Genomic DNA, 55,756 nt, shown 5'->3' with positions numbered 1-55,756 from the left:
CGGCCCAGCTCCCGGCCGTAGCCCGAGTCCTTCACCCCGCCGAAGGGCAGGCGCGGGTCGCTCTTGAGCAGCGTGTTCACGGCCACGTTCCCGGCCTCGATGTTCCCGGCCAGCTTGGCCCCCAGGGCCAGGTCGCGCGTCCAGACGCTGGCCCCCAGGCCGTAGCGGGTCTGGTTGGCCAGGCGCAGGGCCTCGCCGGGGCCGTCCACGCTCGTCACGCTGGCCACGGGGCCGAAGACCTCCTCCTCGAACACCGGCATCCCCGGCCGCACCCCGGCCAACACTGCGGGCCGGTAGAAGAAGCCCTCCCCGGGCACGGGGCCGCCCTCCAGGATCATGCGCGCGCCCATGTCCAGGGAGCCCCGCACCTGGCGGTCCAGGGCCTCGCGCAGGTCGGCCCGGGCCATGGGGCCGATGCGCGTCTCGGGTCGCAGGGGGTCGCCCATCTTGAGCAGCCCCACCGAGCGCGTCAGGCGCTCCTCGAACTCCCGGACCACCTGGCGGTCCACCAGGAAGCGCTTGGCCGATATGCAGGTCTGGCCCGCGTTGTAGAAGCGCGCGCCCACGGCGGTGTGCACGGCAAGGTCCAGGTCGGCGTCTGCCAGCACGATGAAGGGGTCGGACCCGCCAAGCTCCAGCACGCACTTCTTCACGGCGCGCCCGGCGGCCTCGGCCACGGCCGCTCCGGCCCGGCGCGAGCCGGTGAGGCTCACGGCGCGCACGCGCGGGTCCTCCACCACGGCGGCCACGCGTTCGTCGCGCACCACCAGGGCGCGGTAGAGCCCGTCGGACATGCCCACGCCGGAAAGCGCCTCCTCCAGGGCCAGGGAGCAACCCGTCACCGAGGGGGCGTGCTTGCACAGGAAGGCGTTGCCCGCCAGCAACGCCGGGGCCGCCGCGCGCAACACCTGCCAGAAGGGGAAGTTCCAGGGCATCACCGCCAGCACGATGCCCAGGGGCTCGTGCACGATGCGCGCGCCCTGGGGAGCGCCCTCGGGGGTCTCGGGGGCGAGCATGGCCGGGCCGTGGTCGGCGTAGAAGCGACAGACGTTGGCGCAGCGGGTGATCTCGGCCAGGGATTCCCCGATGGGCTTGCCCATTTCGGCGGTGATGAGCCGGGCGTAGTCCTGCGCGCGTTCCGCGAGGTTGTCGGCCACGCGGCGCAGGCATTCGGCGCGCTCGTCCAGGCGGAAGTTGCGCCAGCAGCGTTGCGCGTTGCGCATGTCGGCGAGAATGGCCTCCACCTGTGCGGGAGTGTGCTCCTCGAAGGAGGTGGCCTCGCGGCCCGTGGCGGGATTGATGCTCTTGAAGGGTGTCATGGGGTCTCCCAAACGCAGGCGTCCGGCCTGGGCCGGACGCGAGGGGGGTACAGGAGGGGGGGCGGGATGTCTAGTGGGCCTGGGCCACCTGCTTGCCGGAGGCGGCCTTCTCGGCGGCCACGATCTTGAAACCCTCCTCGATGAGCCGGGTGGCCTCGCGCTCGCGCACGCGGCGGTTCCTGGCCCCGAGCACCACGGCCACCAGGCGCGTGTCGCCGCGCTTGGCCGTGACCACGATGTTGTAGCCCGAGGCGCAGACGAAGCCGGTCTTCAGGCCGTCCACGCCCTCCACCCGGCCGAGCAGGGTGTTGGAGTTGTGGCGCACGCGGTTGTTGTGGGTGAACTCGGTCATGGAGTGGATGGAGAGGCTTTCGGGGAAGCGTTTGAGGTAGGCGCTGGCCAGGGTGGCCATGTCGCGGGCGGTGGTCACCTGTTCGTCGTGGGGCAGGCCGTTGGGGTTGAAGAACTGGGAATTGGTCATGCCCAGTTCCTTGGCCTTGCGGTTCATGGCTTCCACGAAGGGGGTGATGTCGCCCTTGCCCAGGTATTCGGCCACGGCCACGCAGCCGTCGTTGGCCGAGGCGATGGCGATGCCTTTCACCAGGTCGTCCAGGGCCACCATCTCGCCGGTCTTCAGGCGCATGGTGGAGCCGCCCGCGTGGCTGGCGGCCTCGCTGACGGGGATGGACTGCTCGAGCTTCAGGGAGCCGTCGCGCACCAGTTCGTTGACCAGGTAGAGCGTGAGCACCTTGGTGAGCGACGCCGGGGGGATGGGCACGTCGGGTTCCTGGGCGAAGAGCACGCGTCCGGTTTCCATGTCCTGCACCATGGCGGCCCTGGTGGCCACGCCGAACTCGCCCTTGAAGGAGTCCGGCAGAACGGGCTTGGCCGGAGCGGGCTCGGCCTGCAGGGCGCGCTTGCGGCCCTTGGAGCCGCGCTCCTCCTTGGGGGATTTCTCCTTGACCGGGGCATCCTTGGCGGCGGTTTTGCGCTCCTTGGAGGGCTTCGCGGTGGCCTTGGCGTGCCGGGCCTCGTCCTTGGAGGAGGCGGATTTCTTGTCTTCCTTGGAGGGCTTCTTGGCGGAGGACGAGGACTTGTGGGCCGGAGCCTTCGAGGCGCTTTCCGTGGAACGCGCCTGTTTCTTTTCGGGCTGGGAGGATTTCGCGCCAACCAAATGGGGGGACAACAGCAGGGAGAAGATGGTCAGTACGACAACCAGCACCGTCCACTTGCGCATTCCGTCGAACTCCTCGAGGTTTCAGGCAGGATTGAGGCAGGCGTCGGCCCGGGGAGACCAGGGAGACGCGTCCGGGCGCTGCGCCCGGGATCGGACAGGGGGCGGACATGCAAGCGGGCCGCCCGTTCCCGGACAGCCCTAGCCCAACAACGCCGGGCAGTGCAACCCATTTTTCACGCTTTCGGACTCGTCATGCATATCAGAAATGCAATGCTGCATTCCGGAAGCGTCCCGTTACAGTGGTTCGGCAGTCCAGCGGGGGAGGCGCCGCACCGGGACTGGCGTCTCAACTATCAGGAATCAATTGATTTTAACAAGAGGCACGCAGAACTATTGCGCCTTCTCCGGCGCGGGCGCGGGTTCGGGTGCCGCCTGAGGGACAGGAGCGGGCGGGGCGGGCGGCGGGGTCAGGCGGGCCACGTCGCCCGCCAGCTGGCTCACCAGCAGTTCGGCCGCCGTGGCCAGGGAGCGCAGGTCGGTTTTGGCGTAGGCGCTGCGCGCGGCCACGATGCTGCCCGTGGCCACGTCGATGAGCCGCGCGTCCAGGCGCACGGAGCCCCCCGTGCGCGCCACCGAACCCGTGAGCACGCCGCGCGCGCCCACCATGGCCCCTATGGCCTGGGCCACGCTGCCGGGCGCGTCGGAGCTCTGGCCGAACTGCATCTCGTCGAGCACCTTCTTGAGCGCCGCGCGCTCCACCACGGAAAACGAGCCCGCGTTGACCGCGGCCGTCACCAGAAACTCGGCCGTGAGCCGTCCCAGGTTCTCCTTCTGGGCCTCGGCCGTCACGGCGTCGAACTCCAGAATGGCGATCTTGTAGGGCTCGGCGGCCCGGGCGGGGCTGGCGAAGTGGAAGAACAGGAAGAACAACGCGGAAAGAGCTGTGCGCATGGCGGCCTCCGGAACGCGCGGACCATACAGCGAAGCGCCGCGCCCCGCAAGGAGCGTCCGCCCACCTCCCGCGCCCGGGCGTGGGCCTGGGGGGAACGCCCCGAAAGGACGCGCCCCCGAAACGAAGAACGCCGGGCGGCCAATGGCCGCCCGGCGTCCCGGAAAGACCGTGGTTGCCGCGTCTACTGGCGCACGGAGCGCTCGAAACGCGATTCCTTGCGCTCGATGAGGTAGCGGGCGAAGTCCTGCGCGTCCATGAACACCACGTCCGGGGAACCGGCCTTGGGCGCGGCGGGGGCGAACTGGCCGAGCATCCCGGCGTCCTCGTGGACCCACCACTTGCCCGCCGGAACGCGCACGCCGCAGCAGGGGGTGGTCATGTCCTGGGCGGCGTAGCCCCAGCGCTGGCCCTTGAATTTGGGCATGTTGGTGCACACGCTTTCCACCAGGGCGTCCATGTCGGCGTCGGTGATCTCGGACTTGCGCTTCCAGTAGTCCAGACGGCGCACCTCCACGGCCAGCTTGCGGATCTCGCCGTAAAGCTCGTCCAGGGTGGGCGTGGCGTGGGAGAAGGTGCGGCGGCGCTTGTCCGGGTCCGTCACGTAGTAGTAGGCGTAGCCGTGCTGGGGCTCGTCCTCGCCCGTGCGGGCCACTTCGAAGCCCTTGGGGAGCACGTCGGCCACCAGGCGGCGCAGGTTCATGGGAACGCAGTTCATATCCAATCTCTTGATTTTTTTCGATTTTTATATTGCATCAAATGCAAAGCCTCATGTAATTATACTTCCTTTCGCGTCTTGTAAAGGGCCGGCCCGCGACGTTTCCGCGACGCCCAGAACAGCGTCCAGGCGTGACAAGGGGACCGTTTCGGTCTACACTGGGCAAGGAGGCGGCCATGAAATATATCATCTTCGAGGATTTCGCGGGCCATCCCGCCCCCATCCTGTTCCCCGCCCGGGTCAGCCACGGAGAGATGCGCGAACTGGTGCCCTACTCCACGGTGCTCTCGGCGGGCTACGTGGAGCACGCGGGCGGCAGCCTGCGGGTGCACGGCCACTCCGTGTCCCTGGGCGCCAAGGCCCGCCCGGAGGACTTGGCCGTCATCGAGCGCCACCTCGCGCCCGAGGCCTAGCTTTTTGCGCTCCGGCCCGCTAGAAGCGGCGGAGTTTACCTTTCAATCCATCCCCATCAGGAGATTCACGTGGAAGAATTCGAAATCGATCCCCAGGACCTGCTCCTGGAAAACGCCCTGCGCGTTGTGTTCAAGGCCGCCGAAATGCTCGACGCCGAAGAACTGACCACCTCCGGCCTCAAGGACCTCTCGGGCGCCCTGCGCGACGCCACCGAGGTGATCCTCTCCATCGAGTCGGCTTGCGGCTGCGGCCACGACCACGACGAAGAAGAAGAACAGGCCTAGCCACCGAGCCATGGTCCACGCCCGCAAGATACTGTTCCTGATCACCTTCCCGGTGCTCACGGCCATCGTCTCCTGCCTGTGCTGGCTCATGGCGCCCCTCGGGACCAACGCCCGCCCGGCCCACGCCATTCAGTGCGCGTGGGCCAGGCTGGGCCTCCTGCTGGCGGGCGTGCGCGTGCAGGCCGACCTCTCCCGGCTCGACCCCTCCAGCAACTACGTCTTCATGGCCAACCACCAGAGCCATTTCGACATCCTGGCGCTCTTCGCCGTGCTGCACCGCTGGAACCTGCGCTTCGTGGCCAAGGAGGAACTCTTCAAGATCCCCCTCTTCGGCCCGGCCATGCGCCGCACCGGGCACATCGCCATCCTGCGCGAGAACTCCCGCAAGGCCATGCGCTCCATCGACGAGGCCGTGGACGCGGCCAAACGCGGCCTCTCGATCCTCATCTTTCCCGAAGGCACCCGCGCCCGCACCAGCGAGCACCTGGGCGACTTCAAGATCGGCGGCATGATCATGGCCCTCAAGTGCGGCCTTCCCGTGGCCCCCCTGATCATCACCGGCACACGCGCCGTGCTGCCGCGCGGGGCCACCCTGCCCTCCCCCGGAGTGGTGCGCGTCGAGGCCCTGGAGCCCTTCCAGCCCGCGGAGCGTTTCACCCTCAAGCAGCGCGAACACTTCAAGGACTGGTTCAAAGGGCACATGGACCAGGCCTATCAGGAGCGCCGCCCATGAGCCGAGACGTCACCCTCTACCCCCTGGGCGGCCTGGGCGAGATCGGCATGAACTGCCTGGGAGTGGGCTGCGGCGACTCCCTCGTCCTGGTGGACTGCGGCCTCATGTTCCCCGAGGACTACCTCTTCGGCGTGGACGTGGTGATCCCCCGCTTCGACTTCATCCTGGCCCGCAAGGAACACCTCAAGGCCATCGTGCTCACCCACGGCCACGAAGACCACATCGGCGCGCTGCCCTGGCTGCTCCCCTACGTGGACGCCCCCATCTACGGCTCGCCCTTCACCCTGGCCCTGGTCTCCAAGAAGCTCGAGGAGCACGACCTGCTCAAGTTCGCCGACCTGCGCCCCGTGGAAAAGAACGACCGCGTGCAGATCGGCCCCTTCGCCTTCAATTTCTTCCAGGTCTGCCACTCCATCGTGCACAGCTACGGCCTGGGCATCGAGACCCCCGTGGGACGCTTCGTCCACACCGGCGACTTCAAGATCGACCGCTACCCCCTGGACGGACACCTCACCGACCTCGACGCCTTCACCCGCTTCGCCGACCCCGGCGTGCTCTGCATGCTCTCGGACTCCACCAACGTGGAGCGCGAGGGCTTCGCCCTCACCGAAATGGAGATCAAGCAGTCCCTGGCCGAAATCTTCCGCAAGGCCGAGGGGCGCATCATCATCACGCTCTTCTCCAGCCACATCCAGCGCATGCAGGAGATCTTCGACCTGGCCCACGACACCGGCAAGCGCGTGGCCGTCTCCGGCAAGAGCCTGTCCAACAACATCGACATCGCCCGCGACCTGGGCTACCTGCGCATGCCCACCGGCGTCTGGGCCTCCATGGACGAGCTGGCCGGGCTGCCCCCGGGAAAGAGCGTGCTCATGGTCACCGGCTCCCAGGGCGAGCCCCTCTCCGCCCTCTCGCGCCTGGCCACCGGCGAGCACCGCCAGCTGAAGATCCGCCCCGGCGACCTGGTGCTCATGAGCTCGCGCTTCATCCCCGGCAACATCCGCGCCATCCACAAGCTCATCGACAAGCTCTACCGCCTGGGCGCGGAAGTGCTCTACGAGCGCGTCCAGGCCATCCACGCCTCGGGACACGCCCACCGCGAGGAGCTCTCCATCATGCTGGGCGCGGTGCGGCCCAAGTTCTTCATCCCCGTGCACGGCGAGTTCCGACACCTCGTCAAGCACCGCCGCCTCGCCCTGGAACACGGCGTGGCCCCCGAACGCGCCCTGATCATCGAGGACGGCCAACCCGTCACCTTCCTGGCCGAAGGCGGCATCCGCCTGGAAGACCCCATCCTCGTGGAACAGGTCTACGTGGACGGCAAGGGCGTGGGCGACGTGGGACAGACCGTGCTCAAGGAGCGCCAGCTCCTGGCCGGCGAAGGCATGGTCATCGTCATGATCGTGCAGGACGAGAAGACCGGCGAGATCATGATCGGACCCAACCTGATCTCCAAGGGCTTCGTCTTCGAACAGCAGTACTCCCACGTGCTCGAAGACGCCAAATGCGTGATCCTCGACACCGTGGACACCGTGCCCCCGGGCAACGCCGACAAGCTCAAGGAGCGCATCCGCTCCTCCCTGCGCCGCTTCTTCCGCAAGGTGCTCGACCGCGACCCCGTGGTGGTGCCCCTGGTGATCACGCTGTAACGGGGCGCTGCCCCGGACCCCGCCAGGGCTCCGCCCTGGACCCGCCGGTGGGAGAGCCTCCCCCCGGACCCCGCCAATTGCTTCGCGCCCTTCAGCGGGCGGCCTCGCGCGTGCTGTCCTGCCCCACCTCCGCACTCATCCCAGCCCGTCCCGGGGGCGGGGATGGGTGAACCAGCCATCTACGGCCGCGCGCCCACCGGCCCGCCCAGGGCGTGCTCCAGGCGCACCAGGGCCTGGCGCTCCTCCTTGAGGGCCTCGTTGTGCTCCAGCCGGGCGCGCAGCAGGTCCAGTTCCGCGTGCAGGGCCTCCAGGTCGGAGAGCTGCATGGCCCGGGCGTAGCGCGCGGCCCACGCCGCTGCCCGCTCCGAGGGTGGCAGCACCCGCGACGACAACGCCTCGGCCCGCTCCCTGGCCAGGGAGGCCTCCTCCAGCGCGCGCAGCGCGTGCTCGGCAGCCTCGCTCCGCGCGTCCTCGGCCAGACGCTGCGCGCGGCGCACCAGGTAGTCCGCCCTGGCCCGCTGTGCCTGGTTGCGGTCGAAGAGCGGAAGCTTCAGCGAGGCCATGGGGCCAAGGGTCCGGTTGCCCTCGATGTCGTAGTCGTAGCCCGCGCCGATCTCGAAGTCCTTGAGCCAGCGCACGCCCTCCAGCGCGCGCCCGCTGCGCGCGGCATCCAGGGCGTGGCGCGCGGCCAGCGCCTCCAGGCTGTGCTCCACGGCGTAAGCCACGGCGACGTCCCGATCCGGCAGGGGCTCGGACTTGTCGGCCGCCTCCTCGGCCAGTTCGAAGGACTGCGCCCCCTCCAGGCCCATGGCCCGCCCCAGGCGCGCCTTGGCCACCGCCGCCCGCGAGCGCAAGGCGGAAACCTCCAGCGCGGCTTTTGCCGCCGCAGCCTCCAGGGCGGCCACGCGCCCCTCATCGGCCAGCCCGAAATTCCGGTAGCGCGCCGCCTCGGCCGAAAGCTTCTCCGCGCGCCGGGCCACGTCCCGGGCCAGCGCCTCCGCGCGCTGGGCGTAGGCGCACTCCAGCCAGGCCAGGCGCGCGTCGCGCGCCGCGTCCATGGCCGCCTTGCCCACCAGGAGGATGTCGCGCTCAAGCTCCGCCTGGGCCTTGGCCGTGCGGTCCTTCACCTCGGCCAGGTCCGAGATCGAGACCATGGCCTGGGCCGCCAGCGCGGCCAAGGGACCGCCCTGGAACAGCGGAAAGCCCAGCAGAACCCCCAGCGAGGGGTTGCGCGGCAGTCCGGCCTGCACCACGTCGGCCCGGGCCGCGCCGATCTCCTCGAAACGGGCCTGCACCCCGGCGTTGTTGAAGAGCGCCAGACGCACGGCCTCGCGCTGGCCCACGCCACGTGAAAGAACGGCCTGGACCTCGGCCCGGGCGAAGGCCTCGTCCTCGGGGGTCAGCCGCCAGAGGGGGCGCTGGCCCAGGCGCTCCTGGGCGATGTCCGAGACCTTGCCGAAATCGGCCTCCGGGCGCACCGGGGCGCACGCGGCCGCGAGCGTGAGCAGGAGGAACAGGGGGATGGCGCGCATGTCAGTTCCCTCCGTGGCCGGACGGGGCCGTCGGCGGTGGCGGAGCGGACGCCTCATGCCCTCCGTGGCCGGAGGGACCTGTTGGCGAGTGCGAGGCGGGAGCTCCGTGGCCTCCGTGCCCCCCTTGCCCGGGCGGGTCGAGCGCCTCGAAGAGCATGGTCATGCCGCCCATGGGCATGATCCCCATGGGCACGGGGGCGTGGGCGTTCACCACATGGTGCAGCTTGTGGCAGTGCATGTGCCAGTAGCCGGGGAAGCGAAAGGCGAACTCCACGTCGCGCGCTGCCCCTGGCGGCACGTTCACGGTGTTGCCCGGCCACTGGGCCGACTCGGGGATGGGGCCGCCCTCCGTGCCGGTGACGCGCCAGGTTACGCCGTGCAGGTGGATGGGGTGGGCGTGCAGATTGGAGAGGTTGGCGAAGCGCAGGCGCACGGTTTCGCCCACAACGGCCTGAAGCATCTCCGTGGAAGGCGCGGCCTTGCCGTTGATGGTGAACCAGTTGGGGTCGGTGGAGGTCACGTCCACGTGCTCGTTGCCTGGCAGGAAATGCCACTCCTGGAGCATGAGGGCGAAGTCGCGGTCCACGCGGCGCGAGCCGTCGGCCGGGTGGGCGATGAAGAAGCCTCCCAGGCCCATGCCCACCTGCTTCTTCTCGTTGAAGGAGGAGTGGTACATGAAGGTTCCGGCCTGGGTCACCTCGAACTCGTAGGTGTAGGAGCGCCCGGGAAGGATGGGCTCCTGGGTGAGCCCGCCCACGCCGTCCTGGACGTTGGGGATCTCCAGGCCGTGCCAGTGCACGCTGGTGGCCTCGGGCAACTCGTTGACCACGTGGATGCGCACCCTGTCGCCCTGGACCACCTCGATGGACGGGCCGGGCACGGAGCCGTTGAATCCCCAGAGCCGGGCCTTCTTGGGCAGGTCCATGCCCTCCATGGCCCCCATGGCCTTGTGCCAGCGCTCTATAACGGAGCCGGGCGCGGGCGGTCCGTCCAGGAGCATGCGCTCCACGGGCTGGGCGACGAGGCGGAAGACCTTCACGCCGCCGTCGAGTTCGTGGCCCAGGCTCGGCACGTGGGGGGTCCGCACGGAGCCGGTCCCCTTGCCGGTGAGCGGCGGGGGCGGCGAGATGCGCCGGGAGGGGTCGCGCCAGGCGAAGGACGGGGCGTGTCCGGCGTGCCCAGCGCCTGCAGTCGCATGGCCCGCGTGCCCCGGGGAGGGCTGGGCGAGGGCCGGAACGGCGGCCCCCAGCGGGGCCAGGGCCGCGAGCGTCAGAAAGCCCCTCCGGCCTGCCGCTGCCTGTGGAGACCGAAGCGCGCCGTCGCGCGCCTGCGCGCCGCGAAACCGTTCAAACCACTGCGCAACGCCGCGAACCGCTGAACGAAAAAACGACATCATGCCCGGCCTCCATGGCGAACCGCGCCGCGTTCCCGGAAGAGCGCGGCGCGGTTCGTTTTCGATGCGGGATGGAGCGCGTGGAGGCTGGAAACGTCCACGCGGGCTTCAAGTTACTGGGCCTTGGGGGCCTCGGCGGGCTTGGCCTGGCCGTTGTGGCCCTCATGGCCCTTGCCGTCGCCGCCCATCATGCCCATCATGCCCATCTTGCCCTTTCCGTCGCCGTCGCCCATCATGGCGCAGTTGTCGTCCTTGCCGTCGAAACCAGGCAGCGCCCAGGTGGGGATGCCTTCCTTCTCAAGCTTGCGGCGCAGGCTGATCTGGGCGTTCAGCAGCTTTTCCTCGGTGGCGGAGATTTCCTTCACCACGGCGGCCACGGCCTTGTCGTCGGTGCCCGGCAGGGCCAGCAGGGCCTTGAGCTCGTGGCGCTTGGCCTTGAGCATCTCCTTGTGCCCGGCGATCAGGCGGCCGTCGGCCAGCCAGATGGATCGGGCGGCGTCCTGCTTGTCGGCGGGCAGGGAGTGGATCCAGTGGGGCGCGCCGGGGGCGAACACGGCGGGCTTGGCCGGGGCGGACGCAGGAGCGGCCGCCGTGGCGGCGGGCTGGGCGGCGTGGTCGGCCCCGGGCTTGTGGGCCTTGTCCTGGGCCATGGCGGCCGCCCCCACGAGGAAGGCCAGGGCGAAGCCGGCGAACACCTGAATGAAGCGCGAAGTTTTGGACATGATGGAATCTCCTTGGGCACGAATCATACCGCATTGGTAGCATTTACCATGCCAACCTGGAACACCTCGGATTTCGATACATTTCATCACACATCACCGCCAGGAGTGCAAGGCCCTGCACAAGCGGCTGTGCAAAAATCGGCACGCCCTGGTTTGCACGAATTCCTTCTTGCCAACCTCCGCGCGTCGATGTATGCAATCCTGCTTTTCATCACTCCGCACACGCCGGACCCCGCCTCCCAGGGTGCCCCTTCGGGCAGGAGGAAGGCCAACGGCGTGGAGGCACAACCCAAAGGAGGGCCCCATGGCCTACGTAAGCATGAAGCAGCTGTTGGAGACCGGCGTGCATTTCGGTCACCAGACCCGCCGGTGGAACCCCAAGATGCGCCCCTACATCTTCGGCGCGCGCAACGGCATCCATATCATCGACCTCCAGCAGACCGTGAAGCTCTTCCAGAAGGCCCACGATTTCCTGGTGGAAACCGTCGCCAAGGGCGGCAAGATCATCTTCGTGGGCACCAAGCGCCAGGCGCAGGAAGCCGTGAAGAAAGAGGCCGAACGCGCCGGGCAGTATTTCGTCACCAACCGCTGGATGGGCGGCATGCTCACCAACTTCCAGACCATCCGCGGCTCCATCGACCGCCTGAAGAAGCTTGAGACCGCCTTCGGCGACGGCACCATCAAGCGCTACCACAAGAAAGAAATCGCCATGTACGGCCGCGAGGTCACCAAGCTCAATGCCACCCTGGGCGGCATCAAGGACATGGACAGCGTCCCGGCCGCCGCCTTCATCATCGACCCCAAGCGCGAAGAGATCGCCGTGCAGGAATGCCGCAAGCTGGGCATCCCCGTGGTGGCCGTGGTGGACACCAACTGCGACCCCGACGTGATCGACTACATCATCCCTGGCAACGACGACGCCATCCGCGCCATCAAGCTCTTCGTCACCTGCGTGGCCGACGCCTGCCTCGAAGGCGAGGCCTCCGGCAAGGACCAGGGCGACGAGCGCGCCATGGCCGCCCAGGCCGAGGAAAAGCCCGAAGCCGCCGAGGAAACCAAAACCGCCGAAGCCGAAGAGGAGGCCCGCTAGACATGTCCCAGATCAGCGCCAGCACGGTGAAACAACTGCGCGACACGACCAGCGCGGGCATGATGGACTGCAAGAAGGCCCTGGAAGCCTGCGGCGGCGACATGGACAAGGCCGTGGCCTGGCTTCGCGAGAAGGGCCTGGCCAAGGCCGCCAAGAAGGCCGGGCGTGCCACCAGCGAAGGCGTCATCGGCTCCTACGTCCACTCCAACGGCAAGATCGCCGTGCTCGTGGAAATCAAGTGCGAGACCGACTTCGTGGCGCGCGGCGACAAGTTCCAGGAGTTCGCCAAGAACGTGGCCATGCAGGTGGCCGCCGCCAACCCCCTCTGCGTCTCCCCCGACCAGCTTCCCGCCGACGTGCTGGAAAAGGAAAAGGCCATCTTCCTGGCCCAGACCAAGGCCGAGGGCAAGCCCGACAACATCGCCGAAAAGATCGTCGAGGGCCGCATCAAGAAGTTCTACAAGGAAGTCTGCCTGCTTGATCAGCCCTTCATCAAGGACGACAAGCTCTCCATCCAGGACCTCCTGAACAACCTCGTGGCCACCCTGGGCGAAAACATCCAGATCGGGCGCTTCGTGCGCATGCAACTGGGCGAAGACGCCACCGACGAATAGCGCAACAAAACGGGCCGCAAGGCCCGTTTTTCTTGACGATCCCGCCGGAAGCGCGGGGGGAGGCCAGGAAGTTTCCCCTCGCGCTTTTCTCCAAAACCTTTTAGGAAGCTTCCCGTCACGGGTCTTGCAATCCGAGGATCACCGCACATGGACAACCTTCGCTTCAAGCGCATCCTTCTCAAGCTCTCGGGCGAGGCCCTGGCCGGCCCCCGCGGCTTCGGCATCGACCCGGACACCGTCAGCGCCTTCTGCAAGGAGATCGTGGACGCCGCCGCCAAGGGCGTGGAACTGGCCATGGTCATCGGCGGGGGCAACATCTTCCGGGGCATGTCCGCCTCGGCCTCCGGCATGGAGCGCGCCAGCGCCGACTACATGGGCATGCTGGCCACGGTCATGAACGCCGTGGCCGTCCAGGACGCCCTGGAGAAGCTTGGCCTCTCCACCCGCGTGCTCTCCGCCATCACCATGCAGGAGGTCTGCGAGCCCTACATCCGCCGCCGCGCCGTCCGCCACCTGGAAAAGGGGCGCGTGGTCATCTGCGCCGCCGGCACGGGCAACCCCTACTTCACCACCGACACCGCCGCCGCCCTGCGCGCCATGGAGCTCAAGAGCGAAGTGATCATCAAGGGCACCAAGGTGGACGGCGTCTACAACAAAGACCCCAAGAAGCATTCCGACGCCGTGCTCTTCGAGCGCCTGACCTACATGGACGTGCTGGAAAAGCAGCTCAAGGTCATGGACTCCACGGCGGTCACCCTGGCCATGGACAACAAGATGCCCATCGTGGTCTTCAACATGTTCGAGCCGGGCAATTTGAACAAGGTGGTCACCGGACAGCGCGCCGGAACCATCGTCGAATAAGGAGAGTCGCATGGACAAAGTGCTCGGGGACGCCAAATCCCGCATGGAAAAGGCTGTCGCCTCCCTGGAAAAGGAGTTCTCCCACCTGCGCACCGGCCGGGCCTCCGTGGCCCTGCTCGACGGCCTGAAGGTCGACTACTACGGCACCCCCACGCCCATCGACCAGATCGCCTCCCTCTCCACCCCCGACAGCCGCACCATCACCATCCAGCCTTGGGACCGCGCGGCCTTCGGCCTGGTGGAAAAGGCCATCCAGAAGTCCGACCTGGGCCTCACGCCCATCAACGACGGCAAGATCATCCGCATCGGCCTGCCCCCCCTCACCGAGGACCGCCGCAAGGACCTCGTCAAGGTGGCCAAGAAGTACACGGAGGAGGCCAAGGTGGCCGTGCGCAACATCCGCCGCGACGCCAACGACGGCCTCAAGAAGCTCCAGAAGGACAAGGCCATCTCCGAGGACGACCTGCGCAAGGGCGAGGCCGACATCCAGAAGACCACCGACTCCTACGTGGCCAAGCTCGAACAGAGCCTGGCCAAGAAGGAGAAGGAGATCATGGAGATCTAGCCCGCACCTCCGACAGGCGCCAACGCCGCCGCACGGGCGACCCCCGGCCGCCCACCCGGCGCGCCGCGACCCGGCGGAGGCCTTCTTCACGACACCACCGGCCCCTGGGCGACATCCACCCGGGGGCCGCTTGCGCTTCACACCACAGGATCACCCATGAGCGACACGCCGCAGGCGCTCCCGCGCCACCTCGCCGTGATCATGGACGGCAACGGCCGCTGGGCCAAGGCCCGGGGCCTCTCGCGCAGCGAGGGCCACAGGGCAGGCACCGAGACCGCCAAGCGCCTCGTCACCCGCTGCCGCGAGCTGGGCATCGCCCACCTGACGCTCTACACCTTCTCCAAGGAGAACTGGAAGCGGCCCCAGGACGAAGTGCGCACACTCTTCGACCTCCTGGTGCGCTTCCTGGGCAACGAACTTGCCTCACTGGTGGAGCAGGACATCCGCTTCAACGTCCTGGGCGAATTGGAGGACTTCCCCTTCGCCGTGCGCCAGGCCCTCTCCCACGTGCTGAAAAAGACCGCACACTGCCGCTCCATGACCCTGAACCTCGCCCTCAACTACTCGGGACGGGCCGAAATCCTGCGCGCCTGCCGCAGGCTCGTGGAACAGGGCGTAAAGCCCGCCGACATCACCGAGGAGCGCTTCTCGGCCGAGCTCTTCACCGCCGGGCAGCCCGACCCGGATCTGGTAGTGCGCACCTCCGGCGAGCTTCGCATCAGCAACTACCTCCTCTGGCAGAGCGCCTACGCCGAATACTACTTCACCGATGTTTACTGGCCGGACTTCGACGCGGACGAGTTGGACAAGGCCCTGGCGGCCTACGCGGGACGCCAGCGCCGCTTCGGTCTCACCGGCGAGCAGGCTCTCCAGGCCGGAGACTAGCGTGTCCGCGGACCGGACAGGGGCACGGGGTCGCGCCCGGGTCCTCCACCGGCGACGTCGCCGAACCATTCCACGCGGCGGCGGCCTGGTCGAGCCGGTCCGCCGCCTGCCCCGACAGCCCTTCCCATGCAGCACAACCTGATCGATGCCGCCACGTCGCGGCGCATTTCGGCCCTGCGCGCCCTGCTCATGCTGGCCGTGGTGGGCATCCACGCCCCCAAAGGCCTGCTTGCCCACGTGGTCCCCACGCCCGAGGCCGGGGCCGTGCTCAACGTTGTGGGCCGCCACCTGTTCCAGGCCGCCGTGCCCCTCTATTTCGCCATCTCGGGCTACCTGCTCTTCCTGCGCTACCCCGGCGGTCTGGACGGCTACAAGGGCCTCGTGGCCAAGCGCCTGCGCACCCTCTTTTTGCCCTATCTCCTGGTGAACGGCCTGTGGATCGCCTACGTGGCCCTCTTCGGGGCCATCCCGGGCATCGGCGGCACGAGCTACCTCAAGGCGCGCGGCGTGCTGCCGCTCCTTCTGGGGGTGGACGGCTGGCCGTTGGTCTATCCGCTGTGGTTCCTGCGCGACCTTTTCGCGTTCTTCCTGGCCGCGCCCCTCTTCGCCGTGTTGATCCGCCGCCTGCCCTGGGCCGGGCTCTTCCTGCTCTGGGCGGCCTGGAACACGCTGGAGATTCCCAGGGTGTCCCTGGACCTGGGCGGGGCCTTCTTCTTCTGCCTGGGCGGGGTGCTGGCGGCGCGCCGCATGAACCTGGACGGCCTGGGGCGTTATCTTCCGCTGCTCTGGGGGCTCTGGGCGCTTTGCATCGCGGCGAGCGCCACCCTGCAGTTGCAGGGGCTGTGGCCCGGCTGGCAGTTCCCGGCGTGGCGCGCAAGCGTGCTGGTGGGCGTGGCGACGGTGTGGACGGCCTCGCGCGGCTGGCGGCTGGGCGAGCGGGCATGGCTCTTGCGGCTCTCGGGCTCGATCTTCTTCGTCTACCTCTTCCACGAGCCCGCCCTCTCCTGGCTGGCGGACCTGACGCCGTGGCTGGTCCTGCCGGGCACGGCCGGGCAGTTGGCCTACGTGGTTCTCCTGGCCGCCTCGGCCACGGGGCTCTGCCTGGGGCTGGGCGCAGCGCTCAGGCGTCTGGCGCCCCGGGTTTACGGGTTGTTCACGGGAGGTCGCTAGAGCGCGGCAGGCGCACGCGCACCACGGTGCCCTGGCCCTGGCCGGTCTCCATCTCCACGTCGCCGCCGTGGGTGCGGGCGATAAGCCGGGCCGTGTACGTGCCCAGGCCCGTGCCGCTCTGCTTGCCGAAGGTGGCGTACTTGCGGAAGAACGACGCGCGCACCTGCTCGGGCACGTCGCCCCGGTTGCCCACTTCGGCCACGTCCCAGTCGGGCTCCCGCAGCAGGCGCAGGGTCACGGCGTCGCCGGGGCTGGAAGCCTCCAGGGCGTTCTTGATCAGGTTCGAGAAGAGCGCGTAGCACAGAATCTCCTCCCCCTGCACGACGAAGGGATCTTCCTGGGCCTCGATTTCCAGGCGCATGCGCGCCGAGCGCCACGGCCCCCCGCACTCCTCCCACACGGCCCGCGCCAGGGCCGCGAGGTCCAGCGCCACGGGCTCTGGCGCGTACTCGCCGCGCTCCATGCGGTAGAGCGAAAGCGAGAGCGTGATGAGCGACTGCATGCGACGCCCGGCCTCCAGCATGAGCCGGGCCATGTCGCGCTGGCGCTCCGTGAGGTTCTCGGCCTCGATGAGAAACTGGGGCAGGGTGAGCACGGCCGAGAGGGGGCTCTTGAGGTCGTGTCGGGCCATGCGCTCCACGTCCTCGCGCATCTCCTCGTTCTTGCGGCGGTCGGCCAGGTGGGTCACGGCGGCGGCCAGGGAGTCGAAGAAGTGCTCCATGTAGTCGGTGGCCATGTCGGGCAGGTAGCGGCCGGGGTTCACGTCGGCCACCAGGAGCATGCCGGCCCAGCGCCCCTCCCGGAAGCGGTCCTCCAGGGGGTAGAGGAAGCAGGAGCCCCAGCGCTTGCGCTCCGAACGGCCGAGGGTCGCCCCGGGCGCCGCGGAGCACGGCCCCACGTAGGAGCGCCTGCCCGAGGCGCGCACGGCCTGGGCCTCGCGCGCCAGCTCGCGGGCGGGTAAGACGGGGAAATCCGCCGGCAGGCACGGTCCGAACTCCTCTTCGTCCAGCACCAGACGCACCGCCGCCAGGCGGAAGAGACCGCGCACGGATTCCAGGAGCGCGGGCAGTTCGCCCAGGTCGCGCAGGGATTCCACCAGCCCGAACCCCTGGCGAAAGCGCTCGAAGGAGCGCAGGCTTTCCTCGTAACGCCGCCGGTTCTCCTCGATGGCTCGCTCCAGGAAGCGGGCCTTGGCCACGGCCTGGGCACGGGAATCGTCCAGGCCGGCGCGCTCCGCGGCCAGGGCCAGCGCGGTCTGGCGCAGGGCCTCGGCCTGGCCTGCCAGGAGGGGCACGCCGGCCTGCCTCGCCGAGCGCTCCAGGGCTTCGAGCTGGCCCAGAAGGCCCGAGACGAGCGGGTGTCCGTGCATGGCTTTTCCTACCTCATCGCGTTCCGGCTGAAAAGGGCAGTTGACTTTTCCGGCATGAAAAGCTTCATGGTGGAACTGGCGGGTCATCTTGTCCAGAACGCTTTGTAAGGCTTCCAACCCGTCGGGTTGTTTCCGGTTGTGCCTTTCTTTGTTAAAAATTTCTCAAGAAGAGGTGCTTTTCTTGAAGAAACGCTTTGGAAACCGCCTTCGGAATCTCCGTCAGCAGGCGGGGTTGACGCAGGTGCAACTGGCCGAGCGCGTCGGGCTTTCCGATCGCTATCTGGGACGCGTGGAACGCGGAATGGTCTCGCCGTCCTTCGAGTGCATCGAGCGCATGGCGCAGGCTCTTGGCGTGGACCCCGCCGAACTCTTCCTGACCGCCGGGCAGATGCTGGCGCATGCGCCGGTCATGGGCTCCACCCTGGACGACGTGCTCCAGGAACGCGCCGCCATCCTCAGGGCCTTGCCCGGGCTCACGGTGAAGTTCGTGGACACCGACCTGCGCATCCTCTGGGTGCACACCAGCGACCCCGAATCCCCCATGGCGCGCGGCCTGGACTGCACCGGGCAGCGCTGCCACGAGGCCTTCCACGACCGGCAGGAGGCCTGCCCCGGCTGCCTGGTGCCCCAGGCCATGGCGCGGCTCGAACCCGTGGAGGGCGAGGTGGCCTCGCCCGCCGGGCGCTCCTTCCTGATCCGTTGCACGCCCGTGATGGGCGGCGACGGCACGTTGCGCGGCGCGCTGCACCTCTCGCTGGACATCACGGCCCGCAAGGCCGTGGAGGAGGCCCTGTCCGCCACGCGGCGACGCCTGGAGCACATGCTGTCCAGCCTGCCCGTGGTGCTCTACGCCCTCGACGCCGGAGCGGACTTCGCGCAGACCAGCGTATCGGACAACGTGCAGGAGGTGCTGGGCCATCATCCATCGGACTTCCTGGAAACGCCGGGCTTCTGGCGCTCGCTTGTGCACCCGGCGGACAGCCAGCGACTTCGGCAGGCGATCCCCAACAGGCTCATCGAGCAGAACTTCCTGACGCTGGAATACCGCGTGCGGCACGGCGCGGGCGGCTGGCGCTGGGTGCGAGACTCCTTGCGCCTGCAACGCGGGGAGGACGGCAAGCCGCGCGAGGTGTTCGGGGCCGTTCTGGACATCACGGATTCCAAGGCCTCCGAGATCGCACTGCGCGAGTCCGAGGCGCGCTACCGGACCCTGTTCCTGGACAACTGCACGGTGCAGCTGGTGACCGACGTGACTACCGGCGTGATCCTGGACGCCAACCCGGCGGCCGAGGCCTTCTACGGATACCCCCTGAGCGAACTGCGCGGGATGCACATCGCGTCCATTAACATGCTGGGGCCCGTGAAGGTGATGGACGTCCTGCGCGAGGCCAGCGCTTCGCGCCAGAATCTCTTACGCTTCCGGCACCGCCTGTCCGGCGGGGAGCTGCGCGACGTGGAAGCCCGCGTGACGGCGCTGGAAATATCAGGACGCCCGGTGATCCACTCGCTGATCATCGACGTGACGGGGCTGCGCACGTCCGAACCCGTAGGCGGCCCCGGCGGCGATTGATCCCCGGATCGGCTTGCCAGGGGCGGCAATATTCACTAGGTAACGCCTTCCGGACGGGGCGTAGCGCAGCCTGGCAGCGCACCTGCCTTGGGCGCAGGGGGCCGGAGGTTCAAATCCTCTCGCCCCGACCAAAGAAATCAATGGGTTATGATGCAAAATCATGGCCCATTTTTCTTTCTCAATTCTCGGGGTACAAAACGGGGTACAAAATGTAGCGCGACCAACAGTTTTGGACCCAACGACGTTTAGTTTTGGGTAGGCTCCCCCGGCCAACGATCCTTGCTGGCATTGCCGTTGCTACGCGCGGGCGCGTATGCGCGCGCGGCGCGCCACCCTCATGGGGCAGCGCGCCGGCGTTGTCATCGCATCGTTGTCTCGGCCGCGCGGATCTGCCCGCAGGCCAAATCGCAGTACTCCTCGGACAGCTCCACCCCCACAAACCGTCTGCCGGTCTGCATACAGGCCAGCGCAGTGGTGCCCCCGCCCAGGAAAGGGTCCAGTATCGTGGCCCCGTCGGGCGTCACGTACAGCAGCTCCTTGATCAGCTCCACGGGCTTGCTTGTGAGGTGGACCTTACGGCCCGCGTTGATCGGGTACCGGTACACGCCCGGCAGGCATCGCCGGTGTGTGGCGCGGCGCTTGCCCTTGACGCCGTAGACGACGTACTCGGCGTCGCGCCGGAACTCGCCCAGCATGGGCCTGCCGCCGGACTTGTGCCAGACCACGATTCCGCGCCAGGCCCAGCCTCCGCCCTGGAGGGCGTCGGTCATGGCCGGGAGCTGCCGCCAGTCCGAGAACACCATCGCGGCTGCTCCAGGTTTGGCCACTCTCCAGCACTCGCTCAGCCACAAGGTGGCCCACATGGTGAAGGAGCGTTGGTCCTTGAGGTCTCCCAACATGGGCGGGTAGGTGCGAATCGCGCCCGTGTGCTGGTATTTGTCCGCCGGATCGGCCTGCCGGGCCGCCATGTGCAGCCCGCCGCTCGAATAGGGCGGGTCGGTGAGCACCGCATCGACGGACTCGCCGGGCATCTCCCGCAGGACCGCGAGGGCGTCGCCACAGTGCACTATGCCGTGTTTGAATTCGTGACGCATGGAGCCTCCTTGGCAGAGGCTCCATGGCCTTCGGCGCTGGGGCTCGCGGCCCTCACGTGGTTGAGGGTGTGGCAGCGCGGGCATTTGATCTCCAACTCCCACACGCTGCCCTTGCACAACAATTTGCTACATCGTCCGCACCTGATATCCCGCATCGTCCTTGCTTTGTAGGTTTGCCCTGGCCTAGTGTCCCTCACCCTTCGCGTCCGCACGTGCAGGGCAGGGAGGAGCGGCCATGGCCGTGGTCCGGCGCGTCTACGCCGGGTCGGTGGGGCGTTGACGCGCCCCGCCTCCTCCACTCAAAACCATCCCTTCATGGGGCCGCCACGGGCGGCCATGTCAAAGAGCGTGCGGCGCTAGGCCGCGATACCCAGGGCCTTGCAGGCCCGCTCGAACTCCGGCGACTCGCAGACCTGTGCGGCCAGCTCCTCCAGGAGGGCCAGGGAGGATTCGTCCGTGGCGTCCAGCTCCATGGGGCCGGGCAGCGTGGGCTGGAGGCGGTGGTATTGGTCGCCCAGCAGCTCGCGGCATTGGTAGTCCACCGCCGCTCCCGGGCCGTTGAACACCATTTTGAGCACTCCGGCGGCGTTGAGCAGGCCGAGGTGACGGGCGGCCTTGATGGTCAGGGAGGAATCGTCCGCGCCGGTGCCCAGGGAGACGAGCGTGGGAAACGGCTCACCGCCCTTGAATCCCTCGGCCACGGCGCACATGGCCGGGTTGTTGGCCACCAGGCCGCCGTCCGCCAGGTAGTGGGTGCGGGCCTGGGCCAGGTCGGAGATCTCCGCCGGGGGGAAGTACGTGGGGGCCGCCGAGGTGGCCCGGCACACGTCCGTCAGGAGGAAATCCTCGGCCTGGTCGCGCCGGGCCTTGCGGCGTTTGAACATCATGGGCGCTCCGGAGAGCGTGGTGGCCGTGACGAGCAGCTCGGTGCTGGCGTCGGAGAGCTTGCGGTCCTGAAACAATGCGCCCAGGCAACGGTCCAGGCCCGTGGCCGGGTACTTCTCGTCGGCCAGCCCGCCCAGGGAGTCGATGACGTGGCCGATGTCGCGCGCGAAGATCTCCCGGCCCTGCTCGCGGTAGAGCCTGCGCACGCGCTCCATGGGGATACCCGCCGCCACGGCCGCCGCGATGATGCCCCCGGTGGACGTGCCCGCCACCAGGTCGACCAGGTGGCCGATCGGCTTGCCCGCCAGGCGCTCCATGGTGGCCAGGATGGTGGCCGGGATCAGGCCGCGCATGCCGCCGCCGTCGATGGAGAGGATGCGGCACATATCAGGCCTCCGGGGCAAGCGCGAGGATGGCATCAGCCCTGTCCTGGGTGAGAATTGGAGTAGTGCGCCCGGGCGGAACAACCTCCACGAGGTACTTGCCCCACGTGAGCAACAGCGGGTCGCGCAGATTCACACCCGGAGGGTCTTTCACGAAGTTGTTCAGGTAATTGTTCGCGTCCTCAAGGACCACGTCCCCCGCCCGGATGGCCGCAAGAATAGCCTGCCGCTCCACCGGGAGAAAGCGGTCAGCGAAGTCCTTCTTGGGGATGTACCCCCCCGTCGCAAGATTCTGCGCGGCCTCCGGCGAAATGGACTCGAAAGCCAAGCACGCCTCCCAGCTCGGTGGAGCGTGGAGCACACGGCCATCGCTCGCCACGAGCGATGGATAGCCCGCAAAGGCAGGGCATGCGGCCACGGCCATGGCATGGTCGGAAATGATGAGCACGTCCTGGCCGCCGATGTTGACGGTGACGCTCACTCCCGCGAGCTCGTCCACGCCAAGGGAGGCCAGGAAGTCCATGGAGGTTCCGTTGACGGGGCTATGCAGTATGGTCAGCATGTCCTACCACCCCATTTCAGCAAAGGTTTTGATGTCGAACGCGCCAGCTCCACCGGGCCCTCCGGCTGCGCTGGAACCCGTCCCGCCAGGGCCTCCTGTTGCCGTGGCGTTGGGTGTCCCCGTAAGGGCACCCTTGCGCGCCAGGAGGCCACGACCCGCGCCGGAGCCTCCCCCGCCACGGTTGCCTGTGCCTCCAACGCCGTTGCCCCCGGCAACTCCGTTCACGGACAGAGAGTGCCCCGCCGTCAAGGTCACCGCGCCCCGGCAGATAATGAACAGCGGCCCCCCGGTGCCGGTACCGCCAGATGTGGGGGAGCCTACCCCCGCTCCAGCCCCCCCGGGGTTCCCGGCCCCGCCTCCGTCAGACTCGTTGGAGTAGCCGACGGCATCGCCACCGGCCCCTCCGAGTTGGTCCGGGAAGTTCTTGGCGGACATGTTTGTTCCCCCCGTTGTGGAGATCGCCCCGGCCCCTGCCCCCCCTCCCCATACTCGGCCCGGGCCAGAGTAGATGCCGCTCGCGCTGGGATTTGCCCCCGCGCCTCCGCCTCCGGGGGCGGCGACGCCCGCTCCGCCAGTAACGCCAGCCGCGCCGCCGATGACACCCGCGCCGCCCCCCACAGCGGAGACCAACGCGGCCCCGTTCCCCGGCCACGCCGCGTAGTTCGCCTGCACGTCCGGCTGCCCCGGCTGCGGTGCGGCGTACAGGTTAGGGTCGAATACACAAAACCCGGTTTCACGAACCCACTTCAAGAACTCTTCATAGGAGGAGTACTTGCCAGAGAAGAGCATGGGGATGGTCGGAATCAAGATGTCCTGGTTGACCCACCTGCGAGAACCAGCCGCTCCGCGAGCGGACATGGAGATTGATCCAGACGCACCGACTACAAGGGTGTCGCACAGGATCACCAGGCCGCGACAGCGATTGGTCGCGGTGAGCAGCGCGTTGACTACCAGATTGCGATACCGCACCACCTGGATAGGGCCATCCTGCGTCGTGGGGATGGACGTCGCCCCGGAGATGGTCACGTCTCCCTTCGAGGCATACAGGGAAAACAGGATGTCAATATTGAGGGATACGGAGCGCGTCCAAGGCACGCGCCCGGATGCCGCCGGATTGTCGAAGCGGAGAATACCACCCATGATGCTCTCCTACGCCAGAGGCACGGCGATGCCGGTAATGTAGACGTTCCCCCCGGATACGGCCGTCTTGGCCTTCACGCGGATGGTTTCTCCCACACCGACCTGGTAGGCCAGCCCTGCGTTCAGATTGGACAGAAGGTCAACATAACTGGAGCTTCCATCCGTCCCCGCGCCGAGCGGCACAGGCGCTTCTGCGATCACGCGGTCCTCCCCATTAACGGTGGCAACGAACTGAAGAGTTGCGTCACCCGTTGCCGAAGAAGTAGCGCGCAGGCGTCCAATGACCATCCCGTTGCCGCTTGGAACGTCCAGGATGGTTTGAAGTCCCGTGCTCCCTTCGCCCTCCAAGGTAAGTCCGAGGGGTGTGGCAGGAACTCCGTAAACAGTGGGGTCGGCCATGTGGTCCTCCTAGAAAGGGTATGCGCCGCAGGTTGCGGCGATGTAGAGCTTCGCGCCGACAGAGGACGCCTTGGGCGCGTTTGCCGGGTCCTGTCCCATCCAGATCTCCGCGATGTCCTCGGGCACGGTGAAGCCCTCCACGGCGATCACGGTGCGGTTGCCCGCCTCCTCGTAGGCGCTGGCCGCGATCCAGCCCGATTCAGGCGATGCCTGCCCGGGCCGGACGGCCCGGCGCGCCACTAGCAGCCAGGCCCACCCTCTCCATCCGCCACGCCGGAGGCGAGACGCGCAGCGCCGAGTTGTTCCCGGCCGTCGACTTCCCGGGCGGGGAGAACGCCACGGAGCGCTACCGCGTGCGCATCGGCCGCGCCTGGCACATGCCGGGCGGGCAGAAGTACGCCTTCGTCACCGTAGACGAGGCCTGGGCCCTGCTGATGGGGCGCAAGGCCCCGCAGGAGGCCGCCAGGCCGCCCAAGCTGCCCGTGGGCACGTGGGTGCGCGCGCCCAGCACGCGCCTTCCGGACGGTACGGCGATGTACACCCGCTGCGCGACGCGCACCAAGCCCTTCCAGGGCGCAGACGGGCGGTGGCGGGTGGTCTGCTACGCGCTTGACGAGCCGGTGCTGGTGGAGGAGCTGAAGGTGGAGGTGCGGCTGTAGGGTTGTGGCGTGACAGCTTCGCTGATAGGCGAGGCGGAATTCAAACCGGAAGGGAGGCCAGGGATGAGGAAGGCGTTATTGATTCTTGTCGCCGTCTTGGCGGTGAACGGTGCGATAACAGACCGAGCTTCGGCTCAAGGCGATATCGACCGTCTGTCAACGTATGCGGTGCTGCTGGGGCGCGCGGTCGCTTGTGGAGTGAGTGTCGACAGCCCGTCACGCCGGGTTGGCGCATGGATCGATCGCACCTGGTCGGGCTCAGAGCGCAGTTCCATGCTCAGGGCCTTCATGGTCGGAATGGAGAATGCCGCGAAAATCCAACGGGACGGCCGGTCGCCGGATTCGTGCAGCAAGATCAGGGACGTAATCAACACAACCCCCTGGCCATAGACGGAGCCGTTTGACACCTGATACCTAATCTGCGATTCACCCGCGTAATCGCACCACCTCCCGGCAGGGTGACAGTTGTCACCCTGCCGTTTTTTTTGCCCTCCGCCTATCCCTGCACCTGCTTGCCCTCACCCCCAGAAGCGCCCCGTCCCGGTCTGCGTGTCAACCCAGGCCGGGACGGGGCCAAAGCAGGAGGCCCCGTGTCCAGATTGTACGAGCAGCTCGTCGCCGACGTGGCCCAGGAGCTGTTGATCCCCGTGTCCTTGGCCCTGGCGCTGGTCCAGGTGGAATCCGGCTTCGACCCCACCGCCTGGAACCCCGAACCCCGCTACCGCTACGTGGTGGACTGCCGCACCGGGAAGCCCTTCCGGACGCTCACGCCTGAGGAGCGCGGGGTGAGCGTCCCCCCCGCCGACTTCCCGGCCCCCGCCGGGGCGGACCGCGACGCCGAATGGTGGGGCCAGCGCGCCAGCTGGGGCCTGTGCCAGGTGATGGGGGCCAACGCTCGCGCCCTGGGCTACCGGGGCAAGTTCCTCACCGGCCTGTGCTGCGATCCCGCCGAAGGTGTGCGCCTGGGCCTGAAGCACCTGCGCAAGCTGGCGGACCATTTCCTGCCCGCCACGGGCTGGCAGGGCGTGATGGCCGCATACAACGCGGGCAGCCCGCGCCGCGCCCCGGGCGGGGCCTGGGAAAATCAGGACTACGTGGACAAGATCGCCTCCGCGCTGAACGGCGCGTGGCCCAAATAACCGGAGGACTTCCGTGAAAACCCCCGTCGACATTCCCTGCGTCATGATGTCCCGGCCGGGCAAGTGGTCCAGCCGCAAGCTGCTGGTGGCCGTTGGCGTCGTGCTCCTGGTGGCCCTCAACAAGCGTCTGGGGCTGGAACTGTCCGAGACCGAAATCATCTCCCTGGTGGGCCTGGCCGCCGCCTACATCGGCGGCCAGCTCTACGAAGACACCCGGCCGGGCAGGATGGAACCCGAAGCGCCCCCGCTCCTGGCCGATGCGTCCGGGATGCTCCAACGGCCGGGCAACGTTTTCGGCTCGATCCCGCAGGACTGCGCCGAGCCGCTTTCGGGTTCCGAGAAAGACCTGTTCGTCAAGCGCCAAGCGGGCTGCGACTGCGGCGGCTCATGCCGCGAGGCCGAGCCCGGCCAACCCAAACCCCAGACCGTCTAGGAGGTCTCCCATGCGTTTGCTCCCCATGCTCCTGCTCGTCTGCCTGTTCATGCTCTCTTCGCTGGCCGCCTGCGCCGTCGCTCCCCCGGGCCAGCCGGCCGCCGTTGTCCCGGCGGCCCAGATCGAGGCCGCCAACGACTACCTGGGCCAGTCCCTCATCAACCTCAGCACCGGCTACCACGCGCTCCTGGAGCAGCAGGCGGCCGTGGACCCCGCCGGGGCCGCGCGGCTCCAGGCGCAGGCCGCGCCGCTCTTGACCGACCTCCAGGCGGCCACGTCCGCCTACCGGATCGCCACGGCCGCCAGCGAGCAGATCCGCGCGGACAATCCGGCGGTGAACGCCACCTGGGGCACGGCCCTGGACGCCATGTCGCGTGTGGTGGGCGTGGTGGGGCCGTTCGCCCTGCGGGCCGTCGCGGGGCATTGACCATGGACCTGGCGGATGACGCACAGGCGGTGGAGGCCCTGGAGCGCGAGGCGGCCGTGCTGCGCGCGGTCCGGGGCCGCCGGCAGGAAGACCAGGTGTTCAACAGGCGGGGCGAGGTGGTCTTCCGGTGGGGTGCTGATCCAGGTTGAGATGCTCGAAAGCATGGCCCGGAAGCGCCTCAAGCAGCTTGGCGCGGACTAGCTGATGGCCGACCACCGCAAGCCCGCCCTCAGCCACTCCCAGCCATCCCCGGAAGAGAGGAACACGTGGCAGGAGCCCAGGTCTCCGTCATCCACCAGCACGCGGACGCTTTGGCCCTCATGGCCGCCCAGGGCCGGGCTGTCGTACCAGGCACCGCCCAGCTTGATGCCCTTCTTGGCGATGCGGCGCATGCCGTCGCCGTCCGCAGCAGGCAGCAGGAGCACGTCCAGGGCGCGTTCGTCCTGGATGCGGGCCACGGGTTCGGTCCACGCGGCGGCCATCTGCCAGGGGGAACGGCCGTTCAACCCGGCGTGGGGATCGTGGGCAAAGACCGTGTCCGTCCAGCGGTCGCAGAACGCTTGCAGCTCTTCCGGCGTCATGCGCAGTTCAACGGACTGCCCGGTTTTGAACAGCCGGTTGGCCATGCTGCGGCGTGATTCGATGGCCTTGCGCTCGGCTACGTCGTGGCCGATGTAGCCGCCGCAAAGCTCCAGGAGGCCGTGCGAGAACGTCCGGAAAGCGCGCTCGACGAACGGCTTGTGTTCCGGGGTGAAGGGCGGGGCGAGATCCTGGCGGATGTCCAGCCCGGCCAGGACCGACTGCACCTGGCGGCTCGTGTAGTCCTGGCCGTTGTCGGTGCCCAGCTCCTCCGGGATGCCCCAGTCCAGCAGGCAGCGGCGCAGCAGCGAGAGCACGCCGGCCGAGGAGCTGGTGCGGGCCACGTGGAGCTTGTGCCGGCGGGAGTACACGTCGACGCACCCGATGACGGCGTGACGCTTGCCGTCGGCGAGCATCACGTCGCCCAGGGTGGAGTCGATCTCCCAGCGCTGGTTGAGGCGCAGAATGTGCGCGGAGGCGCTGCCTCCCGCCGCCTTGTACTTGGAGCGCCAGGCGTCTGGGTTGGTCATCGCCGTGTGCAGTTGGGCGTTCTGCTCCTTCCAGGAGCGCAGCCAGCGTTGCAGATTGCGCAATGAGACGCGCAAATTCTGGTCGTGAAAACGGGCGTCGATTGCGCGCGAAATGTTTTTGGCGTCCGCGTGGGGGTGGTCCACCAGCATGGCCAGCACGAACTGGCGCAGCTCGGGGTTGGAGTCGATCACGCCCGAGCCCCGGCGATGCTGCCCGTAGTTTCCGGCCAGGCGCGCCAAGCCCTCGCGCTCCAGGGTCTTCTCCCAGTTGTGCAGCGAGTTGGCGCACACCTTGGAGACCAGCGCGCGGATCTCCGCGTCCACGGTGATGGCCTGGGCGTTGTACTGCACCGCGAACAGCTCGCGCCCGGCGCGGCGGCCAAGGCCCGCCTGGGCGGTGAAGTCGCTGCAGGCGGCCACCAGGGCGGCCCGGGCCTCGGCGCGGGAGCGGGCGCGGCCGGACAGGCAGACGATCCGGGCCAGGCCCTCCTGACGCGAGGCGGACGCGGCGCGGGCGTTCAAATCCTCGTTCAACCGCAGGGCCAGGGCCTCCCTGCGCCCGGCGGAGGCCGCCTCGGACGCGGAGACGCGCACCAGGGCCTCGCGGATGTCTGCGGGGAGGGAGGCAGGGAGGAATTCCCGCCCGCCGCCACGGCCCTGGCGCGGGCGAAACGCCCACCCCTCACGGCTGGCGCGGCGATGGATGCTGCTTGCGTCCATCGTCACCGCCGTCGCAATGTCCTGAGCCGTGTATGCGTCACGCATGTCGTCACGCAGCCTTTCTGGCCTTTACGGCTTCCGGAAGGTCCAGCCACTTCTCCGGGCAACCCAGCTCGCGGAGGTAGTCCAGGACCTTTTTGTTGTTCCGAGCGCCCTTCACGGTCTCCCCCACCAGGTTGCGCGAAAGGCCCAGGTCCCTGGCCACGTCGGCCATGCACATGCCCAGGCCGTCCAGAAACTCCCGGATGCGCCAGGCCTCGCGTTTCCTGCCGACAGCCGCCATCACCTCACCCCCTCAAGAAGTTCTTCCTCCAACCGTCGTTTCGCCCGCGCCCTGGACTTTTCCTCGATCACCGCCCGGCCGTAGTCGCGCAGCTTCCTGTCCTCCTGCGTCATCACGTCCAGCCCGAGCGGCCTGAGCATCTCCCGGATCGCTCCGGCATCGCCCGTTGCAAGGCACATCACCACGACCGCCATGAGCGACGGCGGGTGGTCGCGGTCCGAAGGGGACAGCCATTTGTCCAAGGTGTCCTTGCTGATCGACTTGGCGTTGCCCGCCGTCAGGCGAACATTGGCGCTGGAGGCCAGGGAGTTCAGGCGATCCACGAGTAGCTTGCGGCCGTCTTCGCTCGATCCGGCTGCGGCGTTCATTGCCGCCCGCACGGCGGACATCAGGCCCGCCAGGCTGTGCGCATCGCTTGCATCGAAGAGGCTGAGTTGCCGCATGCTCCGCTCCGGTTTGAAGCCCCGTCCGAACTTGGTGTCGGTCTGGACGTTGACCCTGTCATGCGAGGCGGGTAGAGGTGACTTGCGAAGTGTTGTTGTCTACCGCCCGCAAGCCCAAAATGCACGAAATTCTATCCGCAAGCAATAGATTTCAGTGCAGGAGTTCAAAATTCTGAGATATTATTTTGTGCAATATTTCTAGGATGTTGGGCTTTGCGTGGTGCAAAAGTTCCTGCAAGACTACTGGAGGGTAAACTCTTGCACACCGCCACTGCCCTAGGGGACCGTATAAAAACCATCAGAGGGGAGCTTAACCAGGAGGAGTTTGCGCAACTCCTGGGGGTCAACCGCAACACCCTGCGGGCGTATGAGCGTGGCGTAAACCAGCCAAACGCAGAGTTCCTGGCCATCCTAAGCTCAAAATTCTATGCAAACCCCGCCTGGATTCTTCTTGGAGAAGGCCCGATGCTCCGGGGTGGAACTGACGGGCAAACCGCACCAGCACCACTCGTCTCAACGGTCTGCGAGCCTGAAATTGTGATGATTCCAAAGGTCAAAGCACGTCTGAGCGCAGGCGGTGGCAGCCTGGAGACAGGGGACGAGGTCGTCGGCCTCTACGCGTTTAGGACGGAATTCGTTAAACGCAAAGGCAACTCCAGAGAGATGGTGTTGATGGACGTGTCCGGCGACTCAATGGAACCGGAAATCAAGAGCGGAGACACGCTGTTGATTGACCAGAGCCAACGCAAGATCATTGCTGGCTGCATCTACGCTGTTGGCATGGATGAGGAGGTAGTCGTCAAGGTGCTGGAAAAGGCCCCGGGCAAGCTCATCCTGAGGAGCTACAATACGCTGTTTCCTGCGATTGAGATCGACATGCGCGGCGACCTCTCCGATGGCGTTCGGATCATCGGCCGTGTAATCTGGTGGTGCCGCGAGGCCCGTTGAGGCGCCAAAACTAACCGTCGCCAGCGACACGACCAGGCCAATCTTAACTGTCGCCGCCGCCATTCGCCCGCGCGCCCATATTTTTCCGCGTCGCGCCCGCAAACCAGCCCCCGCCGGGCCTTCCCGTCCCACTATGTCCCGGTTTTGCCCGCCATATCCCGGATCAGACCTGGCACAACACTAAGTGTCGCTGCACACAAAAAGTGAGCCCGTTGGGGAGCACGCGCGGCCCCCTGTTCGGCCCTGTTCCCAGGCTCCCACAGACCAGCAGAAAACCACCCCCAAATTGTGCCGAAACTGCGTGTGCAGGAGCGCCCACGGCACACCCTTGGCGGTCCAGCCCCCCCCCGCTCTCGCGCCGGTCAGCGAGGCCTATTATCGTCTAGTCCCAACAGAAAAGGCCCGCCTCCTCCATCTGGAGGCGGGACGTCCTCGTAAGCTTAGGGGTCATCGCGCCCAGGCTTGAGTGGTGCCGGACCTCATTGTAAAGCATCTGCCAGTCCTCGATTACGACCTTGTCCACCACTCTGGATCATTAGGATGTGCAGAGGAACTCACTCTGGCAAGATAAAAGGGGCTGTGAAGCGCACCGTGGTCCCTTGGCCGAGGACGCTTTGCGCCTCCACCGTTCCACCCATCAAATCGGTCAATCGCTTGACGATGGCTAGGCCCAGCCCCACGCCGCCTCGGCATTTCTCTGATGGGTCTAAGGCCTGCTCGAAGGGGTCGAAAATCCGGGCCAGCTTCCCCTGGGGGATGCCGCAGCCGGAATCGTTCACGGTGAACTCGACCTCCACCATGCGGTTCGTAATGGTTGCCCCGAGTCTAGCCTCCACGCGGACAAACCCTTGGTCCGTGAACTTCAGCGCGTTGCCGGTCAGGTTGAGCAGGATCTGCTGGAGACGGACGTCGTCGCCAATAAGCGTCGGCGGCAGTTGGGGATCGATCTCGAAACTGAACCGGATGCCCTTCCCGGCTACCCGCAAGGAGAAAATCTCCAGGATGGAGGAACGCACGTCCTCCAGGGAAAACTCGGCGGCCATGAGGGCGAGCTTTCCCGCTTCCAACTGGGCTAGATCGAGAATGTCGGTCAGCAGCCGGGTAAGCCGATTGGAGGACTTGATGGCCAAGGTAACATGCTGGGCCTGCGCTTGGCTTAGAGGGGAGAAACCCAACAGTTGCAACGTACCCAGTATACCCTGGAGCGGCGTACGGATTTCGTGGCTCATGCAAGCCAGGAATTCTGATTTCGCCCGAGTCGCCGCTTCGGCCTGATCCCTGGCCCGGATCAAGTCGTCTTCAAGCTTTTTACGCTCCGTAAGGTCGGTCAGGGCGATCCGGCAAGACTTCCCGCCTGCCTCGGGAATCCCCTGCAGCAGGGTGGTAACCGAATCGTCTAAGCGCCTCCCTCTGCGTAACCGCAAGGTCATCTCTGCCTTACCGGACAGCCCGCCGGATGTCTCGCCGAAGCAGAGCATGTCGAGGAACCCGGCGAAGTCAGCCCGTAGCGATTTTGGCACAAAGGCATTAAAGTCCCGGCCAACCAGTTCTTCGCGGGGAGTGTCCAAGAGCGAGGAACATGCGAGATTGGCCCGCAGGATGAGGCCGCTGTGATCAAGCGTGGCGTAACCGACAGGCGCATACTCGTAGAGATCGGTATACTGGCGCAAGGCTGTCTCGGTGTCTTCTTGGGCCAGCCTAAGTTCCTGGTTTTGTATTTCCAGCTCGATCTGGTGGACTTGCAATTCATGGACGAGTGTCCGTGCGTCGTGCAGAATCTGAGCGTCAGCGATCGTCCACCCGGAGGCTTTCAGTCGTGCTTCGGCCCTGCTGCGAAGCTTCTCAGTGGGATCCGCCTTATTGTCCGAATTGTGCATAGCGCTTGTCTAGCCTTTTCAGTTTGGCCTACACGACAACGAAGCCGATGTTTTATACAGCCGCTTTAGAGCCGTCCTTTTGTTTCATTGGCTGGAACAACCACGCCCGTCCCAATCCCGGCAAGTTCTTCAAACTTGGCGCTCGTTTCACGCAGCCTGGCTTCCAGGCGTTTGGCTTGTGAGATGTCGTGGAAGGTGAGCACGACGCCGTCGATTCGGTTGTCGCGAGTCCGGTAGGGGTTGATGCGCATCATGAACCAGCGTCCGTCGCGGACAGAAATCTCCCGCTCAACGTACACCAGGGTGCGCAGAACTTCGGCGGCCTCGTCGAAAAGTGCGGGATAGGGCAGGTCGGAGACCAAGTCTGCTAGAGGACGGCCGACGTCTCCAGGGATGAGTTTGACGATGGCGGTGGCCTGCGGAGTGAATCGGCGGATGCGGAATTTCTCATCCAGAAAGATTGTGGCGATTTCTGTGCTGTTGAGCAAGTTTTCCATGTCGTCGTTGGTCATGGACAACTCGTCTACCTTGTCTTGAAGCTCTGCGTTCAGAGTTTGCAATTCCTCGTTCAATGACTGCATCTCTTCACGAGACGTGGTCAGCTCTTCGTTCGTTGACTGCAGTTCCTCATTCGTTGACTGCAGCTCTTCGTTTGCAGATTTGAGCTCTTCCTGAGAAGCCTGCATCTCTTCAACAGTTGTCCGCAATACAAATCGCATTTGTTCTAGTTCATGCTCCAGATGCTCCTGTCGTTCCAGTGCGGCAACCCCCTTCTTGCCTCGCGTTGAACATTTTCTTGGCGGAGTGTTCTGTTCGGAGAAGGTCAGCATAACCATTCCGCGCAGGGATTGGGGCTCTTCAATGGCCTGGATCGAAACGTCAACCGCTCGAACCTTTCCACCTGCCTCCACTTTGAGGTTGCGTAGTGTGATCGACCCGTGCTTTCGCACCGTCTGGAAGGCTATGGTCAGTTCGTTGCGCAAGCCTTCCCTGGCCATGGCCAGGACGTTCCAGTTGACCTTGCCGGCCGCCGGTTCCAAGTAGTTTCCGGTGCGGCCGTTGATGTACAGTATTTCCCCGGCCTCGTTGACCAGTACGGCTGCAGGAGTGAAGCGGCTCAACAGGAACTGATCGGCCATGTCCTGCAAGTTCTTCGACGGCGAAGAGGAGATGGACGCCTCCGGCGCGGGCAGGGCAGGTGGCAACGGCTGGAAGTGGGGCAGCGTCATCACCGCGAACATTTTGCCTGACCGATCTGCGCGGCGGAAGATGCGAAATTTTCCGTCCAAGGGATAAAAATGGTCACTCGCGCCGCCAATGGACTCCGCGCTGCCCAGGAATAGGACTCCCCCTTCGTTGAGGCTGTAGGCGAACAGAGCCAGAAGCTTGCTCTGCTGCTCCTGCTCCAGGTAGATGAGCAGGTTGCGGCAAGTCAGGAGGTCAATTCTGGTGAATGGGGGATCGCCGATGACGTTTTGCGTAGCGAAGACAACCATCTCGCGTATGGACTTGACCACGCGATAGCTGCCGTTTTCAGCGGTGAAGTAACGGGCCAGAAGCTCGCCCGGAACGTCGCCCTCGATGTTTGCCGTATATGTCCCTTGCCGGGCGGCTTCAATGGCGTCCGGGTCCAGGTCCGTGGCGAAAATTTGCAACGAATAGAGAGCGCTGGAGTTTAAGGCCTCGACCGCCTCCTTGAATGTGATGGCCAGGGAATATGCCTCCTCGCCCGTGGAGCAGCCCGGAACCCAGGCCCGAAGCGCCCCTCCGTCCGGCAGCCCGCTCAAGAGTTCCGGCAGGGTTCGTGTCCGCAGGTGCTCCCAAGCCTCCGGGTCGCGGAAAAAGCTGGTCACGCCGATCAACAGTTCCTTGAAGAGCAGAGCCGTCTCCTGGGGATTCTCTTGCAGCATGCGGGCATAGGTCTCGATCCGGTCGATCTTATGAATATTCATACGCCGCTCGATACGGCGATACATTGTGCTCTTCTTGTAGGCAGAGAAATCTTGCTTGGTTCGCGCGCGCAAGGTGACTAGGATTTTGCCCAGCCAGCAGCCCCCCTTGTCCGGGATTTGCAAAGACCCGCCAGCGCGCAGCGGGCGTGAAACTGCAACGCCGATGATTCTTTCGGGAAGCTCTGAGGCCGGGGCCACGATGTCCGCCAACCCAGCGTCGATCACACTCTTGGGCATGCTGTCATACTTCGCCTCGGCCGGTTCCTGGGCAAGGGTGAAACCACCGCTTTCCTTGATGGCGCGCATGCCCGCCAAACCGTCCGACCCCATGCCGGAGAGTACCACGCCAACGCATTGTTCCTTGCGGTCATCGGCCAGGGAGCGCAGGAAATGGTCGATGGGGAGCCTAAGGCCGCGCGGGGCCGAGGGCTTCATCAGGTGTAAGATCCCATTTAGGATGGACAAATCGGCATCGGGGGGGATCACATGGACCTGGTCGGGCTTGACGCGCATGCGGTCCTTGATCTGGACCACCTTCATTTCGGTGAAACGCTGGAGAAGCTCTGGCAGAGTCCCAGGTTTCGTTGGGTCCAGGTGTTGAACGACCACGAACGCGATACCGGATTCCTTTGGCACATGGCGCAAGAATTTCTCCAAAGCGTCCAGGCCCCCGGCTGAAGCTCCGATGCCAACGATAACGCTTGGCCCGGAAGTCTTGCGGCGCTGGGGGCGCTTAATGTCACCGCGCGCAACGGGGCTATAAGATCCCTTGAGTGGAGTGGTGGAGGTTGTTTCGCTCATGTTTGCATTTCGTAGTCCAGTCCCAGAATGATGGCAACACCACGGGTCAATCAGGGCAGACGCCTTCTCGGCTCATAGGCCCCAGATCAGCATAATAACACGTCGAATCGGTTGTAAACTGGCAAACCTTTCTCGGATGCCTACCCCAGTTCCACGAGACTTCGAAAAGCGGGCACCCCAGGACTCTCGACCATGCTCCTCATGGGCAACGGCGCGACTGGCGCGGCCTTCACGGCGGCGCAAGATGAAGTCGGCCAATTGATTGCGATCCACAGGCCCGGTTTATTTACGAGTGGCCGTGCATTTTGCGCCCATTGACGATCGTCACCACCTCGGCCATCCTCGCGCCATGTGAACCCATCCTGCCCTTGATGCAGTCACGATGACATTGCCAGCAACCGCAACCGCCAATCATCCAGTTCATCCAAGCCAGCTTGAACGAAGCAACTACCGAACGAAGAAACGAAAAAACTCCTCCAAGTGATCACCTCCGTTGGCTAACCTCTGGATCACCGGACTGGCCCAACGGGGGTCTGGTTTTCCCGGGGAACTGTTATCCTTTGCACATTTTGTCCTATTATTTCAATGGACAATTTCCGCCTTCCATTTCTTGGGCGCAGGGGGCCATGAGTTCAAATCTCGCCGCCCCGACCAGAGGAATCAATGGGTCATGATGTTCCATCATGGCCCATTTTTCTATGGGAATTTATCTGTGGCCAATTCTGTGGGCCTGACCTGCCGGTGTTCTTCGGACCACTCAATTCTTGAGGGTGGTTCCCCTGGTGATGGCGCCGGGCCGCGTGCGCCATGCACTCCCGGCAGCTACTCCTTGAACCTGTACCCCACCCCCGTCTCCGTGTGCAGGTGCCTGGGGCGGGCCGGATCGGGCTCGATCTTCTGGCGCAGCTTGTGGACGTGGATGCGCACGTAGTGTTCCTGCCCCTGGCTGTGCTTGCCCCAGACCTCCTTGAGGAGCTGCCCGTGGGTGACCACCTTGCCCGCGTGGCGCGCCAGGAAGGCCAGCATCTTGAACTCCGTGGGGGTCAGGTGGACCTCTTCGCCGCCCAGACGGACCACGTGCGCCTCAATGTCGATGGACAGGTCGCCGAATCGGTAGCTGCCCGAGGGCGGGGCGTCCGCCGTTGCCCCGCGTCGCAGCAGCGCCCGAATCCTGGCAGCCAGCTCCGCCAGGCTGAAGGGCTTGGTGAGGTAGTCGCTCGCGCCCAGGTCCAGGGCTGACACCTTGTCCTGCTCCCGACCGCGCGCGGACACCACGATCACCCGCGCCCGGCTCCAGGGCGGTAGCGCCTGTATGATCTCCTCCCCGTCCATGTCAGGCAACCCGAGATCAAGCAGGATGACCCCCGGCTCGTGGGATGACGCCATGGCAAGAGCCTCGCGTCCGGTGCGGGCCTCGATCACGGCGTAGCCTTCGGCCTGAAGGAAGGGCTTCAGGAATCGCAGGATGGCCGTTTCGTCGTCCACGACCAGGATGGTGGCGGTCTTGTTACTTGTCATGACTGGTCATGAAGCGGGAGGGTCATGGTGAAGCGTGCCCCGCTGGGGGCGTTGTCCCGCGCCGTGATGCTTCCGCCGTGTGCCCTGATCACGGCCTTGCAGATGGCCAACCCCAGGCCGTAGCCTTCGGCGTCCCGGCCATCGCCGCGCCCCCCCCCTCGCCGGTCGTCACGCTGATAGCGCTCGAACAGCCTGTCGTGATCGCCCGGGGGCAGCCCCGGCCCGGTGTCGCGCACTTCGATCACGGCTTCGCCCCGGCGCGTGTCGGCCAGGATGGCGATGGTGGTTCCCGGCGGGGTGTACTTGGCGGCATTCTCCAGAAGATTCAGGAACACCTGCTCCAAGAGCACCTCGTCCATGGGGATGGGCGGCATGTCCGGTGGCACGTCCACCCGCACGGGGTGTCCGGCCAGGATGGACTCCAGCCGCGCGAGCGAACTGCCGATGACCTCCTCCAGCGGCACAGGCTTGAGTTCCGGCACCACTGCCCCGGACTCCAGCGCCGCGATGCGCAGCAGGTTGTCCGCCAACCGCTCCAGGCGCGAGGCCTCGGCGGCGATGTTCTCTTCCAGGGCGCGGCGAACTTCCGGGCTGGCCGATTCCCCCAGGGCCATGAGGCTCTCGGCGCTGCCGGAGATGGCCGCCAGGGGGGTCTTGAAGTCGTGCGTCACCGTTGAAAGCAGGGCCGAGCGAAGCTTCTCGCGCTCGGCCTCCATGAGGGTGACCTTGGCCTTTTCCTCCAGGCGGTCCACGTCCAGGGCCATGGCGGTCTGGTGCACAAAGGCGTCCAGCAGACGCCTCCTGTCCGGCAGCAGCAGGGAATCACGCGCATCCTCGTCGAGCGGTTTGAGCCCGATCACCCCTAGAACCTCGTCTGCTCCAGGCAGCGGCAGGAAGAGGATGTCGGAATCCGCCAGGGTCTGGGTGGACTGCCCGGCAGGCTTCTCGTTGTCTAAAACCCACTGGGCCACGCCGTGGTCCTTGCTGGAGAGCAGTTCCTCGTCGCTGGACATGAAGGCCGTCTCCAACTTGCCGGATGCTCCGGGTAGCAGCACGAAGGCCTTGCAGCCGAACACGGCGGCGATGTGGTTTCTGGCCACCTGAACCAGATTGGCGGCACCCCGGTTGGCGGCCAGGTGCCTGGAGAGACCGCTCAACTCGGAGGCCTGCCGCTCCAGCTGGCCCGCGCTGTCCGCCTGGGCCTTGATGCGCGAGGCCATGCCGCTGATGACCAGGCCCACCAGGAACATGACCAGAAACGTGACCAGATAGGCTACGTCCGTCACCGCGAGGCTGAAACGCGGCGGCACGAAGCAGATATCGAAGGCCAGCACGCTAAGTCCCGAAGCCAGGGCGGAGGCTCTACGGGGCAGCCAGAAGGCCACGGCCATGACCCCCACCAGATAGACCATAATCAGGTTGGCCAGCTCGAAATACGGGAACATGGCGAAGCAGGCCGCCGTGGAAAGCCCCACCACCGACACGGCTGCCGCGTAGTCCTTCCACCGGGGGGTGGGGAGCGCTTCAGGCCTGGCCGCACGCGGAGTGCCGGTGTCCTGCCCTTTGATGACGTGGACGTCGATCTCCTCGGAGAGGCGCACCAGCTGATCCACGGGGCTGCCCCGCAGCAGGTCGGTGAAGCGCCGATGCAAGGGCTTGCCCACCACGATACGGGTGACGTTGTGCTGTCTGGCGAAGCCGACGATGAGCCGCGCCACGTCCCCGCCAGCCAGCACGTGGGTCTGCGCGCCCAGCTCACGAGCCAGGTTCAGGTTGGCAAGCGCCCTGCTGGTCTGCTCTCCGCCGGGCTGGTGCTGGATGTACAGGGCGTGCCAGGGCGCGTGCAGGCCGTCAGCCAACCGCTTTGTGGCGCGCACCAGGGTGGCCGAGGTGGGAGACGGCCCCACACACACCAGGATGCGCTCTGCCGTGGGCCAGGTGGTCTGGATGGAGTGCCCCTGGCGGTAGATCAGCACCTCGGTGTTCACGCGGTTGGCCGTGGAGCGCAGCGCCAGCTCGCGAAGGGCGCTCAAGTTGCCGGAGCGGAAGAAGTTCTCCCCGGCCCACTCGGCCTGCCTGGGCAGGTAGACCTTTCCCTCGTTCAGGCGCTGGCGCAGGTCCTCGGGGGGCAGGTCCACCAGGATGACCGATTCTGCGCGCTCAAGCACCGCGTCGGGCACAGTCTCGCGCACGCGCACCCCGGTTATCTGGGCCACGATGTCGTTCAAGCTCTCCAGGTGCTGTACGTTCAGGGTGCTCCAGACGTTCAGCCCGTTTTCCAAAAGCTCCTCCACGTCCTGCCAGCGCTTGGGATGGCGCGAGCCGGGGACGTTCGTGTGGGCCAGCTCGTCCACTAGGATGAGGGCGGGACGCCGGGCCAGGGCCTCGTCCAGGTCGAACTCTTCCAGCAGGTGCCCCCTGTAGTCGATCCGTTTGCGTGGCAGGGCGGGCATCTCGTACAGGAGGGCTTCGGTCTCCTCGCGTCCGTGGGTCTCGACGATGCCCGCCAGAAGGTCCAGTCCCTCGGCCATCTTGGCGCGCGCGGCCTCCAGCATGGCGTAGGTTTTGCCCACGCCGGGGGCCATGCCGAGAAATATCCTCAACTGGCCCCTGCGTTTGCCTTCCTCTTCGCGCCTGACTATGGCCAGCAGGGCGTCGGGGTCCGGACGTTGATCCTCTTCTCGCATGGTGTCGTCCTACTCCTTGTCGGCCAAGGCATCCAGGGCAAGATTGAGTTCCAGCACGTTCACGCGCGGCTCACCCCAGAATCCCCACAGAGGCCCTTGGGTGTGCCTGACGACCAGGGCAGACACGCTGTCGCGGGAGAGTTTCCGGGCCGTGGACACCCGGTCGACCTGGTAGGCGGCTGCCTGGGGGCTTATGTGCGGGTCCAGGCCACTGCCAGACGCCGTGACCAGGTCCATGGGAATGGGAGCGTCCCCATGAGCGCCCTTGAGCTTAGCGACGCGCTCGGCCACGGCCTCGGCCAGGGCGGGGTTGGACGGCCCCAGGTTGGAGCCGGACGAGGCCCCGGCGTTGTAGGCGTGCGGCGAGGTGGCCGAGGGCCTGCCCCAGAAATGCCGGGGGGACTCGAAGGGCTGCCCGATGAGCGCCGATCCTGCCGGGACGGCCGGGCCGGACTGGCCCAGGATCAGGCTGCCCGAGGCCTGGGCCGGGAACAGCGCCTTGCCCGCGCCGGTCATGGCCAGGGGGTAGGCCAGCCCGGTCAGGAGCATCATCCAGAAGAGCATCAGAAACGCCGGCTTGAGCTGCTGGGCGAATATCGTGAACATGTCAGGCTCCTGTGGCATTCGAGAGAACACAACCCTGTTTTCACGGGATAATCATTGGATGTTTTATCTTCCGCTACGCCCAACCCAGGGCGGAGATGATGACGTCTATGAGCTTGATTCCCGCGAAGGGCACAAGCAGCCCCCCCAGCCCGTAAATCAGCAGGTTTCGCCGCAGGGCCATGGCCGCCGGGGCGGGCACGTACTTCACACCCTTGAGCGCCAGCGGAATCAACACCACGATGATGAGGGCGTTGAACACCACGGCGGAAAGCACGGCGGACTTGGGTGTGGCGAGCTCCATCACGTCCAGTACCCCAAGCTGCGGGTAGATGCCCGCGAACACCGCCGGGATGATGGCGAAGTACTTTGCGATGTCGTTTGATATGCTGAACGTGGTCAGCGAGCCGCGCGTCATCAGGAGCTGCTTGCCAATGGCCACCACTTCCAGGAGCTTGGTAGGGTTGGAGTCCAGGTCCACCATGTTCCCGGCCTCCTTGGCGGCCTGCGTGCCGGAGTTCATGGCCACGCCAACGTCGGCCTGGGCCAGGGCCGGGGCGTCGTTTGTGCCGTCGCCGGTCATGGCCACCATCTTGCCTTCGGCCTGGTACTGGCGGATGCGGGCCAGCTTGGCTTCCGGCGTGGCCTCGGCCAGGAAGTCGTCCACGCCCGCCTCGGCAGCGATGGCCGCGGCAGTGAGCGCATTGTCGCCGGTGACCATGATGGTCTTGATGCCCATGGAGCGAAGCTCGGCGAAGCGCTCGCGGATGCCTCCCTTCACGATGTCTTTGAGCCATATGGCCCCCAGCGGCCTGCCGTTCTCCGACACCAGAAGCGGCGTGCCCCCGGACTTGGCGATGTCGTGGATGAAGAGGTCGATTTCCTTGGGGATGCGCTGGCCGGAGTGCTCGGCCAGGGCCTTTATGGCGTCGGGCGCGCCCTTGCGGATCAGGCGCTCCGGCAGGTTCACGCCCGACAGGCGGGTCTGGGCGGTGAAGGGCACGAAGGTGGCACCCAGCTCGTGCAGGTCGCGCCCGCGAATGCCGAAGCGCTCCTTGGCCAAAACCACGATGGAGCGGCCCTCGGGCGTCTCGTCGGCCAGCGAGGCCAGCTGGGCCGCCTCGGCCAACTCGCGCTCGTCCACCCCGCTTACGGGCAAGAAGTTCGAGGCCTGACGGTTGCCCAGGGTGATGGTGCCGGTCTTGTCCAGGAGCAGCACGTCCACGTCCCCCGCGGCCTCCACGGCGCGGCCCGAGGTGGCGATGACCCCCGCCTGGATGAGGCGGTCCATGCCCGCGATGCCGATGGCCGAAAGCAGTCCCCCGATGGTGGTGGGGGCCAGGCATACGAAGAGTGCGGCCAGGGCGGTGATGGTCACGGTCTGCCCCTGGCCGGAGAGCGCCACGGCAAAGGCCGACATGGGCTTCAGCGTCACGCAAACCACCAGGAAGATGAGTGTCAGCGAGGCCAGCAGGATGTTCAGGGCGATCTCGTTGGGGGTCTTGCGGCGTTTGGCCCCTTCCACCAGGGAGATCATGCGGTCCAGGAAGGTCTCGCCGGATTCGGCGGCCACCTTGACCACCAGCCAATCCGAGAGGAGCCGCGTCCCGCCGGTGACGGCGCTGCGGTCGCCGCCCGCCTCGCGGATGACCGGGGCGCTCTCGCCGGTTATTGCCGACTCGTCCACGGAGGCGATGCCTTCCACGATTTCGCCGTCCGAAGGGATGGTGTCGCCCGCTTCCACCAGCATCAGGTCGCCCCGGTGCAGGCTTTTGGCGGGCACGGGGACGAAGGGCGAATCGCGGCGCGGGTGCACGAGCTTCTTGGCGGCCACGTCCTGGCGCAGTCCGCGAAGCGCCGCCGCCTGGGCCTTGCCACGGCCCTCGGCCATGGCCTCGGCGAAGTTGGCAAAGAGCACCGTGGCCCACAGCCACGCGGACACGGAAGCCACGAACCCGAAGGGCGCCTCGCCCTGGCCTGAATAGGCCTGCACGGCCAGCAGCGTGGTCAGGATGCTGCCCACATAGACCGTGAACATCACGGGGTTGCGGGCCTGTCGGGCCGGGGAGAGCTTTCGCACGCAGTCCGTAAGCGCCTGGCGCACGATGGCCGCATCGAACAGAGGCCGCTTGTTCTTGTCTTTGGACATCTCAATGACCTCGTTATTTCAGTTGATACAGGGCCAGATGTTCGGCAACCGGGCCGAGCGCCAGGGCAGGCACGAAGGTGAGCGCGCCCACCACCAGCACCACGGCCATGAGCAGCCCCACGAAGATGGGCCCGTGCGTGGGCAGGGTTCCGGGGCCTTCCTGCAGTCGCTTCTTGCCCGCCATGGACCCGGCCAGGGCCAGCACAGGGATGATGAGCCAGTAGCGCGACACGAACATGGCCACTGCGCCCGCGATGGTCCAGAAGGGCGAGGTGGCGGTGAGCCCGGCGAAGGCGCTGCCGTTGTTGTTGCCCATAGACGAGAACGCGTAGAGCATCTGGCTGAAGCCGTGCGGTCCTGGGTTGGAAACGGCCTCGGGCGGACCGGCCACGGCGGCCAGGGCCGTGCCCATCAGGCACAGAAAGGGCGGGATCAGGATGATGAGCGCGGCCATTTTGGTCTCGAAGGGTTCGATCTTCTTGCCCAGGTACTCCGGTGTGCGCCCCACCATCAGCCCGGCCACGAACACGGCCACCACGGCAAAGACCAGCATGCCGTACAGCCCGGAGCCAACGCCGCCGTAGACCACCTCGCCAAGCTGCATGAGCAGCATCGGCCACATGCCGCCAAGGGGGGTAAAACTGTCGTGCATGGCGTTCACCGAGCCGTTTGACGCGGCCGTGGTGGCGGCGGCCCACAGAGCGGAACCGGCCGCGCCGAAGCGGACTTCCTTGCCCTCCATGCTTGGACCGGCCACCGTTCCGGCTTTGGCCAGCAGCGGACTGGGGGTGGTTTCGGCCTGCATGGTCAGGAAGGCGAAGGACGCGAACAGGATGGTCATGGCCATGAGCACGGCCCATCCCTGACGACGGTCTCCCACCATGACCCCGAAGGTGTGGCAGAGCGCGGCCGGGATAAGCAGGATGGCCAGAAGCTCCAGGAGGTTGGTGAGCGGCGTCGGGTTCTCGAAGGGATGCGCGGAGTTCACGTTGAAGAAGCCCCCGCCGTTGGTGCCTAGCTGCTTGATGGCCACCTGGGAGGCCACGGGGCCGAGCGCGATGCTCTGCCTCGCCTGTGTGGCAGGTTCCGTCCTGGGCTTTCCGCCCTCGTCCAGGACTGGCTTGCCCGTCTCGTCCAGCACTGGCTTGTCGTAGCTGGCAGGCTCCAGGAGGGCGACGGCTGCCGAGCCGTCCAAGGTCTGGGGCACCCCCTGCCATATCAGGGCCAGGCTCAACACGATGGACAACGGCAACAGCACGTAGAGCACCGAGCGGGTGACGTCGCGCCAGAAGTTGCCCAGCCTGTCGGTCTCGCGGCGAGACAGCCCCCGGATCACGGCGGCCATCACGGCCATGCCGGTGGCTGCGGACAGGAAGTTCTGCACCGTGAGCGCCAGCATCTGGGTGAGGTGGCTCACGGTGGTCTCGCCGCCGTAGGCCTGCCAGTTGGTGTTGGTGGCGAAGCTCACGGCGGTGTTGAAGGCCACGAAGGGGTCCACGCCCGGAAGACCCGCCGGGTTCAGAGGCAGCCCGCCCTGCAGGCGCTCGATGGCGTAGACCGCCAGGAGCCCCATGGCGTTGAAGGCCAGCACGGCCATTGCGTAGGTCTTCCAGTCCATCTCGCGGGATGCGTCGATTCCGCAAAGACGGTAGAGGAGACCCTCAAGGGGGCCGAGGGCTTTGTCCAGGCCGCGGGGTTTGTCCTGGTACACGCGCGCGATGTACAGCCCGAGCGGCCAGGACGCCCCGAGCAGCAGGGCCAGATACAAAAGGTATTGGGCAACGTCTGTCGCGTTCATTGGAACCACTCCGGTTTGCACAGGGCCGCCAGCAGGTACAGGAACAGGGCGGCCGCCAGGATGAGGGCCAGGATTTCCACGGTTAATTCCTCTCCAGGCTGGAGACCACGCCGATCAGCCCGAACAGTCCGAAGACCAGGGCCAGGATGAGGGCGACGAAAAGCATGTCCATCGGAACCTCCGTCGAGAGTCGATGGAACCTGGATAATGCCCTGCACGTTAACCTGGTGTAAAAATCGGAGGCGGAGGTGTTAAATCGACATCAACGAGCATCGTCACGAACGGCCCGACACGGGCTTCGGCGGCAACACACCGAGGCAGAAGCCGAGAACGGCTGCATGGCCCACCTTTTCAGACCGCCAACAAAGAGGGAGGATACCCGGCAGACGCCCGGGGGCATGTCCCTTGCCAGCGCCTCGCGATCGATCCGACATCCCGTCGCCTTCCGGGACGCCCTCCGCGACCGGCGGCCCCGGTCAACCTGCAATCCCCCCGCCCCGCATTTTTCCAGTGGCCCCGCGAATGGGGAGTCTTCCCCAATCCGCGTCCGGGTGAGCCCTCGCGGACGGTAAACGGCGCGCATGTTCGATTGACAACCGTTGTTCGTCAATCTAGCTTTCAAGCTAGCATCGCCAGGGCCGCCTCGCGGCGTTGCGCGGCCCTGTATCCGGGTGAATCCTCCAGACCGTACGGACCGGCTCGTCGGATGCAGCAATGAATGAAGCACGCCCTGGGAGGCATTGAGCCCTCGCCGCGAACCCAGGAGCGGAACCGCCAGCCCGGCCCGCCGGTCTGGTCCTGCGAGGGCCTCAAGGCACGGAGACGCCATGGGCAACCCGGCACAAAGCGCAAAGAACGGTCGCTTCGACGTCCTTCAGAACAACGCCGTGGCGATCTGTTACGGCGTGTCCACGCTCATCGTGCTCATCCTGTTCGTGGGGGTCTACTTCAAGTGCCTCCAGGAAAAGCGGCTAGACATCGAGGCAGTGTTCCGCGACACCTCCAACATCTCCCGCGCCGTGGAGGAGCACGCCATCCGTACCTTCGAGCAGGCCAGCCTCCTGGCCCTCTCCATCCGCTCGCGCTACCAGGAGGACGACAAGCTCGATCTGGGTTCCGTGATCAAGGTGGACCCCAAGGCCATGAGCATCTTTCAGCAACTGGCCATCATCAACGAGAAGGGCTTCGTATCCGCCAGCAGCATCCCGGGCTTCGCCCCGGTGGACCTCTCGGGTCGCGAACACTTCAAGGTGCACGCCACGCCCCAGGACATCGGACTGTTCGTCAGCAAGCCCGTGCTGGGCAAGGTTTCGGGCAAGTGGTCCATCCAGCTCACCACGCGCCTCACAAGGGCGGACAAATCCTTCGCCGGCGTGGTGGTGGTGTCGCTCGATCCCTTCTACCTCTCCTCCTTCTACCAGGACATCGACATTGGTCCCCACGGCAGCATCATCCTCGTGGGGCACGACGGCGTGATCCGCGCCCAGAAGAACATGAGCGGCGAGACCGTGGGCACGCCTCTCGACGACGCCACGGTCCGCTTCCTGCGCGACACCTCCTGGCGCACCGCCAACTACACCCTGACGGACCCCGCCACCGGGCAGGCCATGCTCTGCAGCTTCCGCTCCGTGGAGGGTTTCCCGCTGAGCGTGGTCATCAGCGTCTCGGAGGCCGACGCCCTGGCGGGCTACCACGCCAGGCGCGCCCAATACCTGGGTTTCGCCGCCGGTCTTTCGGTGCTCATCTACCTGCTGGCCGCCTGGATGACCCGGGTCTTCACGGCCCTGCGCCAGAGCGCGGGACGCCTGCGCATCATTTTCGACAACTCGCCCGTGGGCATCATGCACCTGTCCGCCGACGGCAGGGTGCTCGACTGCAACCAGCTTCTCGCCGACCAGATGGGCACCCCGCGCGAGGCCATCATCGGGTTCGACGCGGCCCGGCGCAGCGCGGAGAATCTCCGGGACCACGTCCATCGCGCGCTCCAGGGCACGCCCTCGGTCTTCGAAGGCCCCTACACCTCGACCACGGGCGTCAAAACATCCTTCCTGCGCATGATCTGCAACCCCGTGAACCCCGAGCACGTCCCCAACGAGGTGATCGTAACCAGCGAGGACATCTCCGAGCGCCTCCAGGCCCAGGAGCGCCTCAGGATCACCAGCGAGCGGCTGCGGCTGGCCACCCACGCCTCGGGCATCGGAATCTGGGAGCTGGACGTTGCCGGCGACGCCCTGGTCTGGGACGACACGATGCACCACATCTACGGCGTTGAGAAGACGGGCCAGAGCGTCCCCATGGACCAATGGAGGTCCATGGTCCACCCGGAGGACCTGCCCGGCAGCCTCCAGGCCATCGAGAGCGCCCTGCGCGGCGAGGCCGATTTCGACGTGGAGTACCGCATCATCCGCCAGTCCGACGGCCAGGTGCGCCACATCAAGGCCAACGCCCTGGTGGACCGCGGCCCCGACGGCGCGCTCCTGCGCATGGTGGGGGCCAACATGGACATCACGGCCCGCAAGACCGCCGAACTGGAATTGCAGGCCGCCTACGCCGAGATCGAGCAGCGCGTGGCCCTGCGCACCAAGGAGCTGGACCGCGCCATCCAGCTGCTCCACGGGGAGGTGACCGAGCGCAGGCAGGCGCACCGCGAGATCAACCAGATCCTTTCCTCCATCTCCGCCATCCTCATCGGCATCGACCGCGAGGGCCGGGTGGCCCGCTGGAACGGCGCGGCCGAGCACGCCCTGGGCCTGCCCGCCGGTCAGGCCGTGGGCCGCGCCCTGAACGCCCTGCCCCTCAAGTGGGACTGGGACGCCGTGCTCGCCGGCGTGGCCCAGGCCCGGGAGCTCCTCGTGCCCCGCAGGCTCTACAACGTCTGGTACCAACGGCCCGACGGCGGCAAGGGCTTCTTCGTCATCGCCGTGAACCCCGTGCGCGGCGAGGACGGCCAGGCAGACGGACTGCTCATCCTGGGCGACGACATCTCCGAGATCAAGTTCCTGGAGGCCAAGCTCTCCCAGGCCGCCAAGCTCGAGGCCGTGGGACAGCTGGCCTCGGGCATCGCCCACGAGATCAACACGCCCACGCAGTTCGTGGGCGACTCGGTGCAGTTCCTCAAGGACACCTTCACCGACATGGAACGCGTGCTGGCCCTCACCGAGGCCTTCGCGGCCGGAGAGGACCAGGACCACAAGGCCTTCGCGGATACCGCCAGGGCCACGCTGGAAGAGATCGACATCGGCTTCATCAGGGAGGAAACCCCCCGCACCTTCGCGCGCATCTTCGACGGCATCGAACGCATCGGCACCATCGTCCAGGCCATGAAGCGCTTCTCCCACTCCGGCGGGGAGGAGATGCAGCCCGTGAACATCCACCAGGCCATCCGCAACACCCTGACCATCTCGCGCAACGAATGGAAGTACGTGGCCCAGGTGCGCACGGACTTCGACGAGAGCCTCAAGGAGGTCCCCTGCCATCCGGGAGAGATCAACCAGGTGCTCCTGAACATCATCGTCAACGCGGCCCACGCCATCGGCGACGCGGGCAGGACGGGCGGACTGGGCGTCATCACCATCTCCACCCGCAAGGACGGCGACACCGCAGAGATCCGCATCGCCGACAACGGCCCCGGCATCCCCGAAGCCGTGCAGCCCAGGGTTTTCGAGATGTTCTTCACCACCAAGGAGGTGGGCAAGGGCTCCGGGCAGGGCCTGGCCATCTCCCACGACATCGTGGTGAACAAGCACAAGGGCTCGCTCACCTTCGAGACCGCCGAGGGCGCGGGCGCGACCTTCATCATCCGCCTGCCTCTGCGCGACGCCTGACCGCCCGGCGCTCGCTTTGCCGTCAGGCCCACCCGGGCTCACCCTGCCGACGCCCCCCGCGTTCGGCGCGCTCCCCTTGATGCGGGGAGGGTATTGACACCAATCAAACATCGTTTTAATCGGCGATTGAAGCAGCGATTGAAACGAGGTCCCCATGGAACCGGCAGACACCCGCGACCGCATCGTCGAGGCCGCCATCGAAGTCTTCCTGGAAAAGGGCTACGCCGCCGCCACCGTGCGCGACATCTGCGCCCGCGCCCAGGCCAACGTGGCCGCCGTCAACTACCACTTCGGCTCCAAGGAGGCCCTCCACGCCGCAGTCCTGGAGAAGGTCATGGCCGACTGCCAGGCCCTCTACCCCATGCAGGAAGGCCTGGAGGCCGACCAGCCCCCCGGCGAGCGCCTGCGCCGCCTCATCGCCAACATGTACCGCCTCAACTTCCCCGAGGACCCCGAGTCCGCACGGCGCGGCAAGCTCTTCTGGCTGGAGGTGGCCAACCCCAGCCAGAGCTTCCGGCCCCTGGTGGAGCGCTTCATGCGCCCCATCAAGGACGTGCTGGAGGAAATCATCCAGGACATCGCCCTGGGGCCCCTGGACCCCGAAACCCTCCACCTGCTGGCCGCCTCCGTGGCCGCCCAGTGCCTCTTCCACGCCCAGAACGCGGCCTGGCTCTCCCAGCTCTACCCGGAGCGGACCTACGCGCCCGCCGACGTGGAGCGCCTGGCGTCGCACGTGCACCGCTTCTCCCTGGCCGGCATAGAGGCCGAACGCGCGCGCCTGGGGAGGGCGTCGTGAAGGCCCTCGCGCCCCTGCCGACGGCTCCCCCATGCCTGGGAGGCCGCCTGACCCGGGGCCTCCCCGCGAAAGGCCCGGCGTTCGCTCTGACGACGCTCCTGCTGGCGGCGCTCCTGCTGGCGGCCTGCGCCCGGGATGCCGTGCCCCCCAAGGCCCCCCTGCCCGTGGCGGTGCAGCCCGTGGCCGCCCTGGCCGTGCCCGCCGGAGACCAGTCCGCCCTGGCCAACCGCTACACCGCCGTGCTGGCCCCGCGCGAACTGGTCAGCCTGGCCTTCAAGGTGCCCGGCTACGTGGACGAGATCGACCCCAAGGCCCTGGACAAGGGCAGCCGCGTCACCCGGGGCCAGGTGCTGGCGAGGCTGCGCGAGAACGACTACAAGGCCCGCGTGGCCCAGGCCCGCTCCACCCTGGAGGAGGCCCGCGCCTCCCTGGTGCTGGCCGTCAACGACCAGGAACGCAACGCCAGGCTCTACCGCGACAAGGTGATCTCGCGCGGCGAACAGGACCGCACCGACGAACGCAAGGGCGTGGCCCAGGCCCGGGTAGCCCAGGCCGCCGCCGCCCTGGAGCAGGCCGAAATCAACCTGCGCGACGCCTCCCTGGCCTCGCCCATGGACGGCCTGGTGGTGCGCCGAGACGTGGAGCGCGGCTCCCTGGTGAACCAGGGCGGCGTGGCCTTCGTCCTGGCAGACCTCTCCAGCGTCAAGGCCGTCTTCGGCCTGCCCGACCAGGACGTGGCCCGCATCAGCCCGGGCAGCCCCCTGGCCGTGACCACCGAGGCCCTGCCCGGACGGGAGTTCACCGGCACGGTCAGCGCGGTCTCCCCCTCGGCCGACCCCAAGAGCCGCGCCTTCGACGTGGAGGTGACCATCCCCAACCCCGAACGGCTGCTGCGCGACGGCATGGTGGTGAGCGTGCGCCAGGGCGCGGCGGGCGCGCGCGACAGCCTGGCCGCCGTACCCCTGCACGCCCTGGCCAAGCCCCTTGGAGGCGACTCCTTCCTGGTGCACGTGCTGGCGGAAAAGGACGGACGCGCCTACGCCCAGGCGCGCGGCGTGGAGGTGGCGGGCGTGAAGGGCGACATGGTCACCGTGCGCTCCGGCCTCGTCCCGGGCGAGCGCGTGATCACGCGCGGCGCCACCCTGGCCGCGGACGGTCAGGAAGTGCGGGTGATCCGCTGATGGACGCCGCAAGCCTCGCCGAGCGCCGCAACATGGCGCGCTTTTTCGTGGAGCACCGCCACGTCTCGTGGGTGCTGCTGGTGGGCGTGCTGGTCTGGGGCGTGTTCGGCTACGCCATGATGCCCCAGCGCAAGGACCCCGAAATCCCCGTGCGCGTGGCCGCCGTGCTCTGCCCGTGGCCGGGCGCGCGCGCGGAGAAGGTGGAGGAGCTCGTCACGCGCGTCATCGAGCAGCGCGTGGCCGAGAACGACAAGGTGGAGCGCGTGGAGTCCACCTCGCGCACGGGCATGTCCGTGGTCACGCTCAAGCTGCGCGACGAGGTGGCCCAGACCGGCGAGGTCCTGGACGACATCAACCTGAAGCTGAACGCCTTGCGCAATCTCCCCGATGGGGCCGGTCCCGTCACCTTCCTGAAGGATTTCGGGGACACGGCCACGCTCATGCTCACCGTGGCCTCGCCCCGGGCCGGGCAGGCCGAGGCGGCCCTGCGCGCGCTCCAGGCCGGGCGCATCCTGGACGGCCTGCGCCGGGACGCCCCGCCCGGACCCCGGCTGGCCATGGTGCTGGTGGTGCCGCCCACGGTGCCCCAGGCCCAGGTGGAGCGCAAGCTGGGCCTCTTCACGCGGGGCCTGGAGGGCGACGGGCGCTTCGCGGACGTGCGCTCCGGCTCGGAGTCCGGCGTGGTGGTGGTGGACGCGGCCACGGCCATGGCGGCCGGGGAGTTCCGGGAGTTCGTCCGCGAGTTCGCGAGCACCGGCCTGCACCACGCCGAGCTCAACCCGGACCTCTGGCAGCCCGTGGTCGTCTCCGACACCGCCCGCCTGGGCGAGGAGATGGCCGACCAGGCCGGGGACAAGTACACTTGGCGCGACCTGGAGGCCTTCACCGACACCATCGCCCGCACCCTGCTGGGCGTGCCCGAGGTGGCCAAGGTGACGCGCTGGGGCGTGCGCCCCGAGACCGTGTTCCTGGACTATTCCCAGGAGCGCCTGGCCTCCTACGGCATCCAGCCCTGGCGCGTGCGCGACGCCTTCTCCGGGCGCAACATCGCCCCCAGCGGAGGCGTGGCCGAGTTCGGCGGACGTCGCGTGGCCCTGGAGCCCACGGGCGAGTTCTCCTCCGAGCGCGAACTGCAAGACACCCTCCTGGCCGGGAGCCTCTACCTGCGCGACGTGGTGGAGATCGAACGCGGCTACGAAACCCCCGCCGACACCGTGAACCGCTACACCGCCCGCGACGCCCAGGGGCGCTGGACCCCGGGCAAGGCCGTGACCCTGGCCGTGACCATGCGCGCGGGCCAGCAGATCGGCGCATTCTCCGACAGCGTGGACAAGGCCCTGGAAGAACTGCGCCAGCGCCTGCCCGAGGACCTGACGCTGGCGCGCACCTCCGACCAGCCGCGCCAGGTGGAGGAGAGCGTCTCGCTCTTCATGCGCAGTCTCCAGGAGGCCGTGGTCCTGGTGGTGCTGGTGGCGCTCATCGGCTTCCGGGAGTGGCGCTCGGCGCTGCTCATGGCCCTCTCCATCCCCGTCACCCTGGCCATGACCTTCGGCATGATGCACCTGCTGGGCATCGACCTCCAGCAGATCTCCATCGCCTCGCTCATCCTGGCCCTGGGCCTCCTGGTGGACGACCCTGTGGTGGCCGGAGACGCCATCAAGCGCGACCTGGCGGCCGGAAAGCCCCGCGCTCTGGCCGCCTGGGCCGGACCCACGCGGCTGGCCAAGGCCATCCTCTACGCCACCATCACCAACATCGTGGCCTATCTGCCCTTCCTGCTGCTCTCGGGCGACAAGGGGCGCTTCCTCTACTCCATGCCGGTGGTGGTCGCCTGTTCGCTGGTCTCCTCGCGCGTGGTCTCCATGAGCTTCATCCCCTTCCTGGGCTATTACCTCCTGCGCACCCGCCAGGACCTGCCCGACCCCACCCGGGGCTTCGCCCGGCTCTACCACCGGCTGGGAGGCTGGCTCATCGACCACCGCTGGAAGGCCCTGGCCGTCTCCCTGGTTTTCCTGGCGGGCGGCTTCTGGACCAAGAGCCTGCTCAAGCCCATGTTCTTCCCCATCGACCGCTCCTACCTCTCCTACGTGGACGTGATCCTGCCCGAGGACGCCCCGGCCGACCTCACCGACCAGACCACCGCCCGCGTGGAAAAGGCCATCCTGGACGCCGCCGCGGACTTCGGGCGCACCCATGCGGAGTTCGCCGACCCGCTCAAGTCCCTGACCACCTTCATCGGCGCGGGCGGCCCCCGCTTCTGGTTCTCCGTGACACCGGAGCTGAAAAAGCCCAACTACGCCCAGATCCTCGTGGAAACCCGCGACAAGCGCACCACCGAATTCTTCTGCGGCCCCCTCCAGGCCGCCCTGCGCGCCACCATCCCCGGGGCGCGCGTGGACGTGCGCCGCCTGGAGACCGGGCCGCCCGTTGGCGTTCCGGTGCAGATACGCATCTCCGGGGAGGACGAGGCCACCCTGCGCGCCCTGGCAGAGCGGCTCAAGGCCGCCCTGCGCGCCCTGCCTTCAGCGGATCGCGTCAGCGACAATTGGGGGGGCTACCGCTTCACCGCGCGCCTGGACATCGACCCGGACAAGGCCGCCCTGACCGGGGTCTCCAACCAGGACGTGGCCCGCTCCACGTCGCTGGCGGTCAACGGGCTCGCGGTCACGAGCCTGCGCGAGGGCAGGCTCTCCATTCCGGTGGTGCTGCGCCTGCGCGGCGAGGAGCGCGCCAGGCTCGAGGACGTGGCCAACCTCTACGTCTACCCCCAGGCCTCGGACCACAAGGTCCCCCTGACCCAGGTGGCCAACATCGGCTGGACCATGGAGAGCGAGGCGATCGCCCGGCGCAACCACTACCGCACAATCACGGTCTCCTGCTTTCCCATGCCCGGGGTGCTGCCCTCCCAGGTGGTGGAGGCCGTGCGCCCGGCGCTGTCGGCCCTGCAGGCCGACCTGCCCCCGGGCTGCTCCCTGGTGATCGGCGGCGAGCACGAGGAGCAGGTGAAGGGCTTCAAGGAGCTGGGCATGGTGATGGCCGTGTCCGTGGCCATGATCTACCTGGCGCTGCTCTTCCAGTTCCGCAACGCGGTGAAGCCGCTTCTGGTGTTCGGGGCCATCCCCTACGGCGTGGCCGGGGCGCTCGTGTCCCTGGCGCTGATGGGCCAGCCTTTCGGGTTCATGGCCTTCCTGGGCATCGCCAGCCTGATCGGCGTGATCGTGAGCCACGTGATCGTTCTCTTCGATTTCATCGAGGAGCGCCTCCAGGCGGGCGAGCCCCTGCGCCAGGCCATCCTGGACGCGGGCGTGCTGCGGCTGCGCCCGGTGCTCATCACCGTGGGGGCCACGGTGACGGCGCTCTTCCCCCTGGCCGCCAGCGGCGGGCCGCTCTGGGAGCCCCTGTGCTACGCCCAGATCGGCGGGCTCACGGTGGCCACGTTCGTCACGCTGCTCATGGTGCCCGTGCTCTACGCCATCGCCGCCTTCGATCTGAAGGCCTTCGGCAAGATGCGCTGAGGCCCAGGCCGGGCTCAGAAGCGGTAGACCACGCCCACGGAGACCTTCCACGGGTCGCCCGAGAGGGCCTGGTGCACGTGGCGGCGGCAGAAGCCGGGCTTGGAAAACTCGCCGTGTGCCCAGCCCGTCTCGGCCACGAGGCGCAGGTTGTCCTGGATGACGTAGCTGTGGTCCAGGGTCACGGCCATGACGGACTGGCCCTCGATGAGGTCGCGCCCCATCTGGAAGTAGCTGCACACGCCCCAGAGGGCGAAGCCGTCCATCACGGCGCGCAGGGAGTTCAGGCCGCGCACGTAGGCGAAGGTGGCGCGGTGGGTAAGCTTGGGCAGGAAGCTCATCTGGTCCAGGGTGAAGGAGACGCCCCAGGTTCCGATGGGGTTGATGCCCAGGGTGGCGTTGGAGAGCTCCTGCCCGCTGTTGAAGAGGAAGGTGTTGCCCGGGCCCCAGGAGTCCACCAGCACGGGCAGGCGCTCGGAGCCGTTGCGCGTGGAGCCGTCCTCACCGGTGGACCACCACGCCGATGCCTTGGGCACGGCGAAATCGAAGCCCCGGTATTCCACGGCGGCGTCCGCGAAGAGGCCGCCCCGCAGGCTTTTGGCGCGGTCGTTCCAGGCGCCCTGGCCGGCGATGATGTCGGCGTTGAAGCGCCAGGGATCCAGCGCGTCCACGCTGAGGGCAGCTCCGACCCAGAGGAAGGGGTTGCGGTCGTTGCGCCAGCCCTGGGGCGCGGCCCGGTAGCCCGAGGAGAGCACGCCCGCGCCGAGGGTGTCGTCCAGGCCGGGTCCGCCGGTCTGGGTCTGCCAGTTCACGGCGTTGCCCGCCAGGCCGAAAGCCGTCCAGGGCGTGAAGGACACGCCGTCCAGGGCCACGGGCAGGGTGAGGAAGAACAGGTCGAACTCGTCGGCCACCTGGGTGGTGGTGGGGTCCATGTCGCGGTTCGTGTCGATCAGGCGGGAGTAGCCGGCCACCAGGGAGAGCGCGTCGCCCATGAGCGGGGCCGCCACGGTGAGGGCGGCCGAGCGCGTGCCGCCCAGCACGGGGTTGGCGTTGAAGTAGCCCGAGGAGACGGGCAGGTCCGTGTTCTGGAGCCCGGCGGTGATCTTCACGCGGGTGCCGGGCCAGATGAAGCGCAGGTAGGCCTGGTAGACCTCCAGGCTCACTTGGGGATTGTCCACGGTGAAGGTTCCGCTGCCCCAGGGCGTGTTGTTCACGCGCACGCCCAGGCGGAAGGCCAGGTTTTCCGAGGCCGCGAAGTCCGTGCGCAGCCGGAAGCGCTCCCAGATGGTCAGGGCGTCCATGGTCTGCCGACCGTTGTAGTTCCAGCCGGTGAAGTTCTGCATCAGGAAGAAGTTGGCATGGATGCGGGCGTCGCCGGTCATGCGCACTTCGGTTTCGGCCCGGGCCGCCTGGGGAAGAAGGACGCATAAGGCCAATGCGAGAGCGATGAGCGCACGCTGCATGGGAAGCCTCCCTGGGAGTGTTGGCGCACACTAGGGGAAGCGCGCGAGGCCGGTCAAGCGCCGGTGCGCCGCGCGGGGAGCCGTCCCTACGGGTCCTCGTCGCGGCAGGTTTCGCGGCCCGCGCGCTTCACGCGGTAGAGTTCCCGGTCCGATCGGTGGAGCAGGGCATCCAGGGTCTGCCCGTGCTCCGGGAACAGGGCCACGCCCACGCTGACGCCCAGGAGCGCCTCGCGGCCCCCGCCCAGGCGGTAGGGCTCGCACAGCGCGCGGACGATCTTGGACTCCACGAGCCGGGCGTCGTTCTCGCCGCGCACGTTCACGAGCAGCGCCACGAACTCGTCGCCCCCGAAGCGGGCCACGGCGTCGTTGCGGCGCAGGCAGGCCCCGATGCGCCGGGCCGCCTCCACGAGCACGGCGTCCCCGGCGGCGTGGCCCTGCACGTCGTTGACCTCCTTGAAGCGGTCCAGGTCCATGGAGAGCACGGCCAGGCGTTCGGAGCGCCGCAGGGCGTCCTCCCGGGCGATGGCGAAGCGTTCCGCGAAGGCCCGGCGGTTGGCCAGCCCGGTGAGGCTGTCGGTGGCCGCCAACTCCTGGAGACGCTCGCGCAGCATGCTCTCGCCTGTCACGTCGGCGGCGCTCCACAGCATGCATTCCTCCCCGTCCAGGACCAGCGGCACGGCGGAGAACTGCCCCACCAGCTCGCTGCCGTCGCCTCGGGCCAGGCGCGCCTCGGCCCGCCCGCCCTCCCCCGGCGCGTCCGCCAGGGCCTTCGCGGCGGGAGCGAGGCCCAGGTCCTCCAGGGTTCTTCCCAGGGTCTGACCTCGGGAGCGCCCAAACACGGCTTCGAAGCCGTCGTTGACCTCCAGCACCGTCGCTTCGCGCCCGTGCGCGATGAAGAGCGCATACGGCGCGGAGTGGAAGGCCTTGGCGAACTTTTCCTCCTGGGCCGACACTTCGTCCATGAGCCTGCGCGTGAGCGAAAGGGCCAGGGCCACCAGCATGCAGATGTGCAGGGCGATGTAGCCCGTCACGGCCACGGAGTCGGCCAGGGCCGGGGGGTGGGGTCCCGCGTCCGGGGGCCTCGCGGTCAGGATGACCAGGCGCGCCGCGCTCACCACGGCGTAGCCGGCCGCCACGAGCCCGGGCAGGAATGTGTAGCGGCGCACGCGCGGCCCCGCACGCGCCAGGAGCAGCCAGGCCGTCTGGGCGTTGACGAACGCCAGGATGCACGAAACGGCCACCGTGCGCGCCACGATGTCGTCGTGCACCACGGTGTAGTGCGCCATGGCCCAGGCGAAGAGCGCGTAGGCCGCCAGGTTGACCCAATGGGAACCGCGCTTGCCCGTGTAGCGCCGCATGCCCTCCAAGAGGAGCCAGGAGCTGGACATGAGCACCACGTTGCCGCCCGCAACGGCCGCGACGTGCGGCAGCCCCCCGCGCGCCAGAATGAGCCCCACGCCCGCCACCTGGGTGGCGGCCTGGGCGAACCACAGCCCCAGCCCGTCGAACTTGCGCCCGTAGCGCGCCCAGAGGAGCGCCGTGGTCAGGAGGCTGATGACGTTGACGATAAGGTTGAGCGTCAGGAGGGTGGTGAAGTCGAGCATGGCGGCATGTCCCACGTGCAGATAGCGCGTTTACCCGGCCAGGACCATGCGAATTAATGATACATCATTTCAGATGATTGCACGACATGACAAAAGGCAAGGGCCGCGACTCGCGTCGCGGCCCACAGCTTGATGACAAACCCCGAAGCGGGGTTTGTGGGATACGCTTACGGGCGGCAAAGCCGCCCTGCTCCAGGCTGCGCTGCGCGCAGGGCTGCTGAAAAAGCCGCAAAGCCGACTTTATCAGCAGCCTCGGCCGCGACTCGCGTCGCGGCCCTTCGAAGACTGCCGGAGGACCCGGCTCAGGCCAGGGCGCGGGGCTTGCCCGCCCCCGGGGGCAGGGCCTGCCCGCC

The 55,756-nt window shown here is 67.1% G+C and carries 49 protein-coding genes and 1 tRNA gene (1 of these 50 cut by a window edge); 22 read left to right on the top strand and 28 right to left on the bottom strand.

The genetic code is table 11. The features are described 5' to 3' along the window. From NNJEOMEG_RS13195 to NNJEOMEG_RS13180, 4 genes are all read right to left on the bottom strand, one after another. A protein-coding gene (locus NNJEOMEG_RS13195; protein ID WP_173085201.1) for an aldehyde dehydrogenase family protein crosses the window boundary here: on the bottom strand, window positions 1-1,319 show its 5' portion. The gene continues 58 nt to the left of window position 1, outside the view; the window shows 1,319 of its 1,377 coding nt (coding positions 1-1,319); its start codon is at window positions 1,317-1,319; the stop codon falls past the left edge of the window. A 70-nt stretch (window positions 1,320-1,389) separates the two neighbouring features. Beyond that, window positions 1,390-2,556 carry a serine hydrolase gene (locus NNJEOMEG_RS13190; protein WP_173085199.1) on the bottom strand — a complete coding sequence of 389 codons (1,167 nt, stop codon included), beginning with the start codon at window positions 2,554-2,556 and terminating at the stop codon, window positions 1,390-1,392. Between the two features lie 330 nt (window positions 2,557-2,886). Then, a complete protein-coding gene (locus NNJEOMEG_RS13185; RefSeq protein ID WP_173085197.1) occupies window positions 2,887-3,447 on the bottom strand; it encodes a FlgO family outer membrane protein in 561 nt (186 codons plus the stop codon). Between the two features lie 182 nt (window positions 3,448-3,629). Continuing rightward, window positions 3,630-4,163: a hypothetical protein gene (locus NNJEOMEG_RS13180; RefSeq protein WP_173085195.1), complete on the bottom strand. Its 534-nt coding sequence runs from the start codon at window positions 4,161-4,163 to the stop codon at window positions 3,630-3,632. A gap of 176 nt (window positions 4,164-4,339) precedes the next feature. Between NNJEOMEG_RS13180 and NNJEOMEG_RS13175 the strand changes: the two genes are divergently transcribed. The 4 genes from NNJEOMEG_RS13175 to NNJEOMEG_RS13160 all read left to right on the top strand — a co-directional run bounded on the left by NNJEOMEG_RS13175 (window position 4,340) and on the right by NNJEOMEG_RS13160 (window position 7,243). Then, window positions 4,340-4,576, top strand: coding sequence for a hypothetical protein (locus tag NNJEOMEG_RS13175; RefSeq protein ID WP_173085193.1), 237 nt, complete (start codon window positions 4,340-4,342; stop codon window positions 4,574-4,576). Between the two features lie 69 nt (window positions 4,577-4,645). After that, window positions 4,646-4,861, top strand: coding sequence for a hypothetical protein (locus tag NNJEOMEG_RS13170; protein WP_173085191.1), 216 nt, complete (start codon window positions 4,646-4,648; stop codon window positions 4,859-4,861). 10 nt (window positions 4,862-4,871) lie between these two features. After that, window positions 4,872-5,594, top strand: coding sequence for a lysophospholipid acyltransferase family protein (locus NNJEOMEG_RS13165; protein ID WP_173085189.1), 723 nt, complete (start codon window positions 4,872-4,874; stop codon window positions 5,592-5,594). Beyond that, a complete protein-coding gene (locus tag NNJEOMEG_RS13160) occupies window positions 5,591-7,243 on the top strand; it encodes a ribonuclease J (RefSeq protein WP_173085187.1) in 1,653 nt (550 codons plus the stop codon). Before NNJEOMEG_RS13165 ends, NNJEOMEG_RS13160 begins: the two co-directional genes overlap by 4 nt. 179 nt (window positions 7,244-7,422) lie before the next feature. Here NNJEOMEG_RS13160 and NNJEOMEG_RS13155 read toward each other — a convergent pair whose 3' ends face one another. The 3 genes from NNJEOMEG_RS13155 to NNJEOMEG_RS13145 form a co-directional block, all read right to left on the bottom strand. Continuing rightward, the gene (locus tag NNJEOMEG_RS13155) at window positions 7,423-8,775 is read right to left on the bottom strand and encodes a TolC family protein (RefSeq protein ID WP_173085185.1); all 1,353 of its coding nucleotides are present in this window, start codon (window positions 8,773-8,775) and stop codon (window positions 7,423-7,425) included. A gap of 1 nt (window position 8,776) precedes the next feature. Beyond that, window positions 8,777-9,862 carry a multicopper oxidase family protein gene (locus NNJEOMEG_RS13150; RefSeq protein WP_235956953.1) on the bottom strand — a complete coding sequence of 362 codons (1,086 nt, stop codon included), beginning with the start codon at window positions 9,860-9,862 and terminating at the stop codon, window positions 8,777-8,779. A 419-nt stretch (window positions 9,863-10,281) separates the two neighbouring features. Beyond that, window positions 10,282-10,890 (bottom strand): hypothetical protein, encoded by a 609-nt coding sequence (locus NNJEOMEG_RS13145; RefSeq protein ID WP_173085183.1) that lies wholly within the window; start codon window positions 10,888-10,890, stop codon window positions 10,282-10,284. Window positions 10,891-11,194: 304 nt separating this feature from the next. On the opposite strand from NNJEOMEG_RS13145, the gene rpsB reads away from it, so the two are divergent. The 6 genes from rpsB to NNJEOMEG_RS13115 all read left to right on the top strand — a co-directional run bounded on the left by rpsB (window position 11,195) and on the right by NNJEOMEG_RS13115 (window position 16,075). Then, complete coding sequence (rpsB, locus tag NNJEOMEG_RS13140) at window positions 11,195-11,980, top strand: 30S ribosomal protein S2 (protein ID WP_173085181.1); 786 nt, start codon at window positions 11,195-11,197, stop codon at window positions 11,978-11,980. Between the two features lie 2 nt (window positions 11,981-11,982). Next, complete coding sequence (tsf, locus tag NNJEOMEG_RS13135; RefSeq protein ID WP_173085179.1) at window positions 11,983-12,594, top strand: translation elongation factor Ts; 612 nt, start codon at window positions 11,983-11,985, stop codon at window positions 12,592-12,594. Window positions 12,595-12,741: 147 nt separating this feature from the next. Then, window positions 12,742-13,455: a UMP kinase gene (gene pyrH / locus NNJEOMEG_RS13130; protein WP_173085177.1), complete on the top strand. Its 714-nt coding sequence runs from the start codon at window positions 12,742-12,744 to the stop codon at window positions 13,453-13,455. A gap of 10 nt (window positions 13,456-13,465) precedes the next feature. Next, the gene (gene frr, locus NNJEOMEG_RS13125) at window positions 13,466-14,020 is read left to right on the top strand and encodes a ribosome recycling factor (protein WP_173085175.1); all 555 of its coding nucleotides are present in this window, start codon (window positions 13,466-13,468) and stop codon (window positions 14,018-14,020) included. A 156-nt stretch (window positions 14,021-14,176) separates the two neighbouring features. Beyond that, window positions 14,177-14,905 carry a polyprenyl diphosphate synthase gene (gene uppS, locus NNJEOMEG_RS13120; RefSeq protein ID WP_173085173.1) on the top strand — a complete coding sequence of 243 codons (729 nt, stop codon included), beginning with the start codon at window positions 14,177-14,179 and terminating at the stop codon, window positions 14,903-14,905. A 126-nt stretch (window positions 14,906-15,031) separates the two neighbouring features. Next, the gene (locus tag NNJEOMEG_RS13115) at window positions 15,032-16,075 is read left to right on the top strand and encodes an acyltransferase family protein (protein ID WP_173085171.1); all 1,044 of its coding nucleotides are present in this window, start codon (window positions 15,032-15,034) and stop codon (window positions 16,073-16,075) included. On the opposite strand, the gene NNJEOMEG_RS13110 is transcribed toward NNJEOMEG_RS13115, so the two are convergent. Then, complete coding sequence (locus NNJEOMEG_RS13110; protein WP_173085169.1) at window positions 16,059-17,444, bottom strand: sensor histidine kinase; 1,386 nt, start codon at window positions 17,442-17,444, stop codon at window positions 16,059-16,061. The genes NNJEOMEG_RS13115 and NNJEOMEG_RS13110 overlap by 17 nt on opposite strands. Window positions 17,445-17,616: 172 nt before the next feature. Between NNJEOMEG_RS13110 and NNJEOMEG_RS13105 the strand changes: the two genes are divergently transcribed. Together NNJEOMEG_RS13105 and NNJEOMEG_RS13100 are read left to right on the top strand one after the other, a co-directional pair. Next, window positions 17,617-19,014 (top strand): PAS domain-containing protein, encoded by a 1,398-nt coding sequence (locus tag NNJEOMEG_RS13105; protein ID WP_268885688.1) that lies wholly within the window; start codon window positions 17,617-17,619, stop codon window positions 19,012-19,014. Between the two features lie 54 nt (window positions 19,015-19,068). Beyond that, window positions 19,069-19,145, top strand: a tRNA-Pro gene (locus NNJEOMEG_RS13100). A 228-nt stretch (window positions 19,146-19,373) separates the two neighbouring features. On the opposite strand, the gene NNJEOMEG_RS13095 is transcribed toward NNJEOMEG_RS13100, so the two are convergent. The 6 genes from NNJEOMEG_RS13095 to NNJEOMEG_RS13070 all read right to left on the bottom strand — a co-directional run bounded on the left by NNJEOMEG_RS13095 (window position 19,374) and on the right by NNJEOMEG_RS13070 (window position 23,627). Further along, window positions 19,374-20,108, bottom strand: a complete 735-nt coding sequence (locus NNJEOMEG_RS13095; protein ID WP_173085165.1) for a DNA-methyltransferase — start codon at window positions 20,106-20,108, stop codon at window positions 19,374-19,376. Beyond that, entirely contained in the window at window positions 20,081-20,263 is a 183-nt protein-coding gene (locus NNJEOMEG_RS13090) for a Com family DNA-binding transcriptional regulator (protein ID WP_173085163.1), read from the bottom strand. The genes NNJEOMEG_RS13095 and NNJEOMEG_RS13090 overlap by 28 nt, the downstream gene beginning before the upstream one ends. A gap of 201 nt (window positions 20,264-20,464) precedes the next feature. Beyond that, window positions 20,465-21,379 (bottom strand): patatin-like phospholipase family protein, encoded by a 915-nt coding sequence (locus NNJEOMEG_RS13085; protein WP_173085161.1) that lies wholly within the window; start codon window positions 21,377-21,379, stop codon window positions 20,465-20,467. A gap of 1 nt (window position 21,380) precedes the next feature. Beyond that, window positions 21,381-21,938 (bottom strand): hypothetical protein, encoded by a 558-nt coding sequence (locus NNJEOMEG_RS13080; RefSeq protein ID WP_173085159.1) that lies wholly within the window; start codon window positions 21,936-21,938, stop codon window positions 21,381-21,383. Window positions 21,939-23,087: 1,149 nt separating this feature from the next. Next, window positions 23,088-23,477, bottom strand: a complete 390-nt coding sequence (locus NNJEOMEG_RS13075) for a hypothetical protein (protein ID WP_173085157.1) — start codon at window positions 23,475-23,477, stop codon at window positions 23,088-23,090. A gap of 9 nt (window positions 23,478-23,486) precedes the next feature. Further along, window positions 23,487-23,627, bottom strand: a complete 141-nt coding sequence (locus NNJEOMEG_RS13070) for a hypothetical protein (protein ID WP_173085155.1) — start codon at window positions 23,625-23,627, stop codon at window positions 23,487-23,489. Window positions 23,628-23,683: 56 nt separating this feature from the next. Here NNJEOMEG_RS13070 and NNJEOMEG_RS13065 point away from each other — a divergent pair, with 56 nt between their 5' ends. The 5 genes from NNJEOMEG_RS13065 to NNJEOMEG_RS13045 all read left to right on the top strand — a co-directional run bounded on the left by NNJEOMEG_RS13065 (window position 23,684) and on the right by NNJEOMEG_RS13045 (window position 26,284). Continuing rightward, on the top strand, window positions 23,684-24,136 hold the full coding sequence (locus NNJEOMEG_RS13065) for a hypothetical protein (RefSeq protein ID WP_173085153.1): 453 nt from the start codon (window positions 23,684-23,686) through the stop codon (window positions 24,134-24,136). 590 nt (window positions 24,137-24,726) lie between these two features. Then, window positions 24,727-25,275, top strand: coding sequence for a lytic transglycosylase domain-containing protein (locus NNJEOMEG_RS13060; RefSeq protein ID WP_173085152.1), 549 nt, complete (start codon window positions 24,727-24,729; stop codon window positions 25,273-25,275). Between the two features lie 13 nt (window positions 25,276-25,288). Continuing rightward, window positions 25,289-25,708: a hypothetical protein gene (locus NNJEOMEG_RS13055; protein ID WP_173085150.1), complete on the top strand. Its 420-nt coding sequence runs from the start codon at window positions 25,289-25,291 to the stop codon at window positions 25,706-25,708. A gap of 10 nt (window positions 25,709-25,718) precedes the next feature. Next, on the top strand, window positions 25,719-26,135 hold the full coding sequence (locus NNJEOMEG_RS13050) for a hypothetical protein (RefSeq protein WP_173085148.1): 417 nt from the start codon (window positions 25,719-25,721) through the stop codon (window positions 26,133-26,135). Window positions 26,136-26,137: 2 nt separating this feature from the next. Further along, window positions 26,138-26,284 carry a hypothetical protein gene (locus tag NNJEOMEG_RS13045; RefSeq protein WP_173085146.1) on the top strand — a complete coding sequence of 49 codons (147 nt, stop codon included), beginning with the start codon at window positions 26,138-26,140 and terminating at the stop codon, window positions 26,282-26,284. 48 nt (window positions 26,285-26,332) lie between these two features. Here NNJEOMEG_RS13045 and NNJEOMEG_RS13040 read toward each other — a convergent pair whose 3' ends face one another. The 3 genes from NNJEOMEG_RS13040 to NNJEOMEG_RS13030 are packed head-to-tail and all read right to left on the bottom strand — an operon-like array spanning window position 26,333 to window position 28,690. Next, window positions 26,333-27,964 (bottom strand): TnsB C-terminal domain-containing protein, encoded by a 1,632-nt coding sequence (locus tag NNJEOMEG_RS13040; protein WP_173085144.1) that lies wholly within the window; start codon window positions 27,962-27,964, stop codon window positions 26,333-26,335. Between the two features lie 49 nt (window positions 27,965-28,013). Beyond that, the gene (locus tag NNJEOMEG_RS13035; protein WP_173085142.1) at window positions 28,014-28,247 is read right to left on the bottom strand and encodes a hypothetical protein; all 234 of its coding nucleotides are present in this window, start codon (window positions 28,245-28,247) and stop codon (window positions 28,014-28,016) included. Beyond that, window positions 28,247-28,690, bottom strand: a complete 444-nt coding sequence (locus NNJEOMEG_RS13030; RefSeq protein ID WP_173085140.1) for a hypothetical protein — start codon at window positions 28,688-28,690, stop codon at window positions 28,247-28,249. The genes NNJEOMEG_RS13035 and NNJEOMEG_RS13030 overlap by 1 nt, the downstream gene beginning before the upstream one ends. 258 nt (window positions 28,691-28,948) lie before the next feature. Here NNJEOMEG_RS13030 and NNJEOMEG_RS13025 point away from each other — a divergent pair, with 258 nt between their 5' ends. Then, a complete protein-coding gene (locus tag NNJEOMEG_RS13025) occupies window positions 28,949-29,638 on the top strand; it encodes an XRE family transcriptional regulator (protein ID WP_173085138.1) in 690 nt (229 codons plus the stop codon). 382 nt (window positions 29,639-30,020) lie between these two features. Here NNJEOMEG_RS13025 and NNJEOMEG_RS21150 read toward each other — a convergent pair whose 3' ends face one another. From NNJEOMEG_RS21150 to kdpF, 9 genes are all read right to left on the bottom strand, one after another. Then, a complete protein-coding gene (locus NNJEOMEG_RS21150; RefSeq protein WP_371865495.1) occupies window positions 30,021-30,161 on the bottom strand; it encodes an integrase core domain-containing protein in 141 nt (46 codons plus the stop codon). 31 nt (window positions 30,162-30,192) lie between these two features. Next, entirely contained in the window at window positions 30,193-31,515 is a 1,323-nt protein-coding gene (locus tag NNJEOMEG_RS13020; protein WP_173085135.1) for a PAS domain-containing sensor histidine kinase, read from the bottom strand. A 65-nt stretch (window positions 31,516-31,580) separates the two neighbouring features. Beyond that, on the bottom strand, window positions 31,581-34,268 hold the full coding sequence (locus NNJEOMEG_RS13015; RefSeq protein WP_173085133.1) for a chemotaxis protein CheB: 2,688 nt from the start codon (window positions 34,266-34,268) through the stop codon (window positions 31,581-31,583). Between the two features lie 822 nt (window positions 34,269-35,090). Next, window positions 35,091-35,786 carry a response regulator gene (locus tag NNJEOMEG_RS13010; RefSeq protein ID WP_173085131.1) on the bottom strand — a complete coding sequence of 232 codons (696 nt, stop codon included), beginning with the start codon at window positions 35,784-35,786 and terminating at the stop codon, window positions 35,091-35,093. Then, entirely contained in the window at window positions 35,783-38,473 is a 2,691-nt protein-coding gene (locus NNJEOMEG_RS13005; RefSeq protein ID WP_173085129.1) for an ATP-binding protein, read from the bottom strand. The genes NNJEOMEG_RS13010 and NNJEOMEG_RS13005 overlap by 4 nt, the downstream gene beginning before the upstream one ends. A 9-nt stretch (window positions 38,474-38,482) precedes the next feature. Beyond that, window positions 38,483-39,079 carry a potassium-transporting ATPase subunit KdpC gene (gene kdpC, locus NNJEOMEG_RS13000; RefSeq protein ID WP_173085127.1) on the bottom strand — a complete coding sequence of 199 codons (597 nt, stop codon included), beginning with the start codon at window positions 39,077-39,079 and terminating at the stop codon, window positions 38,483-38,485. 73 nt (window positions 39,080-39,152) lie between these two features. Continuing rightward, window positions 39,153-41,225, bottom strand: coding sequence for a potassium-transporting ATPase subunit KdpB (gene kdpB, locus NNJEOMEG_RS12995; protein ID WP_173085125.1), 2,073 nt, complete (start codon window positions 41,223-41,225; stop codon window positions 39,153-39,155). A gap of 13 nt (window positions 41,226-41,238) precedes the next feature. Beyond that, complete coding sequence (gene kdpA, locus NNJEOMEG_RS12990) at window positions 41,239-43,023, bottom strand: potassium-transporting ATPase subunit KdpA (RefSeq protein ID WP_173085123.1); 1,785 nt, start codon at window positions 43,021-43,023, stop codon at window positions 41,239-41,241. Continuing rightward, window positions 43,020-43,103: a K(+)-transporting ATPase subunit F gene (gene kdpF, locus NNJEOMEG_RS21145; protein WP_371865494.1), complete on the bottom strand. Its 84-nt coding sequence runs from the start codon at window positions 43,101-43,103 to the stop codon at window positions 43,020-43,022. The genes kdpA and kdpF overlap by 4 nt, the downstream gene beginning before the upstream one ends. A 747-nt stretch (window positions 43,104-43,850) precedes the next feature. On the opposite strand from kdpF, the gene NNJEOMEG_RS12985 reads away from it, so the two are divergent. From NNJEOMEG_RS12985 to NNJEOMEG_RS12970, 4 genes are all read left to right on the top strand, one after another. Then, entirely contained in the window at window positions 43,851-46,847 is a 2,997-nt protein-coding gene (locus tag NNJEOMEG_RS12985; RefSeq protein WP_173085121.1) for a PAS domain S-box protein, read from the top strand. Window positions 46,848-47,001: 154 nt separating this feature from the next. Then, window positions 47,002-47,643 carry a TetR/AcrR family transcriptional regulator gene (locus NNJEOMEG_RS12980; RefSeq protein ID WP_173085119.1) on the top strand — a complete coding sequence of 214 codons (642 nt, stop codon included), beginning with the start codon at window positions 47,002-47,004 and terminating at the stop codon, window positions 47,641-47,643. Beyond that, window positions 47,640-48,824, top strand: coding sequence for an efflux RND transporter periplasmic adaptor subunit (locus tag NNJEOMEG_RS12975; protein ID WP_173085117.1), 1,185 nt, complete (start codon window positions 47,640-47,642; stop codon window positions 48,822-48,824). The genes NNJEOMEG_RS12980 and NNJEOMEG_RS12975 overlap by 4 nt, the downstream gene beginning before the upstream one ends. Continuing rightward, window positions 48,824-52,339, top strand: a complete 3,516-nt coding sequence (locus NNJEOMEG_RS12970) for an efflux RND transporter permease subunit (protein ID WP_173085115.1) — start codon at window positions 48,824-48,826, stop codon at window positions 52,337-52,339. Before NNJEOMEG_RS12975 ends, NNJEOMEG_RS12970 begins: the two co-directional genes overlap by 1 nt. A 14-nt stretch (window positions 52,340-52,353) precedes the next feature. On the opposite strand, the gene NNJEOMEG_RS12965 is transcribed toward NNJEOMEG_RS12970, so the two are convergent. Together NNJEOMEG_RS12965 and NNJEOMEG_RS12960 are read right to left on the bottom strand one after the other, a co-directional pair. Beyond that, on the bottom strand, window positions 52,354-53,799 hold the full coding sequence (locus NNJEOMEG_RS12965) for an outer membrane homotrimeric porin (RefSeq protein WP_173085113.1): 1,446 nt from the start codon (window positions 53,797-53,799) through the stop codon (window positions 52,354-52,356). 86 nt (window positions 53,800-53,885) lie between these two features. Next, on the bottom strand, window positions 53,886-55,403 hold the full coding sequence (locus NNJEOMEG_RS12960; RefSeq protein ID WP_173085111.1) for a sensor domain-containing diguanylate cyclase: 1,518 nt from the start codon (window positions 55,401-55,403) through the stop codon (window positions 53,886-53,888). Between the last annotated feature and the right edge of the window lie 353 nt (window positions 55,404-55,756).

Origin of the sequence: Fundidesulfovibrio magnetotacticus, from assembly GCF_013019105.1 — a bacterium.
GTDB lineage: Bacteria > Desulfobacterota > Desulfovibrionia > Desulfovibrionales > Desulfovibrionaceae > Fundidesulfovibrio > Fundidesulfovibrio magnetotacticus.
Note: the sequence above shows the minus strand (reverse complement) of the source record. Positions and strands in the feature narration are given on the sequence as shown.

What these genes read in the sequence shown, in the direction of transcription:
- NNJEOMEG_RS13090 (WP_173085163.1), bottom strand. Translation starts at nt 20,263, where the DNA reads ATGCGGGATATCAGGTGCGGACGATGTAGCAAATTGTTGTGCAAGGGC.
- NNJEOMEG_RS13190 (WP_173085199.1), bottom strand. Translation starts at nt 2,556, where the DNA reads ATGCGCAAGTGGACGGTGCTGGTTGTCGTACTGACCATCTTCTCCCTG.
- NNJEOMEG_RS12970 (WP_173085115.1), top strand. Translation starts at nt 48,824, where the DNA reads ATGGACGCCGCAAGCCTCGCCGAGCGCCGCAACATGGCGCGCTTTTTC.
- NNJEOMEG_RS13175 (WP_173085193.1), top strand. Translation starts at nt 4,340, where the DNA reads ATGAAATATATCATCTTCGAGGATTTCGCGGGCCATCCCGCCCCCATC.
- NNJEOMEG_RS13075 (WP_173085157.1), bottom strand. Translation starts at nt 23,477, where the DNA reads ATGGCCGACCCCACTGTTTACGGAGTTCCTGCCACACCCCTCGGACTT.
- NNJEOMEG_RS13035 (WP_173085142.1), bottom strand. Translation starts at nt 28,247, where the DNA reads ATGGCGGCTGTCGGCAGGAAACGCGAGGCCTGGCGCATCCGGGAGTTT.
- frr (WP_173085175.1), top strand. Translation starts at nt 13,466, where the DNA reads ATGGACAAAGTGCTCGGGGACGCCAAATCCCGCATGGAAAAGGCTGTC.
- NNJEOMEG_RS13080 (WP_173085159.1), bottom strand. Translation starts at nt 21,938, where the DNA reads ATGCTGACCATACTGCATAGCCCCGTCAACGGAACCTCCATGGACTTC.
- NNJEOMEG_RS13050 (WP_173085148.1), top strand. Translation starts at nt 25,719, where the DNA reads ATGCGTTTGCTCCCCATGCTCCTGCTCGTCTGCCTGTTCATGCTCTCT.
- NNJEOMEG_RS13010 (WP_173085131.1), bottom strand. Translation starts at nt 35,786, where the DNA reads ATGACAAGTAACAAGACCGCCACCATCCTGGTCGTGGACGACGAAACG.
- kdpC (WP_173085127.1), bottom strand. Translation starts at nt 39,079, where the DNA reads ATGTTCACGATATTCGCCCAGCAGCTCAAGCCGGCGTTTCTGATGCTC.
- NNJEOMEG_RS13065 (WP_173085153.1), top strand. Translation starts at nt 23,684, where the DNA reads ATGCCTGCCCGGGCCGGACGGCCCGGCGCGCCACTAGCAGCCAGGCCC.
- tsf (WP_173085179.1), top strand. Translation starts at nt 11,983, where the DNA reads ATGTCCCAGATCAGCGCCAGCACGGTGAAACAACTGCGCGACACGACC.
- kdpB (WP_173085125.1), bottom strand. Translation starts at nt 41,225, where the DNA reads ATGTCCAAAGACAAGAACAAGCGGCCTCTGTTCGATGCGGCCATCGTG.
- rpsB (WP_173085181.1), top strand. Translation starts at nt 11,195, where the DNA reads ATGGCCTACGTAAGCATGAAGCAGCTGTTGGAGACCGGCGTGCATTTC.
- NNJEOMEG_RS13040 (WP_173085144.1), bottom strand. Translation starts at nt 27,964, where the DNA reads ATGGACGCAAGCAGCATCCATCGCCGCGCCAGCCGTGAGGGGTGGGCG.
- NNJEOMEG_RS13085 (WP_173085161.1), bottom strand. Translation starts at nt 21,379, where the DNA reads ATGTGCCGCATCCTCTCCATCGACGGCGGCGGCATGCGCGGCCTGATC.
- kdpA (WP_173085123.1), bottom strand. Translation starts at nt 43,023, where the DNA reads ATGAACGCGACAGACGTTGCCCAATACCTTTTGTATCTGGCCCTGCTG.
- NNJEOMEG_RS13030 (WP_173085140.1), bottom strand. Translation starts at nt 28,690, where the DNA reads ATGCGGCAACTCAGCCTCTTCGATGCAAGCGATGCGCACAGCCTGGCG.
- NNJEOMEG_RS13160 (WP_173085187.1), top strand. Translation starts at nt 5,591, where the DNA reads ATGAGCCGAGACGTCACCCTCTACCCCCTGGGCGGCCTGGGCGAGATC.
- NNJEOMEG_RS13115 (WP_173085171.1), top strand. Translation starts at nt 15,032, where the DNA reads ATGCAGCACAACCTGATCGATGCCGCCACGTCGCGGCGCATTTCGGCC.
- NNJEOMEG_RS12980 (WP_173085119.1), top strand. Translation starts at nt 47,002, where the DNA reads ATGGAACCGGCAGACACCCGCGACCGCATCGTCGAGGCCGCCATCGAA.
- NNJEOMEG_RS13020 (WP_173085135.1), bottom strand. Translation starts at nt 31,515, where the DNA reads ATGCACAATTCGGACAATAAGGCGGATCCCACTGAGAAGCTTCGCAGC.
- NNJEOMEG_RS12960 (WP_173085111.1), bottom strand. Translation starts at nt 55,403, where the DNA reads ATGCTCGACTTCACCACCCTCCTGACGCTCAACCTTATCGTCAACGTC.
- NNJEOMEG_RS13005 (WP_173085129.1), bottom strand. Translation starts at nt 38,473, where the DNA reads ATGCGAGAAGAGGATCAACGTCCGGACCCCGACGCCCTGCTGGCCATA.
- NNJEOMEG_RS13180 (WP_173085195.1), bottom strand. Translation starts at nt 4,163, where the DNA reads ATGAACTGCGTTCCCATGAACCTGCGCCGCCTGGTGGCCGACGTGCTC.
- NNJEOMEG_RS12985 (WP_173085121.1), top strand. Translation starts at nt 43,851, where the DNA reads ATGGGCAACCCGGCACAAAGCGCAAAGAACGGTCGCTTCGACGTCCTT.
- uppS (WP_173085173.1), top strand. Translation starts at nt 14,177, where the DNA reads ATGAGCGACACGCCGCAGGCGCTCCCGCGCCACCTCGCCGTGATCATG.
- NNJEOMEG_RS13095 (WP_173085165.1), bottom strand. Translation starts at nt 20,108, where the DNA reads ATGCGTCACGAATTCAAACACGGCATAGTGCACTGTGGCGACGCCCTC.
- NNJEOMEG_RS13015 (WP_173085133.1), bottom strand. Translation starts at nt 34,268, where the DNA reads ATGAGCGAAACAACCTCCACCACTCCACTCAAGGGATCTTATAGCCCC.
- NNJEOMEG_RS13045 (WP_173085146.1), top strand. Translation starts at nt 26,138, where the DNA reads ATGGACCTGGCGGATGACGCACAGGCGGTGGAGGCCCTGGAGCGCGAG.
- NNJEOMEG_RS13165 (WP_173085189.1), top strand. Translation starts at nt 4,872, where the DNA reads ATGGTCCACGCCCGCAAGATACTGTTCCTGATCACCTTCCCGGTGCTC.
- NNJEOMEG_RS13185 (WP_173085197.1), bottom strand. Translation starts at nt 3,447, where the DNA reads ATGCGCACAGCTCTTTCCGCGTTGTTCTTCCTGTTCTTCCACTTCGCC.
- NNJEOMEG_RS13110 (WP_173085169.1), bottom strand. Translation starts at nt 17,444, where the DNA reads ATGCACGGACACCCGCTCGTCTCGGGCCTTCTGGGCCAGCTCGAAGCC.
- NNJEOMEG_RS13155 (WP_173085185.1), bottom strand. Translation starts at nt 8,775, where the DNA reads ATGCGCGCCATCCCCCTGTTCCTCCTGCTCACGCTCGCGGCCGCGTGC.
- NNJEOMEG_RS13145 (WP_173085183.1), bottom strand. Translation starts at nt 10,890, where the DNA reads ATGTCCAAAACTTCGCGCTTCATTCAGGTGTTCGCCGGCTTCGCCCTG.
- NNJEOMEG_RS12965 (WP_173085113.1), bottom strand. Translation starts at nt 53,799, where the DNA reads ATGCAGCGTGCGCTCATCGCTCTCGCATTGGCCTTATGCGTCCTTCTT.
- pyrH (WP_173085177.1), top strand. Translation starts at nt 12,742, where the DNA reads ATGGACAACCTTCGCTTCAAGCGCATCCTTCTCAAGCTCTCGGGCGAG.